The sequence below is a fragment of the Candidatus Eisenbacteria bacterium genome (assembly GCA_026388185.1).
GTDB lineage: Bacteria > Eisenbacteria > RBG-16-71-46 > JAFGJU01 > JAFGJU01 > JAPLKG01.
Map to the genome: position 1 here is coordinate 1 of JAPLKG010000020.1, position 57,671 is coordinate 57,671.

The 57,671-nt window shown below is 56.1% G+C and carries 42 protein-coding genes and 1 tRNA gene (1 of these 43 running past the window's edge); 11 read left to right on the forward strand and 32 right to left on the reverse strand.

Annotated elements, in window-relative coordinates:
• Positions 1-119: 119 nt before the first annotated feature.
• Positions 120-205 (reverse strand) — tRNA-Leu (locus NTX17_10655).
• A 344-nt stretch (positions 206-549) separates the two neighbouring features.
• On the opposite strand from NTX17_10655, the gene NTX17_10660 reads away from it, so the two are divergent.
• Positions 550-1,026, forward strand: coding sequence for a hydrogenase maturation protease (locus tag NTX17_10660; protein MCX5801827.1), 477 nt, complete (start codon positions 550-552; stop codon positions 1,024-1,026).
• A gap of 402 nt (positions 1,027-1,428) precedes the next feature.
• On the opposite strand, the gene NTX17_10665 is transcribed toward NTX17_10660, so the two are convergent.
• The 26 genes from NTX17_10665 to NTX17_10790 all read right to left on the reverse strand — a co-directional run bounded on the left by NTX17_10665 (position 1,429) and on the right by NTX17_10790 (position 37,544).
• Positions 1,429-4,461 carry an efflux RND transporter permease subunit gene (locus NTX17_10665; GenBank protein ID MCX5801828.1) on the reverse strand — a complete coding sequence of 1,011 codons (3,033 nt, stop codon included), beginning with the start codon at positions 4,459-4,461 and terminating at the stop codon, positions 1,429-1,431.
• A 6-nt stretch (positions 4,462-4,467) separates the two neighbouring features.
• Entirely contained in the window at positions 4,468-7,665 is a 3,198-nt protein-coding gene (locus NTX17_10670) for an efflux RND transporter permease subunit (protein MCX5801829.1), read from the reverse strand.
• Between the two features lie 62 nt (positions 7,666-7,727).
• Complete coding sequence (locus tag NTX17_10675) at positions 7,728-8,894, reverse strand: efflux RND transporter periplasmic adaptor subunit (GenBank protein ID MCX5801830.1); 1,167 nt, start codon at positions 8,892-8,894, stop codon at positions 7,728-7,730.
• A gap of 378 nt (positions 8,895-9,272) precedes the next feature.
• The gene (locus NTX17_10680) at positions 9,273-10,736 is read right to left on the reverse strand and encodes a Ni/Fe hydrogenase subunit alpha (GenBank protein ID MCX5801831.1); all 1,464 of its coding nucleotides are present in this window, start codon (positions 10,734-10,736) and stop codon (positions 9,273-9,275) included.
• Positions 10,733-11,695 (reverse strand): oxidoreductase, encoded by a 963-nt coding sequence (locus tag NTX17_10685; GenBank protein MCX5801832.1) that lies wholly within the window; start codon positions 11,693-11,695, stop codon positions 10,733-10,735. The genes NTX17_10680 and NTX17_10685 overlap by 4 nt, the downstream gene beginning before the upstream one ends.
• A 35-nt stretch (positions 11,696-11,730) precedes the next feature.
• The gene (locus tag NTX17_10690) at positions 11,731-12,192 is read right to left on the reverse strand and encodes a hydrogenase iron-sulfur subunit (GenBank protein MCX5801833.1); all 462 of its coding nucleotides are present in this window, start codon (positions 12,190-12,192) and stop codon (positions 11,731-11,733) included.
• 329 nt (positions 12,193-12,521) lie between these two features.
• Positions 12,522-15,593 carry a type I restriction endonuclease subunit R gene (locus tag NTX17_10695; GenBank protein ID MCX5801834.1) on the reverse strand — a complete coding sequence of 1,024 codons (3,072 nt, stop codon included), beginning with the start codon at positions 15,591-15,593 and terminating at the stop codon, positions 12,522-12,524.
• Between the two features lie 266 nt (positions 15,594-15,859).
• Positions 15,860-16,396: a Fic family protein gene (locus NTX17_10700; protein ID MCX5801835.1), complete on the reverse strand. Its 537-nt coding sequence runs from the start codon at positions 16,394-16,396 to the stop codon at positions 15,860-15,862.
• A 107-nt stretch (positions 16,397-16,503) separates the two neighbouring features.
• Positions 16,504-16,911 (reverse strand): DUF262 domain-containing protein, encoded by a 408-nt coding sequence (locus tag NTX17_10705; protein ID MCX5801836.1) that lies wholly within the window; start codon positions 16,909-16,911, stop codon positions 16,504-16,506.
• A 93-nt stretch (positions 16,912-17,004) separates the two neighbouring features.
• Positions 17,005-17,514, reverse strand: coding sequence for a dual specificity protein phosphatase family protein (locus NTX17_10710; protein ID MCX5801837.1), 510 nt, complete (start codon positions 17,512-17,514; stop codon positions 17,005-17,007).
• A 156-nt stretch (positions 17,515-17,670) separates the two neighbouring features.
• Entirely contained in the window at positions 17,671-19,257 is a 1,587-nt protein-coding gene (locus NTX17_10715) for a TIGR04141 family sporadically distributed protein (GenBank protein MCX5801838.1), read from the reverse strand.
• Entirely contained in the window at positions 19,254-20,519 is a 1,266-nt protein-coding gene (locus NTX17_10720; GenBank protein ID MCX5801839.1) for a restriction endonuclease subunit S, read from the reverse strand. The genes NTX17_10715 and NTX17_10720 overlap by 4 nt, the downstream gene beginning before the upstream one ends.
• Before the next feature lie 351 nt (positions 20,520-20,870).
• Positions 20,871-23,645 carry a hypothetical protein gene (locus tag NTX17_10725; GenBank protein ID MCX5801840.1) on the reverse strand — a complete coding sequence of 925 codons (2,775 nt, stop codon included), beginning with the start codon at positions 23,643-23,645 and terminating at the stop codon, positions 20,871-20,873.
• A 2,204-nt stretch (positions 23,646-25,849) separates the two neighbouring features.
• Complete coding sequence (locus tag NTX17_10730; protein MCX5801841.1) at positions 25,850-27,520, reverse strand: putative DNA binding domain-containing protein; 1,671 nt, start codon at positions 27,518-27,520, stop codon at positions 25,850-25,852.
• 12 nt (positions 27,521-27,532) lie between these two features.
• Entirely contained in the window at positions 27,533-29,254 is a 1,722-nt protein-coding gene (locus tag NTX17_10735; protein MCX5801842.1) for a class I SAM-dependent DNA methyltransferase, read from the reverse strand.
• 261 nt (positions 29,255-29,515) lie between these two features.
• Positions 29,516-30,190 (reverse strand): ABC transporter ATP-binding protein, encoded by a 675-nt coding sequence (locus tag NTX17_10740; protein MCX5801843.1) that lies wholly within the window; start codon positions 30,188-30,190, stop codon positions 29,516-29,518.
• A gap of 3 nt (positions 30,191-30,193) precedes the next feature.
• Positions 30,194-31,411, reverse strand: coding sequence for an ABC transporter permease (locus NTX17_10745; GenBank protein MCX5801844.1), 1,218 nt, complete (start codon positions 31,409-31,411; stop codon positions 30,194-30,196).
• 14 nt (positions 31,412-31,425) lie between these two features.
• Positions 31,426-32,244, reverse strand: a complete 819-nt coding sequence (locus NTX17_10750) for a hypothetical protein (GenBank protein ID MCX5801845.1) — start codon at positions 32,242-32,244, stop codon at positions 31,426-31,428.
• 12 nt (positions 32,245-32,256) lie between these two features.
• Positions 32,257-32,610: a metalloregulator ArsR/SmtB family transcription factor gene (locus NTX17_10755; GenBank protein MCX5801846.1), complete on the reverse strand. Its 354-nt coding sequence runs from the start codon at positions 32,608-32,610 to the stop codon at positions 32,257-32,259.
• 144 nt (positions 32,611-32,754) lie between these two features.
• Complete coding sequence (arsB, locus tag NTX17_10760; GenBank protein ID MCX5801847.1) at positions 32,755-33,801, reverse strand: ACR3 family arsenite efflux transporter; 1,047 nt, start codon at positions 33,799-33,801, stop codon at positions 32,755-32,757.
• Between the two features lie 114 nt (positions 33,802-33,915).
• Complete coding sequence (locus NTX17_10765; GenBank protein ID MCX5801848.1) at positions 33,916-34,608, reverse strand: aromatic aminobenezylarsenical efflux permease ArsG family transporter; 693 nt, start codon at positions 34,606-34,608, stop codon at positions 33,916-33,918.
• The gene (locus NTX17_10770) at positions 34,605-35,291 is read right to left on the reverse strand and encodes a nitrophenyl compound nitroreductase subunit ArsF family protein (protein ID MCX5801849.1); all 687 of its coding nucleotides are present in this window, start codon (positions 35,289-35,291) and stop codon (positions 34,605-34,607) included. Before NTX17_10770 ends, NTX17_10765 begins: the two co-directional genes overlap by 4 nt.
• 10 nt (positions 35,292-35,301) lie before the next feature.
• Positions 35,302-35,802 (reverse strand): thioredoxin family protein, encoded by a 501-nt coding sequence (locus NTX17_10775; protein ID MCX5801850.1) that lies wholly within the window; start codon positions 35,800-35,802, stop codon positions 35,302-35,304.
• Positions 35,795-36,076, reverse strand: coding sequence for a thioredoxin family protein (locus tag NTX17_10780; protein ID MCX5801851.1), 282 nt, complete (start codon positions 36,074-36,076; stop codon positions 35,795-35,797). Before NTX17_10780 ends, NTX17_10775 begins: the two co-directional genes overlap by 8 nt.
• A gap of 65 nt (positions 36,077-36,141) precedes the next feature.
• On the reverse strand, positions 36,142-36,477 hold the full coding sequence (locus tag NTX17_10785; protein ID MCX5801852.1) for a metalloregulator ArsR/SmtB family transcription factor: 336 nt from the start codon (positions 36,475-36,477) through the stop codon (positions 36,142-36,144).
• Between the two features lie 29 nt (positions 36,478-36,506).
• A complete protein-coding gene (locus NTX17_10790; GenBank protein MCX5801853.1) occupies positions 36,507-37,544 on the reverse strand; it encodes a permease in 1,038 nt (345 codons plus the stop codon).
• Positions 37,545-37,821: 277 nt separating this feature from the next.
• Here NTX17_10790 and NTX17_10795 point away from each other — a divergent pair, with 277 nt between their 5' ends.
• Complete coding sequence (locus NTX17_10795; GenBank protein ID MCX5801854.1) at positions 37,822-39,912, forward strand: protein kinase; 2,091 nt, start codon at positions 37,822-37,824, stop codon at positions 39,910-39,912.
• Positions 39,913-40,054: 142 nt separating this feature from the next.
• Here NTX17_10795 and NTX17_10800 read toward each other — a convergent pair whose 3' ends face one another.
• The 5 genes from NTX17_10800 to NTX17_10820 form a co-directional block, all read right to left on the reverse strand.
• Positions 40,055-41,398: a toll/interleukin-1 receptor domain-containing protein gene (locus NTX17_10800; protein ID MCX5801855.1), complete on the reverse strand. Its 1,344-nt coding sequence runs from the start codon at positions 41,396-41,398 to the stop codon at positions 40,055-40,057.
• Between the two features lie 938 nt (positions 41,399-42,336).
• Positions 42,337-42,666, reverse strand: coding sequence for a nucleotidyl transferase AbiEii/AbiGii toxin family protein (locus tag NTX17_10805; GenBank protein ID MCX5801856.1), 330 nt, complete (start codon positions 42,664-42,666; stop codon positions 42,337-42,339).
• A gap of 490 nt (positions 42,667-43,156) precedes the next feature.
• On the reverse strand, positions 43,157-44,302 hold the full coding sequence (locus NTX17_10810; protein MCX5801857.1) for a right-handed parallel beta-helix repeat-containing protein: 1,146 nt from the start codon (positions 44,300-44,302) through the stop codon (positions 43,157-43,159).
• 406 nt (positions 44,303-44,708) lie between these two features.
• Positions 44,709-46,310 carry a T9SS type A sorting domain-containing protein gene (locus tag NTX17_10815; protein MCX5801858.1) on the reverse strand — a complete coding sequence of 534 codons (1,602 nt, stop codon included), beginning with the start codon at positions 46,308-46,310 and terminating at the stop codon, positions 44,709-44,711.
• A 489-nt stretch (positions 46,311-46,799) separates the two neighbouring features.
• Positions 46,800-48,290 (reverse strand): SDR family oxidoreductase, encoded by a 1,491-nt coding sequence (locus NTX17_10820; GenBank protein MCX5801859.1) that lies wholly within the window; start codon positions 48,288-48,290, stop codon positions 46,800-46,802.
• Positions 48,291-48,672: 382 nt separating this feature from the next.
• On the opposite strand from NTX17_10820, the gene NTX17_10825 reads away from it, so the two are divergent.
• From NTX17_10825 to NTX17_10865, 9 genes are all read left to right on the forward strand, one after another.
• Positions 48,673-50,100 (forward strand): TolC family protein, encoded by a 1,428-nt coding sequence (locus NTX17_10825; GenBank protein ID MCX5801860.1) that lies wholly within the window; start codon positions 48,673-48,675, stop codon positions 50,098-50,100.
• Between the two features lie 104 nt (positions 50,101-50,204).
• A complete protein-coding gene (locus NTX17_10830; GenBank protein ID MCX5801861.1) occupies positions 50,205-51,095 on the forward strand; it encodes an efflux RND transporter periplasmic adaptor subunit in 891 nt (296 codons plus the stop codon).
• Positions 51,096-51,109: 14 nt separating this feature from the next.
• Positions 51,110-52,027, forward strand: a complete 918-nt coding sequence (locus tag NTX17_10835; GenBank protein MCX5801862.1) for an ABC transporter ATP-binding protein — start codon at positions 51,110-51,112, stop codon at positions 52,025-52,027.
• Between the two features lie 2 nt (positions 52,028-52,029).
• Positions 52,030-52,869, forward strand: coding sequence for an ABC transporter ATP-binding protein (locus tag NTX17_10840; protein MCX5801863.1), 840 nt, complete (start codon positions 52,030-52,032; stop codon positions 52,867-52,869).
• Positions 52,866-53,981 carry an ABC transporter permease gene (locus NTX17_10845; protein MCX5801864.1) on the forward strand — a complete coding sequence of 372 codons (1,116 nt, stop codon included), beginning with the start codon at positions 52,866-52,868 and terminating at the stop codon, positions 53,979-53,981. Before NTX17_10840 ends, NTX17_10845 begins: the two co-directional genes overlap by 4 nt.
• Before the next feature lies 1 nt (position 53,982).
• Positions 53,983-55,104: an ABC transporter permease gene (locus NTX17_10850; GenBank protein ID MCX5801865.1), complete on the forward strand. Its 1,122-nt coding sequence runs from the start codon at positions 53,983-53,985 to the stop codon at positions 55,102-55,104.
• Between the two features lie 16 nt (positions 55,105-55,120).
• Positions 55,121-55,966: a 4Fe-4S binding protein gene (locus NTX17_10855; protein MCX5801866.1), complete on the forward strand. Its 846-nt coding sequence runs from the start codon at positions 55,121-55,123 to the stop codon at positions 55,964-55,966.
• A 3-nt stretch (positions 55,967-55,969) separates the two neighbouring features.
• Positions 55,970-56,677: a hypothetical protein gene (locus NTX17_10860; GenBank protein ID MCX5801867.1), complete on the forward strand. Its 708-nt coding sequence runs from the start codon at positions 55,970-55,972 to the stop codon at positions 56,675-56,677.
• Positions 56,678-56,770: 93 nt separating this feature from the next.
• On the forward strand, positions 56,771-57,671 hold the 5' portion of the coding sequence (locus NTX17_10865; protein ID MCX5801868.1) for a PP2C family protein-serine/threonine phosphatase. It continues 404 nt past the right edge of the window; 901 of the gene's 1,305 nt are visible here — the first part of the coding sequence; it begins with the start codon at positions 56,771-56,773; the stop codon falls past the right edge of the window.

The window sequence follows — 57,671 nt, forward strand, 5'->3', positions numbered from 1 at the left end:
AGGGTAACAAACTAGACAATTTCATTAATAAATACAGAAAAATCCTCAACAAGCTAGCGAGAGTTTGACTTCATCTAACCCGACGCTGCGCACGGACTCTCGTGTACCCTACGTTGCCATGCCGGAGGTCGGAGTCGAACCGACACGGGGTTTGAGCCCCACCGGATTTTGAGTCCGGCGCGTCTGCCAATTTCACCACTCCGGCATCACTCGTCACCAAGACGATTCCGCCTAGATGCTACCAGTGAACCCCCGCTCTGTCAAGAAATGGCCCGCACGGGGCTGGCTGCGCGGCCCGCGACCGGCATATGACCTGCATTTAGTCGACATAAGGCCAGCCCGGGCTCGTATGACGGACATAGGACCGAGGCAAGCCCGGGCTGGCCTCTCACGATGAGCTAAAAAAAGGCTAGGTTTCGTGCTAAGATTAAACTAGAAAGGAACCCGGAGTATCTGCCATGCCTGGGACGCAGCCCGACAAACACACAACAAAGAACTTGGCAAGACACGCAGCAACACCCACAGCAGAGCACGGGGAGAGTCTCCACCATGCCTGACAAGCAAGCCGTGAAACCCATATTAGTCCTCGGTGTTGGGAACCTTCTTCTCAAGGACGAAGGTGTGGGCATTCATTTCGTGCAGGCCTTCCAGCAACGTGAGCTCCCCTCAAACGTGGAAGCGATGGAGGGTGGTGCGAGAGGGATAGACTTGCTGCCGTTGTTTGAAGGTCGTAAACTTGTAGTAATCGTGGACTGCGCTAGCATGGATGAGAAACCTGGCACGATACGAACCTTTGAGGCCGGCGAGATAATCCAGAAGGGTTCTGGTTTTTCCGTTCACGGCGCGAACCTCGCCACGACTCTTGATCTTGCCCAGCGTCTGGGTCTGCTTCCTGACGTAGTCGTGGTGGGTATAGAGCCGGAGTCCACAGCGATCGAGATCGGACTTAGTGACACCGTGAAGAGGGCGGCGGAAGAGGCCGAACGCGTCGTGGGTGAGATCATTCTGTCGAGAGGCCACTGGTAGCCGTTGATAGTCAGTATTGTCGCGGGCACGCCGCTGATAACCGGCGAAGTCGCTGATAATCAGTGGTGTAGCTGATAATTGGTGTAACTGAGGGGTTGGGCTCGTTGGAGGAGTTGTGCTGGGGCGCTACCTTCTCTGTGGACTGGTAAAGTTAAGAGGTTCGCCACCTCACTTGTCCGGAAACTTCATTCACGGCAAGGGAGCTATTCCAGTTCAAGAAGATAGCTGGAACGTCGACCTCCACCCCAGCACATTCCTCCTCGACGAGGCGTGCTAACTGCGTAGGCACATGCTGGGCTTGCCAGCATGTGCCTTGACGACAGTGAGAAAAACTGGAGGTATCGAACTTGCTTTCATATATGCCTACACCGGGTAAACTGGACGGGTTCCAAGAATTTTTCGCTACTCTGTGCCGCTCGTTCGCCTAACGAATATCCCCCTCACCCTCACCCACCAATCTTCCAGGACGCCGTACAGGCAGGGCACGATTATGACCGTGAGGAAACTGGAGGCGACCAGCCCGCCTATGACGCACCTTGCCATGGGGTAGTACATGGCGTCGCCCACGGCGCTTCTTCCGAGGGCGAGCGGCGTAAGGCCGAGCACGGTCGTGGTAGCGGTCATGAGAACGGGTCTTAGTCTCTGGCTGGCTCCGAGCACCACCGCCTCCGTGCGTTCCATCCCGGATTCTCTGAGCTGGTGGACCCGATAGATAAGTACGATCCCGTTGTTGACAACGATCCCGATCAGGATGAGAAGCCCTATCTGGGCCATGATGTTGAAGGGCGTGCCCGTCGCAAAAAGGAGCCAGGTCACACCCACGAAGGCGAACGGAAGAGAAAACATGATCGCGAAAGGATGAACAAACGATTCAAAAAGTGAAGCCATCACAATGTAAACGAGGATGAGTGCCAGCAACATGTTGACAAGCAGTTCCTTCTGGGTCGCACTCTCTTCTTCGAAGAAGGCGCCGTAGCCCCAACTGTAACCGGCGGGAAAGGCCATGCCCGAGAGGACTCGAGATATCTTCTTCTTTATGCTCGGCGTGTCGCTCGCCTCGTAGTGGGCCGTAACGACGGCGACGGTCTTTCTCTGCTGTCTGTCGATGCTGGCGGGACCCCTATCGAACACGAAAGTCGCCACCGACGAAATCGGAACAGGATCGCCCGTCTTGTTGGTCAGTGTCAGTCTCTTGAGGTTCTCCAGGTTCTGTCTGTCCTCTTCCTTCACTCTCGCCCAAATGTCCACCTCTCCCTCCGGCCCGCGGAATCTGCTCACGGGTACGCCCCTGAAGAACATGGCGACGGCCGTGGCCACGTCGGAAGACGATAGCCCGCTGCGGACTGTCAGCTCCCGGTCGACCACGACCTGGATCTCGTCTCTGCCTTTCTGTTTTTCGGTGTCGATGTCCTTGAGCTCCGGTATGAAAGAGAGGCGGCGGGCGGCTTCCTCGGCGAGAGAATAGAGCGTCGGCCCGGCGTCACCGAAGATGTTGACGCTGATTGTCCCGGCCCCTCCGGACTCCTGATACCCGGACAGCTTGAGTTCCAGGCCGGGCTGTTTCGGGAGTCCCGTCCTCAATTTCTCGCGGATTTTCTTGACGTCTTCCTCGCCTGTGTATTGCGGATAGGGGTAAAGGAGCGTTGTGGCGTTGTTGTCGGTGAAGTACGTGTAGAGGGATTTCATGTTGAGTTCTTTGGCGTGTGATGTGACGTATTCCTCCACGGCGTTCACGTATCGCTCTGCAACTTTGTGGTTCACATTCTCAGTGAAATGATACTCCATCACGATCGATTCGACTTCGGTGCCGGAGAAAGCGCTCTTCTCGAGCTTTGAAAAAGGAAAGACCATGCTCGCCAGCACCACCACCATGATGCCCGCCATTTTCCACCTGTGGGCCAGAGACCATTTCAAGTAGCGCTTGTAGTGCTCCGTGAGATTCGCGATGAACTCCGAAGGCCGCTTATGAACCAGGTGGCCGAATCTGTACATGAAGAGCGGTATGAGCGTCACCGACACCAAGAGCGAGCATATGAGCGCGGCGAAAATGGTTCTTCCGGTCTCTCCTATCCATACCGAGATTTGTGTCTTTGCGCCGAGAGTGAGCGGAAGAAATACAATGATCGTCGCGAGCGTAGAAGTCACGACCGCGGGGAGAACTTCCTGGGTCCCGATTATCGATGCATTCTCCGGGCTTTCGCCTGCTTGTCTGTGTCTGAAGATGCTCTCCAGCACGACGACCGCGTTGTCCACAAGCATGCCGACGGAGAGCATGAGTCCCATCATCGAGAGAATGTTCAGTGAGCGGCCCGCAAAGAACATGAAGACGCACGCGGAAACCGCCGAGAATGGAATCGCGAGGCCGATCGCCAGAGTGGCCGAGACGTTTCTGAGGAAGAAGTAGAGAACGACGCAAGCCAAAAGCGCTCCGATCATTCCGGAGTGGAGCAGCCCGTTCAATCCGTTCAGGATCTCTTCGGACTGGTCCGTGAAGGTCAGGATCGAGAGCCCTTCGAGAGCCGGATCCTTGCCGATCTGTTCAAGTTTCTTTCTGGCCTGCTGCGCCACCTTGACGGTGTTGTAGCCGGATTCTTTCATCACCTCTATTCCGATTGCCCTCTCTCTGTTCAGGTGTCGCCCGTAGTTGAGGCTGGGCTCCTCATACTTGATGTCTGCGACGTCGGATAGTTTGAGGTTTCCGGTGACCGGGAAATCCGCGATGTCCTTCAGCGTCTTGAAGTCTCCCAGCACACGAATGGGATAGTTGCGAGCTTCTTCCTCGACTCTCCCCGCCGTGACGTTCTTGTTTGAGCTGGAAAGCCTGCTCAGCAACGAGCCGACGTCGACGGAATGCTTTGTCACGCGGTCCATGTCGAGCTCGATGGCAATTTCCTTCTTCTCAACTCCGTAGCTGGTGACCTTGGCCACACCGGGGACCTGCTTCAGGGGATTCACGATTTTTCTCTCTATGAGATCGTAGCTTCGCGAAAGGTCCTTTCCGGAGGAGACACGAAGAACCAGGACGGGGATGTCGCTGGACTTGAAACCCTGAACAAAGATCTGGTCAACGTCGTCGGGAAGTTCGCCTCTGACCCTGTCTATTTTCTCGCGTGCTTCGACACGCAGGATGTCAATGTCGACCCCCCAATCGAATTCCAGAAAGATGTTGGAACCGTCCGAGGCGGAGGATGAATAGATCTTCTTGAGATGGCCCATGGTGCTGAGGGCCTCTTCGAGGGGCCTGGTGATTTCCTCTTGAACCTGCGAGGGAATGGCGTTCGGATAGGGAACGTACACGTTGAGTTGGGGAAAATCGACGTCCGGCAGGAAGGCCAGCGGCAGGCGCGTTATCGAGATTACGCCAATGCCAAAGATCGTGAAGAGAATCACGATCGTCGTGACCGGTGCACGAATGACGAGACGCGCGAGGTTCATAGTAGGTTATTTCGACCTGTCCAGGGTGGCGTAGACTGCCGGTATCACGAACAGCGTTAGTACGGTTGCAAAGGAAAGACCGCCCATTACCGTGATGGCGAGCGGTACCCGGAGCTCGGCTCCGTCTCCGCGTGAAATCGCCATGGGCAAGAGCCCCAACACGGTCGTGAGAGTGGTCATCAATATGGGCCGCATTCGGACCGTGCCGGCCTCAACCAGGGCGTCGATCTTGTTCGTCCCCTTCTTGCGCAATTGGTTCGTGTAATCGATCAGAAGAATTGCGTTGTTGACGACAATGCCGCAGAGGATCACGACTCCAATCAGAACCATCACGCTGACGGCCGTGCGAGTAACGAACAGAGAAAAGACCACGCCGATTGTTGCAAGAGGAATGGTGAACAGTATCACGACCGGGTGAAGAAAAGACTCGAACTGTGACGCCATCACGAGGTACACCAGGAAGATTGCCAGTATTAACGCAAACCTGAGGCTTCGGAACGAGACACTCAATTCGTCGCTCTGACCGCTCAGGGACGCGGAGAAATCGACCGGCAGCGGCACGGTCTTGATGGCCTCCCTAATTTGTGAGGTGGCCCGTCCGAGGTTGTGTCCGACGAGGTTCGCCGAGACTATTGCGGCCCGCTGCTGCGAAATTCTGGTTATTTCCGAGGGGCCCCTCTGAAGCTCGATTCTGCCCACCGAGGCCAGTTGGACCGGCTGTCCGTTGTTGTGTCCCACCACCAGATTCGGAAGTTCGTCGAGCGAGCTGCGCACTTCCTCGGTGTTTCTCACGAGAATGTCTATCTTGTCCTCTTCTCTCCTGAAGCGCGTGGCCACTTCTCCCTTGACCTCGTTTGAAAGAATGGTGAACGCCTCCGCCGGGTCTATGTTCATGCTCGAGAGTTTTTCCCTGTCAAGGACGATGTGCACTTCAGGGCTGCCGAGTTTCATCGTGCCTCTAATGTCCTTGATGTACGGAATGCCGGAGATTCGCTCCTCGATTTGAGAAGACGCGGCCCGCAGTTGGGCCACGTCGTAGCCGAATATCTCGACCTCTATGGGGGTCCGGAAGCTGAAGTACGTTGGCTTACTGACGTCGTAGACAACACCCGGAACGAAGTCCAGGATTCTCCGAATCTCCTCGATCGCGGTTTCCTCCGCCTTCGCGTCGTTCATGCGCTTCAAGCCCACCGTAATCTGCGCAATGTTCTCTTCCTTGATTCGCGCGGAGAACTGTCCCACCACGGTCGAGCCGGAATTGCTGAAGACAGTCTTTACGGAGGGAAGCGTCATGATCTGCTTTTCCAACCTCGAAACCGCCTCGTCCGTGGCCGGAAGAGACGTGCCCTCGGGGAAGCGAAGATTGAAGCTGAATTCACCCTGAGAGACCGGCGGTATGAGTTCGACGTTGAGGAGCAACGCGAGCAGAACGGTGACGCAGAATGCGCCAAACGCCAAGCCCAGCGTAAGGCTCCTTCGTCCCAGCGAAGCCCTGGCTGCGCCGGGATACCACGCGTACAGCCTTGCCATGGCCTTGTCAAAAAGCCGGAAGGGGATTGAAAGAGGAACGCGAAGAACCGCAACCACTCGCCGCCGAACCGATCCCAGCAGTCCCGCAAGTTTCGAAGCCCCGAAGGCTACAGCCGCGGCCGACTTGCGAAGGAGAAAATTTCGCGGTGGTTCAGATGCTCCCTCTTCGCCTGGCGCGTCGCCAAGACCCTGACTGCGAGTCTCGATTACGGTGGGGCTCTTCAGCTTCAAGGCCGAGAGCATGGGGACCAGCGTGATGGCGACAATCAGTGACGCGAGAAGCGAGGCGCTGATCGTGAGGGCCTGGTCACGGAATAGCTGGCCCGCTATGCCCTCCACGAAAACCAGGGGCAGAAACACCGCGACCGTCGTCAGCGTAGACGCGATGATCGCCATGTTGACCTCTTGAGTGCCCTTACTCACGGCGTCCCGGAGCGAGGGATTCTCGCGCTTGTGTCTGGCCACGCTCTCGAGAACAACTATCGAGTTGTCAACGAGCATCCCGACTCCCAGAGCCAGTCCGCCGAGAGACATTATGTTGAGCGAAATTCCAAGTCTGTGCATCACGAAGAAAGTCGCTATCGCAGACACTGGGATCGAGAGCGCGATCGTGACGGTCGGCCGCCAGTCCTTCAGAAAAAACAGAAGGACGATGGTAGCCAGAAGGCCGCCTATCAGGGCCGAGCTCATTACCTCGTTGACCGATCTCTGGATGAAGATTGAATGGTCGGACGCCACTGTGACGCTCACGTCCGGAGGCAGCGAAAGAGCGGCGAGTTTCTTCCTCACGGTCTTGGCCACGGAGATCGTGTTTGCATCGCCCTCCTTGTAGACGGCGACCTCGACGGACTCCTTGCCGTTGAGCTTCGTGATCGTGTCACGTTCCTTGTAGCCGCTCGCAACGTTGGCCACGTCCCCTATGAGTATGGGCCGGCCATCGACGTAACCGATGCAAACGCCGGCCAGTTCGTTGACGTCCTGAAATTCATTCGTGGTCCTGACGAGAAACTCTGATTCTTTGTCCGTGAGACTTCCGCCCGCCACGTTCACGTTCTCCGTCCCCAGACGAGCCGTAACCTGTGTTATGGGGATGCCGAGCTCCGAGAGTTTTCCCTTGTCGATGTCGACGTGAATCTCTTCCTCGAGTCCGCCGCTCACCTTGGCTGCCGCCACGCCCTTGAGCCCCTCGATCTCCTTTTTCACCAGCTTTTCCGCCACTCGCCGGAGCCTCAAGAGATTGGTGCCGCCTGAGATTCTGAGCCTCATGATCGGGTCGAGGGATGGATCGAAGCGAAGAATGGTAGGCTTATTGACCTCTTTGGGAAGCTCTATGAGATCAAGCTTCTCCCGCACGTCCAGGGCGGCGAGGTCCATCTTGGTTCGCCAGACGTACTCGAGCGTGACCTCTGATTGGCCGGGCCTCGAGACCGACCTGACCTTTTCCAGGCCCGGCAGTACGCCGACCGCTTCCTCGATGGGTCTCGTCACAAACTGCTCTACTTCAGCCGGGGCAGCGTCCGGATATTCCGTCTGAATCGTGAGAGACGGATAAGAAATGTTGGGGAGGAGCTCGACCCTGAGTCTCGAGAGTGCGACAAGGCCGAAGACTACCACGGCCAAGACGACCATGGTGACTGTTACTGGTCTTGCAATGGAGCCGTCAGTTATTTTCATGGTTCATAGGGCCTTCGATTGCGCACAGGTTTCTGCCGCCTCTTGGGTGCCCGCGCCTGCCATTATTGCTTTCCCACGATCTTCACTTTGTCGCCCGACGATAGACCGCCGTGCCCCACGGTTATGACAAGATCGCCGAGAGAAAGACCCGAGAGGATTTCTACAAGCTGATTGTCCGTTATGCCGGGCTTGACCTCCACCTTGGTCACGGTGTCTGAAGCCACGACGAACACGTGGTGTGTTTCGTCTTCGCTAAGGAGGGCCTTCTTGGGGATGGTGAGAACGGAGTCGTGGGCGGCAGCCACCACGTGCGCTCTCACAAAAGTGCCGGGCTTTATTCTGAATCCCGTGTTCTTGAGATACGCGGTGAGCTTAACGGTGCCGGTTCCCTGGTCTATTATCGGGCTTATCAAAGATATTCTTGCATAGAGTGTCTCGGTGGGTCCGGACGGGATCTCGATTGCCACCGGCTGTCCTATTCGCACGGGGCCGATTTCGGATTCGGGTACGTGGAACCTGACGACGAGCGGATCGAAGGCGGAGACCGTGGCTACGTGCTTGCCCGGCGTCACGGTTTCACCAAGCTGGACGTTTTTTTCCGTCACGATTCCGGAGAAGGGAGCCACGATTCTCGTTTTCTCGAGTTCATATTGAGCGCCTGCCTTCGCGTGCTTCGCCGCCTCTAGCCTGAGCCTCGTCTCGTCAAACTCCTTTGCACTCAGGATGCCGCGTTTCTCCAGCTCTTGCGCTCTCTGCCAGTCCCTCTCAGCCATCTCGAGGTCGATGCCGGCCTTTTCGAAATCCAGTTTCTGCTGCGTGTCTTGAAGCTTGATGAGTGCCTGGCCCTTGTTGACCCGGTCTCCTTCCTCTCTGTAGAGAGTCACCACTCGTCCCGTTGTTTCGGCGAGGAGCTGAGCGGTACTCAGGGCCTCGAGCGTAGAGGTCGCCGTCAGGTAAGAGCGGACCGTATGCCTGGATGCCCGTGCAACCTCGACAGGAACGGCCTCGCGGTTATTGCCGGCACCTTTCTGGCCGGCGGACAACGTGTCTCGGCCGGCGCCGACTTTCTTGCGTCCGGCCTTGCCCTGGCACGAACAAACGGTGAGGAGCAGAGCCAGACAGGATAGCAGAACCAACAGTGTCGTGAGCGGAGCTCGGAAGGACGACTCGCGGGGGACAATTCCCCGGCGACTTGACCCGGAACCTATCGAAGTGACTCTCGAACCCACGTGCTAATCTCCTTGCTTCAAGAACGCTGCCATGGCGCTGTGCGATACCATCCCGGCAACCGGGCAATCGCGTTTTTCACGATGTCGGCACGACATACTGAGGGCAGGACGATCAGGCCCGGCAACCGGGCGCAATCGCGCTTCCAACGTACTACTATGTTACTACGAGAAGACGTCGTCTTGGGTTGCAAATCCGGTTGGTGCGCCCGCGCGTTCCGTCGGGGGCGGCGAAAAGGCCCTCGGCCTGTCCGGTGTCGCCCCTCAGCGGCGCGAGCTTAGAAGCAGAAACTGCCCGCTCGATCAGCGCCCCAGCGCGTCTCCCGGGCAGCGTCCGTCATGTGGCCTGCAAAGCCAACAGCCGTGTCACCGGCTGGGCTGTCACTCGCTCTTCAACACGTCCACCAGCTCACGCTTGTGGTCGTAGATTCTCACCTCAAGAAGCGTCCTGCCGGTGGCGTCGTGGGTGGCACAGCCGAAGCATGGATCGTAGGCCCTGAAAGCCATCTCAACCTGGTTGAGGAGTCCCTCGGACACGGCCGTCCCCGCCTTGATCAACCCCTGTGCCGCCTTCTTGATCGACATGCAGATGGCGGCGTAGTTGTTCGTGGTGCCCACGATGAGGTTGGCCTTCTTGACCATTCCCTTCTCGTCGGTCTGGTAATGATGATAGAGAATCCCTCGCGGAGCCTCGACCACACCGACGCCTTCAGTGGGTGTCTCCTTGGGGATGATCCTTATGTTGGGGCTCGTTATCTCGGGATCCTGTGCGAGCTCGAGCGTTCTCTCGGCCGCGTACATGAGCTCGATGATCCTGGCCCAGTGAGTGGCGAGGGTCTGATGAACCGGTTTCCCACCGAGGGTCTTGTACATCTTATCGTACTCTGCCTGCGCAAGGGGGGTCGCCATTCCGTCAGAGACGTTGAGCCTCGCAAGCGGGGCGGCCCTGTAGACGCCGCTGTCCTGTCCGTCCACGAGACCCTTCCAGCCGACCTTCTTCAAATACGGAAACTTGAGGTAAGTCCACGGTTCAACGTGCTCGGCGATATTGTCGAGGTATTGAGAGGGACTGAACCTTGCGAACTCCTTGCCTTCCGTGTCTACGACCCTGATTTGACCGTCGTAGAAGTTGACTTTGTTGTTCTTGTCCACAAGGCCCATGTAGTAGGTCTTGTGGGTGAACGCGTCACTCAAGATGAGGTCGACGTAGGCCTTGTTCTTGAGAACGACGTCCTCGAAAACCTTGAACGTGAATTTTCCGAACTCGACGAAGCCCTTTGCAATTTCGATGCATCGCTTTTGCTCTTCGGCGTTGAGGCCCTTGCTGACACCTCCGGGAATTCCACACACGGGATGAATGGCCTTGCCGCCGAGCATCGAGACGATTTCGTGAGCCATTGCCCTGGTCTGAATCACGGTCTTTCCGGCCTCGATGCCGACCTTCGCGATCAAGCCCAGAATGTTTCTCTCGGCGGGAGACGCGGTAGGACCGACCACGAAGTCGGGGCCTGCGAGGATGTAGAAATGTGTCGCATGATCGCCCGTGTAGAAAGCGCTGTAGAGAAGCTCTCTCAGTTTCTTGGCGGGGCTGGGTGGGTCAACGTGAAAGACCGCGTCCACCGCCTTTGTGGCCGCCATGTGGTGCGCCTCGGGGCAAACGCCGCATATTCTGGGCGTGATGCGAGCGACCTCCTCGACGGGCCTTCCCTCGCAGAACTTCTCGAAGCCTCTGAGCTCCGGTATCTGGAGGTACGTGTTCGCAACGTTGCCCTTGTCGTCCAGAAAGATCTCTATTCTTCCGTGTCCTTCAAGCCTGGTTATTGGATCAATCGTTACGCGATTCATTTTGTCCTCGCTTGTCCCAACAATGAGTTTACCAACCCGAATCTATACAAGTAGCCGGCGGGATCCACGATCTCGCCGACGATCTTCTGAATCTCGTCCGGATCATTTGAATCTACTATCGAACCCAGCGCGCTCAAGAGCTTCGCGCCCTGGTCGATGACACCGGGAGGAGGACCGTAGCAGCCCCTGCAGGGCATCTTGCCCTTGTTGACGCACACGGTGCCGCAGCCGCTTCGCGTGGCAGGCCCTGCGCATATTATTCCCTGCTCCAGGAGGCATTTCTCTTCTTCGGGGATTATTTCCCAGAACCTGTAGAATTTCTTTATCTTTTTTTCTTCTCTTTTTCTGTCGCATTCATCGCAGCATGTCTTGTCGCCCGCACCGACTACGGAACCTTTAGGAGGAAGGTTCCCGGTGACTATCGCTTCCAGCGCAGCCCATGTCTTGTCGGCAACAGGGGGGCAGCCAGGCACGAAATAATCAACGTCTACTGTCTGGGCCAGCGTCTTGACTCTGTCGTAAAACTCAGGAAGGGTAAGCTCGCCTTCCGGCACCTTGACCTTCAATTGTGGTCTCGTGCCGTTTGGGTTGTCCGTGGACGGTGTCTCGCTGTAAACCCTGTCGAGAAGGCTTTGTCTCGAATAAAGATTGGCGAGGCCGGGTATGCAGCCCTCGTTGGCGCACGAGCCATACGCTATTAGTATTTTGGACTTCTGCCGCATGAGCTTTGCCATGTGTTCGTTTTCGCTCGTGCGGATGGCGCCGTTGAAAAAACATACATCTATGTGCTTGTCGGGCATTGCCTCGACGTCTTTGTATTTGAAATCAAGCGCTACGGGCCAGAAGAGAATGTCGCACGCAGCCGCCACATCGAGAATTTTCTCCTTGATGTCCAGCACCGCAATCTCACATCCACCGCAGCTCGCTGCCCAGTAGAGCGCTATCTTCAACTTACTCATTGCCCATCCTCCGGGTTTGAAAATCTACGCGTCAGCTAACCTTGGGCGACTCTTGCTTCTTCTTGCACGGTCTTCTCGGAAAGCGCCTTCCACCCTAGAGGGCCCAGTTTTCTCACCTTTTCGGACATGTCTTTCACTACCTGCGCCCACCTGTCTCCCTCGGAGGCCGAGACCCATTCGAGCCTCACTCGATCATTCTCGATTCCGAGTTGATCGAGCAGCTTCTTCAGGAGCGCGTACCGCCCCAGGGCTCTGTAGTTGCCGCTCGTGTAATGGCAATCGCCCGGGTGGCATCCGGCTATGAGGACCCCGTCTGCGCCCTCGCTGAGCGCCTTCAGCACAAAGGTGGGATCCACCCTCCCGGAGCACATTACCCTTATGGGCAGTACGTTGGGCGGATATTTTATGCGGCTCGTGCCGGCCAGATCCGCTCCCGTGTAGCTGCACCACCGACAGAGGAAACCGACGATTCTTGGTTCAAAGTTCGCGCTGCTCACAGAACACTCCTTCTGCGTTCGCCGGCCCGTGAAACTGAGGCCTCACGCCCGGCCGACATGTGGAACCGTGAACAAACAAACGTTAGCGCACCTTATCGCCATGAACTGCTGCCATGTGCCGAGTTTCATAGGCGAAAAGACGACCCTCCAGCATACACCGTCTTGTACGGTATCGTCAAGTACTTGAGTAGGAGGCTCGGGGGCGGGAGAGGGACGGGGCCCAGTCAGAGCAGACATGGACGCGGGCGGCTTGGGAGGACCGTGAGCTCAACGGATCCGGGCTAGGGGGGACGGGGACAGGAGCAGGGGGCAGGCAGGCGGCATCCGGCTTAGGGTGCCCAATCACCGCACAGAAGCTCTGCCTGTTCGAGAACGGTCTTTGTTGCCTTCTCTTGTTTGTCGGGTGGATATCCGTACTTGCGGAGAACGCGCTTGACCATGACACGCAGCCTTGCGCGGACACTTTCTTTGACTGTCCAGTCTATGGCGACGTTGTTACGAACGGTTTTCACAAGCTCTTTCGCTATCGTGCAAAGGGTCTCGTCGCCGAGTATCTTTACGGCACTGTCGTTCGTCTCCAGAGCATCATAAAACGCCGTTTCTTCTTCGCTGAGACCGAGCTCTTCTCCCCTGGCGTTCGCCTCGCGCATCTCCTTCGCGAGGTTGATGAGCTCCTCTATTACTTGCGCAGTTTCAAGGGCACGATTCTGATAGGCACGGATGGTGCGCTCCAGCATCTCGGCAAATGAACGACCCTGGATCAGGTTTCTGCTTAGCCGGGTTTTGATCTCGCCGTTAAGGAGTTTTCGCAGGAGCTCTACTGCGAGGTTCTTGTGGGGCAGGCCGCGGACCTCAGCAAGAAACTCGTCAGACAAGATCGAAATGTCCGGCTTCTTGAGCCCCGCCGCTGCGAAAATGTCTATCACTTCGTCGGACACAATCGCTCTGGAGACAATCTGGCGAATGGCGTGATCCAAGTCTTCCTCGGCCTTTGGGCTTGGGGCTCCGGCCTTCACGAGCGCCGAGCGCACTGCCTGGAAGAACCCTACGTCCTCGCGTATCTCGATGGCCTTTTCGTGAGGAACCGAGAGGGCGAACGCCTGTGAAAGCTCCGTCACGGCACTGAGTAACCTGGCCTTGCCGTCTTGCTCCGAGAGAATGTGTTCCTGAGCCACTGGGAGGAGCGCGAGCCTTTCCGTCGGCGCCCCTCCTATCCAGGGCGACCGGTCAAATCCGTGGAAGAGGCCACAACAGACCTCGTATTTCTCTAACATGACCGCAACGGCCTCTGCCTGGTCTAGGGCAGTAATGCCCCTCCCACCACTTTCGGTGTAAGTGGCCATGGCTCGCCTCAGATTGTCGGCCAGTCCCAGGTAGTCCACAACGAGTCCACCCGGCTTGTCTCGGAACACACGGTTCACTCGGGCTATCGCCTGCATCAGCCCGTGGTCGCGCATGGGCTTGTCCACGTACATGGTGTGCAAGCACGGCGCATCGAAGCCCGTAAGCCACATGTCGCGGACGATCACCACCTTCATCGGGTCGGTCTGGTCTCTAAAGCGATTGGCGAGCGCCTCTCGCCGAGGCTTGTTGCGTATATGCCGTTGCCATTCCAGAGGGTCGGAGGCCGAGCCCGTCATCACGATCTTGATAACACCCTTGGTGTCGTCCTCGTTGTGCCACTGGGGACGCAGCTTGACGATGGCGTTGTAAAGCTCCACACAGATGCGGCGGCTCATGCAAACCACCATGGCCTTACCGTCCATCGCCTCCAGCCGCCGGTCGAAGTGATTGACAAGGTCTTGCGAGACAAGGCCGATGCGTTTCTCCGTACCGACCACGGCCTCAAGCGCAGCCCACTTGGTCTTGAGCTTCTCCTTGCGCTCGACTTCCTCGCCTTCCGTCACTTCTTCGAATTCGGGGTCGAGACGAGGCTTCTCTTCCTCCTTGAGTTCGAGCTTTGCGAGACGGCTCTCGTAGTAAATAGGAACTGTCGCCCCGTCTTCCACGGCTCGCTGGATGTCGTAGATGCTTATGTAATCGCCGAATATCGCCCGCGTGTTTCGATCCGTGAGCTCGATCGGCGTGCCGGTGAACGCAATGAAGGACGCGTTGGGGAGAGCATCACGCATGTGACGTGCGAACCCGTCGATGAAGTCGTACTGGCTGCGGTGCGCTTCGTCGGCGATGACGACAACGTTCCGCCGGTTAGAGAGCGGCGGGGGGCGATCACCCCTCTCTTCGGGGAAGAATTTCTGGATTGTCGTGAAGACGACGCCGCCCGATGCGACACGCAGTAGCTCGCGCAAGTGCTCTCTGCTTTCGGCCTGCACGGGCTTCTGCCTCAGCAATTCGTGACAACGGGAAAATGTGCCAAAGAGTTGATCGTCGAGATCATTTCGGTCAGTCAGGACGACGATCGTCGGATTTTCCATCGCAGGATGAAGGACGATCCGGCCCGCATAGAAGGCCATGGTGAGGCTTTTCCCGGAGCCCTGAGTATGCCAGACCACGCCGCAGCGCCTGTCGCCACCTGGACGTGAAGCTTCCACCGTGGCGTTAACAGCACGAGCAACGGCATGAAATTGGTGATAACCTGCAATCTTCTTGCCTACGGTGCCGCCTTTCTCTTCTTCAAACACTATGAAGTGTCTGAGCAGTTTTAGGAACCGCTCTCTGTCAAACACTCCCTTGATGATTACTTGAAGCTGCGGCGTGGTGATTGGGGCTAGTTCCTCACCCTCTATCGTGCGCCACGGAAGGAACCACTCGCGATTCGCGGTGAGAGAGCCAACGCGCGCCTCCAAGCCGTCGGAGACAACCAAAACTTCGTTGAAGGTGAAAAGCGAGGGTATCTGCTCTCTGTATGTCTGCAATTGGTTGAACGCCGTCCAGATGGTGGCGTTTTCATCAGCAGGATTCTTCAGCTCAACGATCGCGAGAGGGAGCCCGTTGACGAAAAGAACGATGTCGGGGCGGCGATTATACTGACCCTCCACCACCGTGAACTGGTTCACGGCAACCCAGTCATTGTTGTCGGGATTGTCGAAGTCAATCAGCTTTGCCCTGGTGTGGGCAATTCGGTCATCCGAGGCGTATTCAACGTCTATTCCCTCAACCAGCATCCTGTGAAATGCTCGATTGTTCTGAACAAGCGAGGGGGATTCCGCGCGCAGAAGTCTGCGCACAGCCTCCTCGAGGGCCTCGGTGGGGATAGTGGGGTTCAGTTGAGCCATGGCATCCTGGAGTCGCCGTGGCAGGAGAGGCTGTTCGTAGCTCTCGCGCTGGGCGCCGGGCTCGCCCGGCGCGATCTCGGGGCCGCTGAGGATGGTGTAGCCCAATTCCTTGAGCCATGAGAGGGCAGCGGATTCGACGTCGGATTCGGTGAAGCGTGGGCGCATAGTGTTTAGCTCTGTGTCACGGGCCTCAGTTGTGTGTCAAATTGGCTCTTGGTTTAGTAGTGCGTTATCGTCCAGTTTGTGCTAAAATACAATCATGAGCAAGAAGCCCTTGATAGAAACCAACCCCCATCTTCGTGACCCAAAGAAATACAAGAAAGCACTTATTGTTAACGTTGCAACTTCCACTGCGATTGAAACCGGGAAGAGCTCAAAATCTATCGCACGTATGTTGCGGAAACATGCCAATTAACCTCGGCAAGCCAACGCTAAGGCTGGCAGCGAAGAGTCCGCTCAATAATCCTCCTGAAAAGTTCTTCCATCGGTTCGTAGTTATGGTCTAGGCCCGCGGCCACAGCAACAAGATACTCCGGCCGTTGCCGTCCTTCAAGCGGTTCGAAGTCCAACAATGACAGTCCGACCTGATAGGCCATCAGCGTCGCCAAGATACGAGCTACTCTGCCATTCCCTTCACGAAAAGGATGGATAAGGATTAGTTCAGTGTGCACCTCAGCCAACGCGGTCACGACGCGCTCTCTCGATTTGAAGTTACATGGCGTGTGCTTCGTAAGAACTCCTTGCTCAAACTCTTCCATTAACACAGGCACTTGTAGAGCTGCTGCAAAGGGGAATTCTCCCTTGCTCACATTGACATTCCTGTAATTCCCAGCCCATTCGTAGATTTCACCCAGCCACACTCTGTGCATTTCACGGACGTCCGAAGCACTAAAACAGTGATTCTTATCGTAGCAGTGCAGGAGAGTGTCCACGGCCCGTCTCAGAGCGTCAACTTCGGCATCGTCCATCTGCCGTTTTCTCCGGATTTCTAGGAGATTCCTGAGCACACGGCCGCGGGAACCGGGTTCATGTTGGGCCTCGACGAGCCCAGAAACGTTGTAACGACCGGTTTTCTTCAACATGTTAGCCTATTGCTCACGCAGTCGGTTAACGCCGTCCCGGATAACGCTGGCGATTGCCTTGCGGCGCGCATCAAGGAATGCCTTGTACTCCATTTTCTCCCAAGCCGCAGGCAGTGCATGCCAATAGCGCATCTGAACCAGTTTTTTATCACTAAGAGGTGCGGGACTTCTTGCTTCTGCTCGGTACCGATCTGACGATGGCTGCCGGGCAGCGCGTTGACCCAGAAGAGCAGGTATCCCACCGGGAAGCCCTTGTGCATGGAGTCAAGAAGATCACACACTTTGGCGTTCGGCCAGACGAACGGTCGCTCGATGTCCGGCAGCCCTATTTCACCCATTTCGATATCATTTGTCAGCTTGGCAAGTGAGTAACTAATCTCCTTGAACAGCGTTGCACTCATACGCCTATTTTCTCCAAATCGCCGATTTGCTCAGTTCCTCTTACTAAGTCTCTATTCCGCAGCGGTGGTCCGGCGACAAGTGGTCAAGAACCTTCAGGTTGCATTCTCGCGTCTAGTGCGATATGCGTCCCAATTCTGTTCCAGAAATCCACGAATGCCGAGGCTTGGACTGTATGCCGGGTAAATCCGGCGGAATGCAGATTCCGCCTCGCTGAACGAACTGGACGGGAATGCATTCGCAAACGCAGCCATGTAGAGCAATCCAATGGCAGGTGCGCGAGACTCGCCAAGATTGCAGTGAACCAACACACGCTGGCCGGAACATAGGCGTTCGTCGATGAACTCGAGCGCTGCGTCTATTATCTCCTTCGGAATGTAAGCTGGGTTCGGAGCATCGACAAGGTTAAGGATAAGCCGATTCTCTCTTCTGGCAATCAAGTATTCTGGGTGATTTCTGGGAGCACCCCTTCCTGTGTAGCCCAACTCCCTACGATGGTAGGGCTCCTTGCATGCGTGAACAACGTACCAGTCAGATTGATGCCTTATCGAGTATTCATAATCGCTCTCGTTTCCGACGAACAGGTTAGGGTAGATCTCAGTCATGGCTGCGTCTCACCAATGTTCTCTACTCCTTCACGCATATCTCTCCCAACAGCAGCTTGGGCAGCAGGGTCTCGCGGAGAGCCGCCATGGTGCGCGGCCCCGGACGCGACCGTAGAGCGGGAGCTCGAGATCGAACCGAGATAACGGCATGATGCCCTAGGTCTCCTTCACGCACAACAACGACACCTTGTACCCCAACATCGCGAGCCGCTGCGCGGCCTGCATCAAGTGGAGTCGGCTGAAAAATGGTAGGGACAAAGGCCAATTTGAGCTCGGTTTTGTGATGATAGCATAAGTAATTGTGTAGTCTGTCGGCCTTGGCCGATCGTCAGGAATCAAGTGGGCCAGATTCGGCCTCGTGCTAGCTACATGCTCTTTCGCGTCCTGTCGGAACGCAGCATCTCGGAGAAACGCCTCAGCCGAGACTGTTCCTTGTGCGAAGAGGTGGCTAAGTGTGGCAGAACGGGTTTTCCTCTTGACGTGGATGAATTCCCTGTCACAAGTGAGAAGATCGCATACCTCTATACGGCCTTGAACGCCACTGCATCGAACCAGCTTTTGGTCCATTAGTATGATTTCTTCGCGTTGTTCCGCGACGCGTCTGTTGTAGTCAGCTTCTCTCTCGCCAGCCTCTGCATTGGGCAGTTCCGAATCTGATGGCGCCAGCCGTGACACAACATCATTCACTTCCTCTGCAAAATGCCCTGCCACTTGGAACCACTGGTTTGCTGTTAGAACATATAGGGCTCCCTGATATTCAGTCTCGAAGACAATGCACTCGTACACAGACCACCGGCTAATGGTTTGTTCTTGTTCAACCCATCGCACGTGAACGCAGTCCCTCTTAACGTCCTGGAGCGAAAGCGCATCCGGATTTTCGAGCGTCCCGAGGTAATCACCGATGTCCAAATCCGAGTGAGATGCCTCCTCTCCCTGCTCCGTTGAGTAGCAGAAGCTCTCGACCCTTTCCCAGTCTAATGGTTCGGGAGGGGCCAAGTGGCACCTCTCTGTGTTTTGGTCGTTGAGAGCCGTTAGGAGTTCGCGATCTAGAATTTCGACAAGGCTCCGGTCACGAACCGTCCTCAGATGGTCGATCCAACCGAATCGCTCTTTGTACTTTTCTCCTCCGTAGGCATTCCACATCTCCTCGCACTTTCGGCCAAGGCTTGAGAATTCAATCTGCACATTCAGTGCGATAGCATCCTTTCCAGTAATGCGCTTGGCAAAAGTGTGTTCCCTAGGCTCACCCGTTACGGCACGCAACAGGTCTCGACTAATGTCTAGAGCGAACGTTTCAAGCGGAGAGTCTCTGCTTGTCTGACGCCGCGTATCGACAGTGAGCTCCTCAAACGTCCGAACATCCAAGCTCCTCAGACGGTCGGGATCTATGGTGTTAAGGGCCACCTTCAGTCCAAAATCCATTTCAAAACAGTCCGGCTTGAGGAGGTTTCGGCCATACCCAAATGTGAAGGCGAAGATCCTCGAACACGCTTGTACAAAAAGTACTGCTGCAGAACTCACATTCTCGAGCGGCGCAATCTCGTCTGTAATCCCTTCGCGGACAAACTGAACCCAGGGAGGGGTCTTTCGATGAGGACGGCTCACATAAAACGCGCCCTCGAACGGAAGGTCCAATCTCAGATTGTACTTAGCCAGAGTATCCGGAGCCTTCAGCGCATCATCACACGTCTGTAGATGTTCCTTAATCAAGAGAACGGTTAAATGTCTAACCCTTCTTCTCATGGCACATCCTTCAAGAATGTCGAGGGATTCCCTAACCGAAGCTCTCCAGACAATAGTTTAGGAAGCAATGCGTCCCGGATAGCCACGACAGTGCCGAATTGTTTACCATTGAGGTCAACCTTGTCACAGATGGATTTCGCCAAGCCGTGGAATTGTTCAACGATATTTGAGGAAGGAATTATGACCCACTGTGCCTGCAGGTCTTTTTGAGTCACAAGTGGCTGGGTAGACCCTCTGTTCAAGGAGCCGAAATCAAGACAGCGCGTCTTGTGGAATACGAACTCATACCATTCCGCTTGGCGTGGCAGAACGACTAGTGTGTTGTCTGAAGGCCAGCATGGAGAAGTTACACGAAACACCACCCCCAAAGTTCCTACCCTACCTGTCAAAATGATCGGACGTTCATAGAGAGGCGTCTTAACATAGGCCATTGGTCCACCACCACCAAACAACGGTATTTGATAAGTGTCGTCTCTTACTTCGCTACGGCCCTCTGGTCTCTTGCCGCTGGTGACCTTGACGATATCGCCGAGATTTCCCACTGACCATCCCTTCGGAATCCTCCCCAGTTCGGAGTCTTGAAATGAGTCTGGGAACAAGTCGGCGAGATGCTTGGGTAGGCCGGGGTTTCGTCCTTCCGCCTTGGCGTGAACGGGGTCGAAGTTCACGAACCAGGACTTGAAGATCGCTTGTGTCATTGCCTCCAGCGTCTCGTTCATCCGCCGGTTCAGCTCGATTTTGTCGTCCAGTGTACCAAGAATGTGCGCGATGGCGCGCTGCTCAGGAATCGAAGGTAACGGGACTTCGAAATCTTCGACCATACCCTTTGTCAAAGCGTTCCTTGTCGCGCCGGCCGCGGCCAGTGCGAGCATATGATTCTGCATCGCGGGACTGACCAGGAAATACCGCAAATATCTAGCATCCAACCTGTCAGGACGAGGCCGAATGATGGCTACATGCTGATTTACCCTAGCCAGAAGAATTCCTCGTGGGGCCAAGCAACATCTGGCGACTGAATCGCCGGTGATATTGAGTAAGACATCATCTCGCTGAACTGCCACATTCGCCAAGACCTCGGCATCCTCATCGCTAATGTAGGCTAGACCGTTCTGACGAAAACCCTCGTTGTAAACGTTCTGGCTACGAATCAACGCTATCCCGCTTGAGAGATAGACTTCGGCGCCACCACGTGGAGTCGCACCACTCCCGACCTTCTTACAAATGTCACCAAGCCTTGTCCTAGGCCAAACCTCACCCTTCACAACGTACTCCTGTAGATTTACCACAAACCTTCTCGAGCCCTACTGCATGGGCACTATTACTTACTCGCATAACTCAGTAGGCTCATCCGGCGACTCGGTCAACGGTAGCAGTCACGAATTTAGTCTTCATGGCTTCGTTGTTGAACCCAGAATCTATAATTTCAGGTCTCCGAATTCGTTCCGGGTTAACTGAAACCTAGAATCATCAAGAAACCGTGCTATGTTTCGCTTGACGGCCTGGGCAGGTGCCCTGGTCTCAACCCTTACAACTCTGCTTCAGCCCTTTGTTGGGTCTGGTCGCAATCCTACGTATTGGACGGCCATTCCAGTCATTTCTGGAGCAGATGATTCCTAGATTCTTGAGCCTCTGCTACCTCTCCGTTGTCCTTCAGGCAGGCGTGGGCCAATGTCCTGGTCATAATCTTCGAAGAAAACTCGCTCGCCGATCTGCACGGAGCCGTCCTCCATCAAACGGGCAATCTGGCTAAACGTACGTCTAGGCCTAACCTTGGCATCCGGGCCACCCAGGATCCATTTCTCGCCAACCAGGGTCCAGATAACGCGCAATCCCATCTTGTCCAGTCGCACGAGAAGATCATCGGCGTCGGCGATGAGTGCTACGGGGCCCTTCTCTGTAACAGATGGATCTCGGAAGATAGTCTTTCTGCCAACAAGGCGGTAGCCGTCTCGACCATCCCACCAAAGATTGCGCTGGGAGAAGAACGCACGCGCGGGCACCATCATGTGGAAACTGCCCGGGAGTGAAGCGTCGTACTCCCATTCGACGATGACCCCATTCCAGGATGACATGTAGGGAACAGGTAACTTGTACCCAGATCGACCGCCACGGCGGTGCCATTCTTCGGGCTCCATGTTAAACGAGGTTGCCCACGGATATTCGCCCGCGAAACCGTGCAGCCATGTAGCGCTTCCAGTCATCCATTTGCCAAAGAAGTTGCGACGGTGAAGGCAGTCGTATGCGGTCGCAACATTCTTCCTAGGTATCAGATAGCTTTCGACGTGAACCCACACCTCCCGGTAGGGATCATTCCAATGTGCGTCTTCATCTCGTTTCGTCCACGATGGGTATGACACGAGCAACCGCCAGCGCTGACCATTTCGTTCCTGTATTGCCAGCAATCCTTCCAATGTTGGAAGGTCGTCCTTCTTCTTTACCCATTCAATATGCGAAAGCTGCTCTCCGGATCGAAGATCGGCTGAGGATCCGATCCACCAAGCCTCAGCGGCGCGTTCGCTGGTGACCATGTCGGGCGGCAACGTGGGGTCGATCTTTCTTCCCTCCAGAAGAATCAGGGGAGTTTCTTGCGGCTTGGGAACCCAGCTGTCGGGTTTCCGTTCAACGTGATCCCAGAGGCGCGATGCCAGTTGGTACATGGCCACCCACTGATACTTCTTACCGATTCTCTCAGCCCAAGTCGGCTTAGCTCGCCCACCTCCGTATCTGCCGAGCATGTAGCGGTCATATCTTTCGCATCCTGAACCCTCGTAGCCGAATCCATGCGCAACGCGGCGGAGAATCCATTTACCCATATCTTGCCTTGGAACGGCGTGTTCCCAGTCCCCAAGGCAACCCATCGAGTATCTATGAAAATCGTCGTGCAGGCAGCTATGGGCCAACCCCGGCAACCCGTCTAAACGTTTGACCTCTTCATCGGGCGGCAGGTCGAGTGGCCATTCGGAACGGATGGGCTGCATAGTTAGCTCTGGATCGTAACCGTCAGGTAGGGCGTCGAGCACGCGGGCCAACTCCGCAATACACCTAATGTCATCGCGTATCAGTGCGTTATCAAATGCCGCTGGCTCATTCCGGAACGCCTCATGCAGCGCGCTAGTGATCAGACTGATCACGTCGACATTTCGGGATATGATCAGTGCGCCGTAGCAACAGAGCAGGGCGCGTTCCCTTACTTCGTCGTCGTCAGAATCGAGCAATCGTGTAAGCACGTCCGGGATGAGTTTGGGCCGTGCAACGAGCAAGGCCGTGGCTGCGCGCGTTGCTGTGTCCTTCACCCGACGGTCAGCCGCGGCGGTGAACCATAGTAAAACCGTGGCCCAACGTTCAGCAACCTCCTTATCAACCTGGTCAAGTGGGAGCTCAAACGCAGCATCAATTAAGCGTCTTACTGTTCCCCCCGACTCGTATTGCTGGTGGAGAAAACCACACCACCATGCATCGCGCCCAGCTAAGGGCCTCCTCTTCAAGAGAACGTCAAGCCAGAGCGCGTCAATGGCCGAAGGTTGCCACGATACCGACAATGCAGCGTTAATGGTCTCAGAAGAGAAGTCGCGCATCCCAAGACCGTCGAGCACCAAGGACGCTGAGCATGAGGAAAAGCTGGCGGGATCCCGCCAAGGGAAGGATTTGACTGTGATCCTAAGCACTTCGGCTCGAACGGACTCATCTGCCACAAGATTAGGAAGCTCCAATCCAGGTCTCTTCTCTGGAAGAAGGATCGAAAGTGCGCTAACCACACCGTTATTCTCTCCTATGGTGTTCAAGTCACTAAGCAGCGAATGGAGAGGTTGGCCAGGTCGGCAGGCCTTATCGATTTCCTCCGACTCAATCCGAGATAGAATCTCATCTGCGACAAGAAAATCTCCTAAGCGCTCGAACGCTGGCCGCACAGTGCCTTCATCCCCGAGCGGGTCACTTGTGCCAGGGGCATCTTCAATCAGCAAATCGGCTCGTACAAGCCATTCAACTACTGGCAAGTCTCTTGCTTGCGGCCTTGCTTCGCTTATCACCTGTTGTGCACGCGACCAAGAAACCGAAGAACTACCGGAATCAGCGACCACACGCGCGATGGCTCTGAGACTACCGGTGACCGTGTTGGCACTCACATTCGTCTCGTTATCGATCGTAAACTGCCGTTCTTTTTCATCGAGGAACGCTCTAATGGCTGGGGCGAGCCCACGCCAGCCAGCTGGAATATGGTCGAGACCGCGGGAGCGAAGAGTTTCGCAGACTAGTTTTAGATATAGTGGGTTGGAAAATTCGGGCTGTAGGATAGGCGTGATCGGAGGCTTAAGGTTGTAGTGTTGAAAGAATACCTGGCAGGCCAAGCGTTCGACACCAGCAAATCCCTGGTGCTCAATGACTAGCATGCCGACACCTACTGGAAGGCAGTGTGGCACGAATGAAGTTCTGCAGGTAACGCAAAGTCGCAAGCAGGGTCTGCGCTGAACTGCTTCCACGATGGCAGAAAGGCGACTGCGCCAATATCGCAATGGCCGAGTCTCGTTGAGCGCGTCAATACAGAGGAAGAGTAACGAACCGGAAGCTTCAGCTGCAGCGTTTAGGGCGTCGAGAAGGCCGTCCCTTCCAAGTGCGACGGGAAGCCCGAGAGACTCCAACAGTCGTGTCCACGGATCAGGCTCGCTGCAGAATGCGTGCCCAAAGGTCACGCATGTAAGAAGTCCCTCCGCAAAACGCTGACGAGCAGCGTCGCAAACCCCGTGTGTCTTTCCCGATCCTGCTGCGCCCGTGAGCACGAAAGCCCGTGCGAACGCGAGTAAACCTGCGGGGGAATTGAGCCAGTCACGGAGATCTCTACATGCAGTGACTGCCTTGCGTACGTAATCCAGATTAGCCGCGGGGAAAGAAACCTCGTACTCGGCCATGAATTGGCGAAACCCAGGCGAGTCCGCAGATCCCGGTCCGTGCTGGGCGTCGAGATCCTCCGCCAAGCCCGACTCAACGGACCCAAAACCTTCCAGTAGATCACCAAGTTGGGCGATGCAGTGCGCATGTGCCCGCGACTCATCTGTCTTGGACAGACTATTGCACTCGTCGAGGATTTTCGCCATGTTGGCCACCAAGGACTGCGCGTGTTCCCGAGAGTCGTTGGGCCATGCTGGGGCGATTGCATCCGAACCAGTTTTGCGTACCGCGGAGGCAAGATCATCGTATGCTTTTCGGCAGGGACGTAGCCTTTTATCAAAGTCGATAGACCACGCCGCGGTACGACCGAAAGCGGCGAACCACTTCCAAAGGTCCGTCTCAACATTCAACTCTGGTGTGTATCGTGGTCCGGCGATTACCTTCACTGAATCCAGGTGGGATGAAAACCAATCCTTCGTGAGAATGATTTCATTGAAGAAAAACGCGCGCATACCTCCTGCTGTGTCCAAGTCTAGCAGCAGAGATCGGAGCTTCGACGCAGGCCACGCCTCAATGATCAGTTGACGACCTTCAGCAGCAGCCTTGCTTTCATACTTCTTGCGCCAGTCGTCAAACCTCTCCTGACCGCTTCGACCGCGTCGTCCCGTTGGACCTGTCAGATCAAACGGGAAGCATACAACGTATCGTGTCAGCGTGCTGTGGATCCGCAAGGCCGTGGTTAATGATGTGGTGGCTTGACGGATGAGAGAGCCGACGTCAAAGAGGTACTTCGCTTGCCAGCCAACCCGACTGGCATCAGGGAGATCCGCGAAACACTCCACCCCTCCATCTCCCCCCGCCCCCCGGAGCCGGATGTACTTTGCCTCCCCCGGAAGAGACCGGTGCGCTAACTGACAACAAAGCTCTTCGAAGGCCTCTGGTTGACCGCCACAATGTGGTGCCATATGTCGGAAGTCAAAGTCATCCATAGTCATCGATTATTCAAACGTAGTACATTCCCATGCAGGCCCTACGGGAAAATCGTTCTCTGTCATTTTCCGTGTCCGCCCTACTCTAATGCGTAAGCGGTCATGCATCAATCCACTGCAGACCTTCCAGAATGTGATCGAGATACACGTGATCGTCCTTCATAGCGAAACGGCCTCCTGCAAAATGCTCTGACGGAATGGTTGTCACATAGCATGGGGCTCAACAACGTCCACCCGGCCACCCGAAAACCACGACGTGGTCGGCCCATCCACTTCGATCAGAAAGTCAATGTCACTGTCTTCCGTAGCCCCGCACGATCAAGCGAGACAGGCGGAGGTTCCGCTGCACGGTCAGGTCAGACGGCGGCAAAGGCGCGCATATACTTGAGATCTCGCGAGGGAAAGCCCTTCATGTTGGGGAACGCCTGCCGCAAGTCGGCAGCCAGGCGGTCGTCTTCCTCTCCGCGAGCCCAGCGATGGCCCCGAACCGTGCCTCTTCATGGCGATCATTGCGCCCGAATCCCTTTTCCTTCTTCGTAGCGCCTTTTGCTCTCTTGCGGAACCATCGTGCTCAGTCGCTACCCATCTCCTAATGGAAAGATGTGCTCATATACGTAATGCTATGATTATAGCATGATATAGGCCAAAGGCCGCAACCTGTTTGTTGATACAAAGATACACTCGCACTAGGCGCGGCTCTATGCTTTTCATTTGCTTTTCTATGCTTTTCTCTCCACTTTGGGTTCGCCCCCGGGATACCAACGCGCCCACCTCCGACTTCCTTCCAACTTGGTCCGACCCTCTGCACGGAGTTCACGAAGCAGCCCTTGTATGTAGCTTCCGGAGACGCCGGGCAAGACCTGTGTTAGCTCATTAAGAGAGCACCCATCGCGGATGTTCTCCTCAATGTGCTTCAGCAACAAAGCTCTGTTCGTGTTCCGGTCCAAACCGCGTTTGCGCGTGTAAACGCCCTTCCTACCCGCCATGACATAGAAACGTCTACAGAGTACGTACCGAGTGCCTCTGCCCCTGCCGATGCTCTCGACGACTCCACGCTCCTTGAGATTCCGTAACGAGTGTTGCAGACCGGGCGGCACTGTCTCTTCGCGGTGCACAAGGTCCAAGACGAGAAAATCGTGGGTGCCAAACGACGCAGTCGTCTCACGCCCCACCTTCTGGAGAAATCGCACGAAGTTGGGATCTTGCACTTGGCCGTGGAGAGTAAGCACGACGCCATAAGCATCAGTTCCGGCGAAAGCCGGCCTAGGTTTTCCTTGCTGAATGCTCTGTTCGAACATCAGGTTCATACCCTGTCCAGAGCGCTCGACCAGACCACACTTGGCGAAGACGTCGGCAATTCGGCGGTTTCGGGGCGATTGACGATCCAGAATGTTGTCAACCGTGATGCCAACAGGGAATCCGCCCGGGCTTTCCACCACGAGTCGTCTAGGGTATTGGCGAACAAATACGCTTCCTCCAAGCTGGTAATCGCGATGGCTGACCGCGTTCAGAATGGCTTCGCGAACTGGCCGTTCAGCGAACGTGGGAACGTCGAACACAAAAAGCCCATCCTGGTATTGCTGGAGATCGTTGCGGAGGTTGATGATGCTCCACAAATCATCGTAGAAGCCGAAGAACCCATGCCGGTACTCTTTTCTCTGCTGGGCTGGACCTGACGCATCGGAGGACCGATACTCGAACACTACCTCCCCTTGCTCCAGGTATTTTCCCAGCGTGCGTCTTGTTCCAAAGAGGATTAACGCGGCATAGGTGACGCGGTCATCCACGAGGACCTCTGCGTCACGGAGCAACTGATCTTGGGAAAGCGACGCGAGGCTATCGTTCTTGGACTTCTCGATCCATCGGCGCCGGAAATCTTCAACGGCTTGTGTGTCGAGGTCTTCTATAGCGGCGCCTTTGCATATGTCTGCTGAGAAATCGTGTCCCGCCTCGGCGAAGATGTTTCGGAGCTTGTCCTCGGACATCGGAACGAGACTGTCACCTTCGCGCGACCAGTAAACGCCCTTGTACTTCACGCCGGTGCCCGCTGGCCGAGAGGGGACTTCGAAGACTAAAACACGGCCATCCCGATGAGCGATCTCCCGGAAGTGAATCCGCAGATGAAGGTGTTCCATGAGGGTCCTACACGTGTCTTCCGGATGCTGGAACACCTTCGTACCGACGATTCTTCTGGGGCGTCTATTAGTTACGCCTAGGATCATTCTACCCCCACCCTCGTTGGCAAGGGCACAGCAGTACTCTGTCAACTTCTCGAAGGAATAGGAACTCTTTGCCTCTTTGAACTCGCAATGCTCTCCCTCCACCGCTCTGAGCCATTCTTCAAGCTGGTCCACGAGGGGAGCGCTTGCGCCTTCGCTCTCCAAATTCATGATGGTCTTTGCCTACCTTCCATTCCCCAGCTCCTTCAGGTTTCGTCTAATCTGTTTCTCGAGCTTCGCACCCTCAGCGAACTGTTTCTCAAGCTGCTCCGTCAGTCTCTTCATCTTCTCGTCAAATGGCTCACCGTCGTCTTGGACTGCCTCGGCACCAACGTAGCGTCCGGGCGTGAGTACGTGGCCGTGCTGACGTATTTCGTCCAGCGTCACGGATTTGCAGAAGCCTGGCGCGTCTTTGTACTTCTTCTTACAGTCTTTGTCACCGCGCCAGGCATGGTAGGTGGCAGCGATCCTCGCGATGTCCTCATCAGTCAACTCCCGATGCACGCGGTCGATCATCGCGCCGAGCTTTCGGGCATCCACGAAGAGAACTTGGCCGCGCCGGTCACGGAAGCGGCTGTTCTTCTTTTGGCGAGCGATGAACCAAAGGCAAGCAGGAATCTGCGTGTTGTAGAAAAGCTGCCCCGGCAAAGCAACCATGCAATCCACAAGGTCTCCCTCAACGATATTCTTGCGGATGTCGCCCTCGCCGGATTGGTTGCTGGACATGCTGCCATTGGCGAGAACATACCCCGCCATACCGGTCGGGCTCACGTGGTGGATAAAGTGTTGTACCCAGGCAAAGTTGGCGTTACCGGCAGGCGGTGCGCCGAACTTCCAGCGTTTGTCCTCACGGAGTCGTTCGCCGCCCCAGTCGCCATCATTGAAGGGGGGATTGGCCAGGAGATAGTCGGCCTTGAGGTCGGGATGCAGGTCACGGTGGAAACTGTCCGCAGGCTCTGGGCCGAGGTCGGCGTCAATGCCCCGAATTGCCAGGTTCATCTTCGCGAGCTTCCATGTGGTGTGATTGGACTCCTGGCCATAAATGGCGATGTTGCCCACTTTGCCACCGTGTTCTTCGATGAACCTTTCACTTTGTACGAACATGCCCCCGGAGCCACAGCATGGGTCATAAACTCGCCCTTTGTAAGGTGCAAGCATCTCAACTAGTAAACCCACGACGCAACGCGGCGTGTAGAACTGGCCGCCCTTCTTACCCTCGGCACTGGCGAACTGCCCGAGGAAGTATTCATAGACACGGCCGAGGATGTCTTTGGAACGGTTCTCTGCGTCACCAAGACCGATCGTGCCAATTAGGTCAATGAGTTCTCCCAGCCTCTGCTTGTTAACAGCGGGTCGGGCGTAGTCCTTCGGCAAGACACCTTTGAGGACCTTGTTGTCGCGCTCGCTAGCGACCATTGCATCGTCAATGAGCTTGCCGATGTTCGATTGCTTTGCGTTCGCCTGAAGGCGAGGCCAGCGAGCCTCTTTGGGCACCCAAAAGATGTTGGTCGCGACATATTCGTCGCGGTCTTCCATTACCTCGTATCGGGCTTTGGGATCTTTAACATACCAGTCACTCTTTGGATCAGCGGCTCCTCGCTCAATCTTTGTGCGGTGTTCTTCGAAGGCGTCAGAGATGTACTTGAGGAAAATGAGGCCGAGCACTACATGTTTGTACTCTGCCGCGTCCATGTTGCTGCGGAGCTTGTCCGCCGCTTGCCAAAGCTTGGCCTCAAAGCCGAGCGTCGCGCCGTTGTTGCGGTTTCTTGCGCTGCCCGGTCTTGTTCTTGGAATGGTCCTACTGGTTTGGGTCGCCTTGGTGGTTCGGGTCGTATTGGTCGTTAGGGTCGTTTTCGTAGTTGGGGCTATTCTTCCAGTTTGAGTTGTCTTTGCAGTTTGGGTCATTTTTATCCTCGGGGGCTAATCAGAGAGTTCAGCCTTGAAAGCTCAGTCTCGGTCGTGCGGTGACGCGCGACCCGCATCCAGACACAGGATCGCGATAGATACCGTAAGCATATGTGATGCTATACCATGTGCAGTCAGTGAAGCAATTGGTTTTTGGAGGAGACGATGAAGGCTGTGGGGTCCGAGCGTCGGAGGAGTTCTAGCAGTTTAAGGAGCTTGGAGAGTCTGACAATGAGAGCGGCCCTGTTGATAAAGTGCAATCTACTTGTGTTCTTCGGAAACGACGCTGCCCGTGCGCAACCTCAGAGTTCTCTTAGCCCTGACTGCGAATCGCGGGTCGTGTGTCACCATCACCACGGTTCTACCTTCGCGATTGATCTCCTCCAACAACTCAACGATCTGCTCGCCCGTCTCCGGATCCAGATTGCCGGTGGGCTCATCGGCCAGGACGATCTCAGGATTGTTCGCAAGCATACGAGCCAGCGCCACACGCTGCTGTTGACCTACACTCAGTTCGGAAGGCTTGTGGTCGAGCCTGTCGCCGAGCCCCACTTGCTGGAGCAAGGCCAGAGCCCTTTCTTTCTGAGAACCATCGCTCAATCCCGCCAGCACGAGTGGAATCTGAACGTTCTCCAACGCGGAAAGGTAGGGCACTAGATTGAACGTCTGAAAGAGAAATCCTATCCTTTTCCCTCTAAGGCTTGCACGTTTATCCGAGGAGAGAGCGTAAAGAGATTGTCCGTCTAGCAGAACCTGTCCCTCGGTTGGCGACAGCATCCCGCCGAGGATGAGAAGAAGGGTACTTTTCCCGCACCCGCTGGGACCGACCACGCACAAGAAATCGCCCTTCGGGACATCGAGCGTCACACTGCGCAGGCCCATTACGGTCCGACTGCGACCATCATAGGTTTTGGTAACGGCTTCCATTCTAAGCATTGATCATATCTCCTGAAGAACGGCACTCGGGTCCAGATGAGCTGCTCGTCGGGCTGGGAAGTAACTTGCGACCAGGGCGATGGCCAGGGAGAGGCCCGTACCCCAGATCGCGAGCGACCACATCGGAAGAACCGGAATTCCGGCGAGCCTGGGGCCAAGAGTCACTGCCAGCACCGTACCCAGCGCGTAACCACCGAGTCCACCTGCGAGTCCGAGAAGAAGCGCCTTCAGGAGGAACATCCTCAAGATGAAAGAGGTGCCTGCTCCCAAAGCCATAAGCGTGCCAATCTCCCGCCTGCGCTCAAACACATTTGCGTACATGTAATTGGCGATACTGGCTCCACCCACCAGGACGATGATCGCCACGAAAATGAGAGAAAGCCTCGACATCATGCGATTCGTCTTGATCTGTGTGTCCACTACCTGCGTGACGGTGACGACCTTCGCGTCGGGCAGCAGTCTGTTAATCTTCTGGACCAAACCCTTGGAGATCTGATTGCAACACCCGACTATCTCGATCGCGTTGAGTACGGATCCCTTGCCGGTGAGCTCTTGAAGCGTATGCAGGTGGACGAAGATGCGAGAGTCATCTATTGTTCCAGTCTGCGGCAGGAGGGCAATGATGTTGAAGGGCTTGCCCAGCAGCTTGATTGTCTGACCTTCCTTGAGGCTTAGTACGGCAGCAACATCCGCTCCTACGAGAGCGTCCGTGCTACCAAGCGTGTCGATGACCCTTCTTCGCACCAGTGTTTCTTGTGCCGGAGGGACATTGCCTGTCGGAGTTGCGACTACGCCGCAACCCTGAGGACGAGAGAATATGCCCGCACCCTGCCAGGCAGCCTTGGCCTGGAATTCACTCTTGGGCAGTATTCCCGTCAGCGTGAATCGTCTTCCTTCTATTTCTGCCGGGACGGAGAGCTTGGGTGAGAGATTGTCCAAGCCCTGTATATCTGACGACGACAGCCGGGTAACGTATTCCTCCGGAAACTCTTCGTCCTGTAGATCCGCACTATAGTAGTCCTGAAGAGAGGCCGATTTGGGAAGAATGAGAATGTTGGCGCCGAGGGCGTCCAGCTCCTTAGCCACGGCCTTCTCAGAGTAGAAAGTGACGTTCTTGATAGACACGATTGCGGCGATGCCCACGAGGATAGCCAGAAAACTTGTGGCCAATTGATTCTTGCGTTCGAATAGTTCGCGCCAGACGATTGTCCTCAGGTGCACGTGACGACCTCCCGTTATTTCGGACAACAACTCGACTTACTGCCTGAACCACAACCGCCGGAGCTGGCCGTGCTGAGCGCAGTCACTAGCCGCGCCTTGTTGGTCGCGCCGTTAAACTTGCCAAGGACTGTTCCCGGAGGCGTCATGAACACAGTGATTGCTTCGCTACTCTTAGGATCTACCTGGAGCTGCCCCAGAAATTTGGTCTCAGCTACGTCTGTCGGGTTTAGCATGACTATCTGGGTGAATTGGGCGAAGCGTGGGTCTGCCTTGAAGTCCGTAACACCTTTCAGAGCCGCGTCTTTGGAGTTCGACGAAGCGTTTTGGACGCACAAGAGGACAAGCTTGCCATCCTGAAGCGCCCTCAAGCAGTTCTCGGCGCAGGGACTGACGAATGCTTCCATAAGCTGTTTCTCTTCAAAGCTGACAGGGAACCCCCCGGTAACCGCCCCATTCGGGGCCAGAACCAGAACTAGCGGGGTGGGCGCCCCCTCGAGCTTGAACTTCGCAACGATCCCTTTTTCTGTGGGGTCTGCGATGTTGACTTTGGTTGAGTTGGCCTTCTTGCGGACTTTGGTTGTGGCCACGTCAAAGAGTTTTCTCATCTTCTGGGTCTGCTCGTCGTCACTCTTGTAACAGAAGATAAACAGATACTTCTTTGCTTTGGCCGCGCTATCCATGGCGGCGAGGCCTCGGCCCTTCGCCCCCTGGCCTGTAAGCTTCGTCTCCTTCGCGGCAGGTTTCTCGGCGGGACTCTTTTGGGCTCCCATTGCCGTGAAACCGAATGCGGTAATCAGAACCACGACTGCTGCTGTAACTAGTTTCTTAACCACGGGTGTCCTCCTTCACTTTTCGCTTTGTGCTCTGCATAGTTTTTCAGGATCAAGCTTGAGGATCTTTTTTAGGCGCCTGGCATCCTCCCGTATCTTGGGCGAGGCTGAGGCCGATCTGCAGATCCAGGCAACAGCGTCTCGTACCTCTCGGGGTGCGTCTCTGCCGGCCAGCCGATAATGCATCCAGCGCCCATCCTTTCTTGCCTCGACCAGACGGGCTTGTTTCAGAATGGACATATGCTTGGACACCGTGGAGGGCGCCAATCCCAACAACTCGATAATCTGACATACGCAGAGTTCGCGACCTTCGAGCGCGAGTAGCACTCGCACTCGGTTTTCGTCGGCCAACGCTCTCGTAGTGATCATAAGGGTAAACATGGATACCTCCGATAATTCGCCAAACAACGAATTATATCATTTCGCGAACGAATTGTCAAGCAACGAACTCCAGTTCACAGGGTTCCTGGCTTGACGCAAGGGAGGCAATGTGAACAGAAGAGTTGTCGCGCCCTATTCGCGGAAGTACCTTCCCTTGAAGTAGAGCGACACGTTCACCAGACTGATGAGCACCGGCACCTCTACCAAGGGACCTATTACGGCTGCAAACGCCTCGCCGGAGTTTATTCCAAACACTGCGACCGCGACGGCGATGGCGAGTTCGAAGTTGTTGCTCGCCGCGGTGAATGAAAGTGTGGCGGTTTTTGCATAGCCGGCGCCGAACCTTTTGCCCATGTAGAAGGAAACCAGGAACATCAGTACGAAGTAGATGAGTAGCGGCACTGCTATTCGTGCGACGTCGAGGGGAATTCTTACGATGTATTCACCCTTGAGAGAAAACATCACCACGATGGTAAATAATAACGCTATTAGAGTTATTGGACTGATCCTGGGGATGAACTTCTCTTCGTACCACTCTTTGCTCTTGGCTCTTATGAGGGAAAAGCGGGTGATTATTCCCGCGAGAAAGGGGATGCCCAGGTAAATGAACACGCTTTTCGCTATCTGGACTATTGTGACGTTCACCACGACTCCGCGAAGCCCGAACCAGGTTGGGAGTATGGTGATGAAAACCCAGGCGTAGATCGAATAGAATATCACCTGGAATATTGAGTTGAAGGCCACCAACCCCGCGCAGTACTCGGTATCGCCCTTGGCAAGATCGTTCCAGACAATGACCATGGCGATACAACGCGCCAGGCCGATCATGATCAGGCCGACCATGTAGTGGGGGTAATCTCTGAGGAATATCACGGCCAGAGCGAACATCAAGATGGGCCCGACCACCCAGTTCTGAACCAGGGAAAGCCCCAGCACCTTGAAATTGTGAAACACGTCTCCGAGTTCCTCGTATTTCACTTTCGCCAGGGGCGGGTACATCATCAGAATGAGGCCGATGGCAATGGGAATGTTGGTAGTGCCGACTTGAAATCTGTTCCAGAAATTCACGACGCCCGGATAGTAGTATCCTCCGGCCACGCCGGCTGCCATGGCGAGAAAAATCCACAAGGTCAAGAACCTGTCCAGGAACGACAATCGCTTCGTTAGGCTCTCAGACATCGCAATCTCCTCCGGCACGTTTCCGCCGCATCGCTGGCCTTGCACCACAACGAAACGGCGAGTGTGCGATTGGAAAGAAACACACCTTTGTCATACACTCTACTGGATCACGCGCTAGGGGACCACGTGAAAAACATACGCCAGACAGAAATAGACTCCGACCACGATGAAGACCACGCCGGTTAGCCGACTTACCCACCACTCTATTTGCGTGAGCTTATTGAACGCCTTGGCGAGCGTTTGAACGCCCAAGGCTATCAGGATGGCGAAGAGAAAGACCGGTAGCCCCGTCCCTAACCCGTACACGGCGGGGAGGGCGATGCTGGAGTTGTATTTCACGGAAAGGGGAATGAGGCTTCCGAAAAAGAGCGCCGCCGAGACGGGACAGAACGCGAGGGCGAAGACTATGCCCAGGACTCCCGCGCCCCAGATTCCCCACGATTCTGCTCGCTTTTGCACTCTCTCGCTCACGCCCGAGCCTGGAAGGTTGATCCGAAGAAGTCCCAGTAGAACCATTCCTACAAGAATGAGCACAATACCGAGAATCTTGTTCATGTATTCCTGAAGCACGTTGGACACGCGTTGTATTGACATGACGCTTGCCACGATCAGAATGCCTAGCAACACGTACGTCAGCATCCTGCCCAGCGTGTAGAACAACCCGGTCAGAAAAACCATCCGGGCTCGTTCGATGCGCCTGCCGATAAAGGAGACCGCGGCCACGTTGGTGGCTAACGGGCACGGGCTGATGGAGGTGAGGATTCCCAGCCAGAAGGCGGAAAAGACTCCGAGGAGGAAACCACTCATCTTTTCTCTCCGAGGTAGGCCGAGACTTCCTCTTGGACGTACTTGATGAAATCATCTTTTTCGCCCACGAGCTCCCATATCTTCTCCAGATTCTTCCACTCAACCTGCTTCCCATTTTGCATCTTCACGATGACCAACGACTTTGTGTAGAGCTTATAGTCGCTCACAAAATGCTCATTACCTGGTTCATCCGTATTGACGACGCGCCATTCAAGCCAGCCGTTTCTCAGGGCTTCGCCGAATCCACTTTGGATGGCTTCGGCACTGTAGGCCTCGAGCTTCATGCAAGTGGGGCACCGTTGCGTTCCGTGGAAATAGTAGGCCAAAACCTTCTGAGTCGATGCGGGGGCGGGCTGTTGCGGCTCAGACGACTTCGAGCGTTCGGAGTTCAAAGCGACTGATTGCGGGCCTGCGGGCGCCGCGGACTGTTTCAAGGGGGTGGAGTCTGTCGGTCGCCCCCCCTTCTCCTCGGACACACGCGAGGTCGAATCGGACTTCTGTGTGGTTGCAGGCAGTTTGTTGGTGGTGAGGTCTGCCGCTCCGTCCGGTCCGGTTTGTGCTGGTTCACTCTGCGCGGCCTCGCGGGCAACGGACCTGGACCGCACTTCGTCCGAAACCAGGTATGCGGCAGTGGCACAAACAAAAATCACGAGCGCGAGGGTAACGATCGTTTTGGGTTTCATGTTGTCCCCATCAGGAATCTTGTTTCAGTTTCTCTAATAGCCCAATGACCTGCTCCGTGGAGAGTGCCTTTCCGACCGAGACGACCTTTCCGTTTATTATGAGTGCGGGCACGCCGAGCACGCCGCATTCGGCGATGCGCCTCGGTTCGCGCACGTGTTCTACCTCGGCGGCCACGTTGAGTTTCGTGAGCGCCGACCTTACATTGGACGCCAGCGCTTCGCAACTGGAGCAACCCATACCTAAGATCTTTATCGAGAGTCCTTGCGGCTTCTCTTCAGGTACGTCCTGGCCGAGGTAGCGGCGATACTCTCTCAACAGCGCCCTTGCGTATTCGGCACGCGCAGCATCGGGGATGTAATTGTGTTTTCTCGCCATTTCTACCAGCGCGGTTCCCAGCTCGTCGGAGGGCTCCTTGCCTGATGCTTTGAGCTCGCCGAACACTGAGTTGAGCCCCATCATGCCGACGCTTGTCCCCGCGATCGTGATCGCCTTGATGTCATCGTTAGGCATTGCCGGTTCCCGGGCGGGCCTCGCGTATCAATTTCTTGATCTCCTCGACATTGAGGATTCTACCAGAAGACTTGAGCTTTCCATCAATTACAAGGCCCGGCGTCATCATCACGCCGAACTTCACGATCTCGTCGATGTCAGTTATTTTTGTAACTTGAGCCTCCGCGCCCGGCTCGTTGCCCGGTTCCTTGCCGAGCTCCTTCACTGCGGCTTCAACGTTCTCCGCCAGCTTCTTACATTTCGGGCAGCCTGGGCCAAGAACCTGTAGTTTCATTCCATGTCCCTCCTCGTTTAACGCTCAACGTCTGACTCGCGGAGCACGACTCTTACGGAAATCTTCTAGACCCTACGGGTACGGCCAGGCTTCAACAACGCCGCTTGCCTGGTGATTCGGCGCCGGAGCGCCTCGGTCACGCAGGGCATCGCCTTCAAGAGGCACGGCAGCGCAAGCTCATAGATCATCCTGGCGCCCTCCTTGCGACGCTTCACTACGCCCGCCCTGAGGAGAACGTCCAGATGCCTCGATGTCGTGGCTTGAGTGCCGGGCACCATTTCAACAAGCTCGCACACGCAGTGTGGCCGCTTTCCAAGCGCCTCTACCATCGTCAGGCGCGCGGGATGTCCGAGGGCCTTGAAGATCTCGGCCCTTGCGCTTATGAGCTCCTGGTTGTGCATATTGACTCACTCCTTCGACCGGAGTCCGATCACAGGACAATGTTGAACACGTACCCGACCACCAGGATCCCGAGACCCACGACGCCGGCGAACGTCACGATGAGCGGGATCTTCAGCACCTTGCGCAGGATGATGAATTCCGGGAGTGACAGCCCGATGACCGACATCATGAACGCCAACACCGTGCCGAGCGCCGCGCCCTTGTCCAACAGCGCCTGCACCACTGGAATGATCCCGGCGGCGTTGGAGTACATCGGAATACCGATAAGCACGGCGAGCGGAACGGACCACCACACTCCCTTGCCCATGATGGACGCCATGAAGTCCTGCGGGACGTAGCCGTGTATGCCTGCCCCCACCGCGAGCCCCGCCAGCACGTACGGCCAGACCTTACCAACGATATCTTTCACTGCTTCGCGGCCGAACCGGATCCGATCGCTCCACGTGAGCGGAGTTTCTTCTGTGACCCCTGCCACGCCCGTAGTCTCGTAGACCCACCCCTCGACCCAGCGTTCGAGATGGAGCCTGCCGATCACTCCTCCCGCAACGATAGCGATGACCAAACCTGTGCCCATGTAGAGTGCCGCAACCTTCCATCCGAAGAGACCGAACAGCAGCACCAGCGCAACCTCGTTTACCATGGGCGCAGAGATCAGAAACGAGAATGTGACGCCCAAGGGGACGCCCGTGGTTACGAAGCCAATGAAAAGCGGCACCGCCGAGCAGGAGCAGAAGGGCGTCACTACGCCCAGCAGGGCGGCCAGCACGTTGCCCGCGGATTCGCGCTTCCCGGCGAGAATGCGACGGGTGCGCTCCGGGGTGAAGAACGAGCGCACGATGCCCACGCCGAAGACGACCACGGTCAAGAGCATCAAGACCTTGGGTGCATCAAAGACGAAGAACTCGATTCCAGACGCCAGGCGGCTGCCCGCGGCCAACTTGAGGAGGTCGTAGGTGAACCACTCGGCGAACGCCCTCAGATGTCGGTAGACAAGCCACCATGCCGCGGCCCCGAGCAGTATAAGCAAAGCGCGAGGGATCAAAATCCGCTTCTCTTGCGTCGCCATTGTTGCTCCTTCGCAAAAAGCCATAGCAATTATGCAATATTGCGTTGGAGTTGTCAAGAGTGCGGATTGAATCACAATGAGAATGCTCGGAACGCGCTCGTTGCTGAAAGAACGGAGAGGGCCCGAGGTAGCGCCGACAATCTACGGGAGACTTGAGAATGTGTTTTGCTCTCTCCTTGAACAAGTGAGGCCGGTAATATACAATCGCCTGAAACGCACGCCTGGTCCGAGTGGATGGACGGTACTCGCTCAATGTCATGACATGAAGGCACTGCGCATGATTGGAAAGACCATCTCCCACTACAGAATTCTCGAGAAGCTCGGCGAGGGTGGAATGGGTATTGTCTACAAGGCCCAGGACACCAAGCTTGACCGCGTGGTCGCGCTCAAGCTCCTGCCTCCGGAGTTCACCCTAGACACCGAGGCCAAGAAGCGCCTCATTCAAGAGGCAAGAGCCGCATCCACGCTGAATCACCCGAATATCTCCACCATCTATGAAATCGGTGAGGCTGGGGACGCCACCTTCATCACGATGGAATGCGTTGAGGGCGGCAGCCTGACGGACAAGATCCACTCAGGAATGTTGAGCCTTGACGAGGCCATCGGCATTTCCCTACAGGTCGCCGAGGGATTGCAGGAGGCGCACGACAAGGGAATCGTCCACAGGGACATCAAGAGCGAAAACATCATTGTGACGACCAAGGGCAAAGTCAAGATAATTGACTTTGGTGTGGCCAAGCTCCTGCGAGGATCGGAACACGCAGAGACGGGACAGAGAATAGGTACGGGCGCCTACATGTCGCCTGAACAGCTACGCGGGGAAGAAGTCGACCATCGGGCGGACATATGGTCTTTCGGTGTTGTTCTCTATGAAGTGTTCACCGGACATTTGCCCTTCGAAGCGGAGTACGAGCAGGCATTGACGTACTCCATCCTGCATACAGATCCCAAACCCATCTCCACCTTCCGTCCAGACTTTCCCGAGATGATGGAACACATTGTTCGCAAGGCCCTCCAAAAGAACAAGAACGACAGATATCAAAGCGTCGGCGCACTGATTGCCGATCTCACTGCCGTTTCCCGGAGAAAAGCCTTACTCGCGGTCCTGCCGTTTGAGGACATAAGTCCCGGGAGGGACAACGAGTATTTCAGCGACGGGTTGGCGGAAGAGTTGATCCTAAACTTGTCGCGCCTGAAGAACGTACAAGTGACTTCCCGCACGACCACAATGCAATACAAGGGGACAAAGAAGGACAGCAAGACGATAGGCAAAGAGCTTGGTGTCCGGTACATCCTGGAAGGAAGCGTGAGGAAATTTCGGAACGATCTTCGGATAACGGCGCAGCTTGTGGACGTTGAGGCTGATGCGCAGCTCTGGACGGGGAAGTATGGAGGAACGCTGGAGGAAGTGTTCGACATTCAGGAGCAGGTATCGGAACAGATCGTTGACGCGTTGATGGTAAAATTGTCACCCACGGAGAAGCTGGTTCTCGCCAAACGCCCCACTCAAAATGCCGAAGCCTTCGACTACAATCTGCGAGCGAGAAACGCTCTCTATCGCATGACGAAGAACGACGTCAAGTCTGCCATCGAGCTCTTTGCAAGGGCCATAGAGCTCGACAGTCACTATGCAGCTGCGCATGCAGGCCTGGGTGAAGCTTATGCGCATCTCTATGCGAACTTTGAACGGAAAGAGTCGCACCTCGACAAGGCCGTTGAAGCTTGCCTCAAAGCTCTGATGTATGACGAGACGTTATCCGAGGCATACGCCGCTCTCGGAATGGCTTATTTCGATAAACGGATGTTCGATGAAGCACTGATGGCAGTGAAGAAGGCGATTGAGTTCGATCCGGGCAGTTTTATCGCCTATTGGATACGAGGGAGAATCTACCACATCACCGATCGAGATAGAGAGGCGATTGAACCTTACAAGAAGGCCGTCGAGCTCAACCCTGATTATTATGTGGTCCACATGGATTTGAGAACGGTGTACGAAAGGCTGGGGGAGATGGACAACTATGCCGCGGCCGTCAAGGCGGAGCTGGAAGTCTATCCGCGATATTTGTCCCGGTTCCCCCAAGATCCGCGTGCGCATGTTTTCTATGCCGTTGCCCTGGCTCGGGCGGGAAGAAATGAGGAGGGTAAGGCAGAAGCCGCCAAGGCGATTGAGCTAAATCCCACAGATCCTCTCATGTTGTACAACACGGCGTGTTTCTACGCTCGAATCGGAGAAAAGCGTCTTGCGCTCGATACACTGAAGCATGCTCTTCGTGCAGGCTTTGGGGAGTACGAGTGGCTCGCACGCGATCCCGACCTCGACAGCGTCCGGGGTGAACCGGAATACACCGAATTGATGAAGAGAAAGTGACTCAACTGAGAGACTGAGCTGGTGCGGCGGTCGGGCTTGGAAATGCGTCGGCAGGTTGAGGCGCTTTGACCCAGCGGAGCTGCAGGTTCGAGTCCTACCTGGGGACGTGCCGATCGTGCAGCTGAGGTGAAGCGGGTGCCGTCTACTTCTTGGACTCCGGGGCCTTCCGGCGGCTCGGGAGGACGATGCCGTTGCGGTTCCAGCGTGCGACCGCGGCGAAACTCGGCCAATCGCGCCCACCCGCCAGGTCGAGGCCGAAGTGGCTGGCGACCTTCTCCACTCCCTGCCGGAAACGATGTCTGCCTTGCGCCGAATTCATGTTGGCCGTGACTGCCAGACTGCACTCAGGGGCAAGACCGCGCGGCAGGGCACCGCGACCGAGACAGAGCAGCGCGATTTCGGCGAGCTTCGCATTGAGCTCGCCAGTGCCACGCCGGTAGGCCGGTGACAGCGGCGCGCGGATGCTGTCTACGCCGTACGAGTCCATCATGTCCAGCTCCATGGCTCCCACCAGTAGCCCGCCCAGCGAGCGCCCCAGTTCGTATTCGTAAACCGCTCTGTCTCCGAAACGCGGCCGGATGAAACCCAGGGCGAAGCGCTGCTCTCCCATCAGCGGCGGATGGTACGGATGCGCTTCGGAGATGGTCATTATCCACCGTGCATATGATGACGTGAACGAATCGACCTCGGCATAATTGAGGCGGTGCATGAGAGTGGATGCGGTGTGGACGCCCCGGCCGAGATCGAGCCCCCCTCCGAGGTTCATCTCCCTGTATTCCGAGTGACAGATGGAGTTCAGGACGCCCATGGTGAGACCGAGCTGGAACGCGGTGCTGTCATCACTATCGCGGTCGGGGGCGATCGCCTCCGTTCGCTGGGCAACCGGCCCGACGTGGGAACGCCGGGCCACGAACAACCCAAGGGCGATCGCACCCAGGCACGCCGCGATCACGGCGTAGACCGCCGGCCGTTTCCAGAATGACGCTCGTCGCCGACGCTGCGCCGGCTCCTGTCCCAGGCAGCTCTGCACGAGATCCGCCAGTCGGCACAGATGCTCTTCCATCGGCGGCTTCAGCGCATCCAACCAGTGGATCCCCGCCAGATGGAACTTCAAGTCTCCTGTCGGCACGTCCCTTTGGAGCCGGAACGGCACGACAACGACCCCGTTGTCCAGGGCGGATACGACCTCATGCAGCACGTTGTGCGAACGATCCGAATGCACCGAGAGGACCAGGACCATCACGCGGCTGCTCTCGATTGCTTCGAGGATGGTCTCTCCATAAGCCCCGGGCCGGCTCACGTCCCTCGGGGCGATCCAGCATCGGATTCGCCGGGCCTCGAGCGCATGGCAAACGGCTTCCGCAGTGTTCTTGTCTTCCGTGGCGTAGCTGATGAACGCGTCGTGCGCCATGGCGTGCTCCGATCGCCTAGCCCCGAAACTGTCCCACTCATGCTGACACGGAACAAATCCTCGTGTCGGCGGCACCCCACCTGTAGAAAGTGCTACGATTAATGTCTAGCTCCTCCAGCGCCCGCCTCACACCAAGCCGAGCCGCTGCACCAACTTCTTTGACTGACGTACCTATATAGCGACGCGGTATAGCGTCTCGTCCCCCCTTTCATTGAGGTGCAATTCCACACTGCACTGGGGACAGAGAAGATCCTATCGTTTACCGATGAAGCCTTGAACAATCTAGCAGCGCGTGGGAACGAACCAGAGAGCGAGCATTATCTGCCCTTGTGTTAGTCTTGGTTGACAGTGAAGACCAGCAAGATGTTGTCAACGGCTGTGATGCAATCAGCTACTATATCACATGAGTACGCCCGTGTCAACGCTATCCCGGTGACTTCGCTGCCAACGAATGCAGCCTCACGCTCGGTGAAACGAAGACGGCATTCGCGTGTCACCACTTGGGGATCGGCGAGTACCTGTAAGCCCTCACTGTCGCGTACGTATACTATGCTGCCCTCTACCATGGTCTGTAACTCATCAAAAAGGTGATCGTGCTCGCCTTGAGTGGAGCCCAAAGCACCGAAGCCGGCTAGTTGTTTTTGAGATTTTGCGGACAAGTCACGAATAGCAGGAAGTAAAGGCGGTAATCGCGGGTCTTGGGGATTCGCGGCCGGCTCGACTAAACGTGAGTCTGCTGTAACCTAGGCAACTCCCGGATACAGGAAGTTCGAACATCGTCCAACGAGGGGAGGCAGGCTGTATAGTCGAGGGTCCGTAAACGTCCCGAGGTGACGCTTGGAGCGGTGCGGAGATGGCAGCGCCAGAAAGTAGCGGGTGTCATGGCGGCAACGACGTCACTCTTCACCAAGGGCTTCCAAATCGGCAAGATCCCTTTTCCTGCCTGCCGCGCGCTTGTTGGCGATGAATTGCCTGCGCCCGATGAAATACACGGGAGTGTCGCCGTATCTGCCCTATACCTTGCCTGAAAACGCTTCTTCCGACGTTACTCCAGTCAAAGAGGTCATGATATCTACTCTGACCGGAGCGACCCCAAGCTGTATTACCCTGTCAGGATGCAAGAAATCCTCCGCCGTCAGCCCAGCGGACTTGAATCCGAACCTTTCGAGTGCCTCTGCAATCCTTCTTGCGTTCTCAGGTTCCGGTCTCACAAGAACGTCGAGATCGCCTGTGAAACGAGGTGCTCCGTGGAAAGCGAGGGCGTAACCGCCCACTATGACGAAGTCAACCCTGAGTTCGTTGAACAACGACAGCAGTTCTTTGAAGTCGGAGACAACTTCCATAGAATCGCCTGCGTAATCGGTCTACGGTTTCTACTCTTTGTTGAGGGGATCTGCTCAACCAATAGCTCAAGTCATCAGTCGCCTCGGAGGACTCTTTGAGGCTAAGCTTCTTAACAATCTTCTCTATCATACCAGTATCGTATCATACTCTGAACCGAAGTGTGAGATGAATCTGCCTCGAAAAACGGTGTCACGGTTCCCGCAGATGACTCGGAAGCTAGCGACGACTTCTCGACTCTTCTCTGCGGTTCGAATACTGGCACATATGGGGAGCAGGGCAGAGAGCGGCGGGAAAAGGTGCGGTTTTCTACGTGAATTCAGGGGTCCCTAGTCGGATGTACCCCCGGCGGGAGATCGTCGTCAGAATGCCGCAAAAAGCGGGGGTTGGGAACGACAGAATCAATTCTAGCAAATCGTCCTCACCCACCAAAGCAAGAGGAGCCAGCGCGTGGCCAGCCCCTCGCTTGTACTCATTATCTCAGGCAAGCAATTACCTGAACATGCTCTTGACCCTGCCCCAGGTAGTCTCTTCTACTGCAGTCGAGCCGCAGGCAACACCAAAAGCCCCGACCTGTCCGCAACCAGAGTAGTTTGCACAAGGCGAAGTGCAATTCAGATGGAAGTCGCCACCGGCCGCATCGCAAAACTGAGGATCAAGATGGGAATCCGCAGACGGCTCAACACACCCGTAATTCTTCGTATTGTTCCACACATCATTGCAGTACATAGAGGGGGTCCCATAAGAACACGAAATGCCCGTCAAGTTTCCCGTGATGATGTTATTGGAGATAACTGGCACATAAGCCGCGGCGACGGAAACGCCGGTACCCCTGTTGTTGACCACGGTGTTTCGAGTGAACTCCGTGTTTCCCCACAGACTGACAGCGCGATGACAGTTGGTGAACAAGTTCTCCGCGATATAGGCAGTACCGGCACCGATGATTCCCCCACTATAAGGAGTACCCAAGAACCTATTTCGAATCACCTGTGGGGAACATGCCTGAATAACAACATCTTCGTCCATGTTGTTGATGAAGGTGTTCTCTTGAATGAAGGTGTTTGATGAAAGAGTGATCACCCCTCCGCCACAGACTGGATATGGGGGTTCTACGTACGTGGAGTAGTTCTCTTGCATGAGGTTGTTCTCTATGGTCATGTTGGACGTCTCGTCGCAGCCAATACTCATGCCCGCGATGTACTCAAGTACGCACTCTGCAACAATCCCCACAGACCCCCTGGAGAAGATTCCGGCTCCGTTTGCCGTCTCGAACGTTCCGGGGTAATCCATAAGCTCGCCGTTCCGGATGGTGAAACCTTTGACCACGACCCCCGGCGAAGCGATTTCATCCAGAAGAATACAGCGCCCCGTATTCGTCCCGTCGATGATCGTTGCGGAGCTTCCTGATTCACCGACCAGCAATATCGGAGCACCGACAATGATGTGTTCCTGGTACGTACCGGGAAAGACCAGCACGCTGTCCCTCGCCTGGGCCAGGGTAACGCACGCCTGAATGGTCGTGCAATCCCCGCTTCCATCCTGCCTCACAAGCCAGGTGCGGGCGTCAGATGTGGACGGAGCCAGGAGCAAGAGAGAAAGCAAAGAGAGAAGCAACATGGGAAGAGCTGACTTCATCATGCCTATCACCTCTCGGATTCCGCCTTAGGCAGGCAAGAAAGCAGGAAGTGAGCCTGCGCGCTGAGTCCTTCGAGTAGAAAGATAGCGTGGGATTTCTGTCCTAATTATATAACACTTGAGGTAGGTAAGACTATTCCTCTGTGCTTGGACGGCTTGTGTCAGGTAGATCCGGATTTCCTCTGTGCCTGGCTGGACAGGCCTTAGAGTTGAATCACCCTAACTCGCCTGGGCTGCCCGCACGCAAAAAGTTCTAACGTCGTCCAGCAAGGGGCCAGCAGCGGCGACGTGCGCTGGTGCATCCACGCTCGCCCCTGTGACTATCGCCTGCACCCAGCAAAGCAAGAGGGGCTGGGACTTGGGCGGCCCCCATTGTGACCTACCCACTATTCAGTATCTCAACCGAGTTTTACTTGAGCAAGACCATCTTGCGCGCTGTCGTCTTGCCCAAGGATGTCTCAAGCTTGCAGACGTAGATACCTGAAGCTACGGCCCTCCCAGATTCATCCTCACCATTCCAGGTAGCGTAGTGGGTACCTGCGGAGGCGGTCTCGTTGACGAGAGTCCTTATCAGTTTTCCAGAAATATCGTAGATCATCATCGAGACTCGAGCTCGTTCATTCAAGCTGAAGTCTATCCGAGTCACAGGGTTGAACGGATTGGGGTAGTTCTGCACTAGATCGAACCGGGCAAGTTCGGGCACTGCTTCGGCGCCTACATGGCTGGCTATGCTGAAGGGGGAGTCACTGACGGCTTCCCCGCTGTTCAGCGAGGTGTCGTAAGCCACTATCTTGACGACACAACTGTCCGAAGGCGTATCCGGAATCGTCCAGACGTAGGAGGAATCGTTCTGCTGCCTCGTCACGATTGTGTAAGGAAAGCTATCCCCGTCGTCCACGGAGTAGTAGATACTGACCGAGTCAACGCCAATGCCGTCTGTAGCAACCCACCGAATAGTGTCGATGGAGCCTGCGTAGAAAATCTCGCCACCATTCGGTTTCACTACTGTTACCTGCGGTGGCGTTGTGTCGGCCTGGCCATTGTTGTGGTACGTATCGACGAAGCCGTTCCCTGTAACGGTGTAAGCTGCCCCAGGCTGAGGACTAGCCTGGATTATGATGGTCCCTCCAACTTTGTCCCAGCCACTCACGGGTGAAACTCCCGCGCCGGTCTCCGTCCAGTACGTCTTCACACTGTGATTATGCAGTCTGGTCAACACTGCCGACGTAGGGTGTCCGTAGGAGTTGCCATCGCCCACAGAAATCACCGCCACCTCGGGAGTGGTGGCATTCAGCCAGGCGTCGTACGAAGAAGTGGCGGAAGCGTGATGATGGACCTTGTACACCTCCACATCGCCGACTTCCGGCCCCACGGTTGCCTCCACTGCCGGGCTTCCTGTGAGGTCGCCCCCCATTACCTCGTCGAAGTTGCCGTATGTGATCTTGAGGACCATGGTCTTGGGATTCTCGTCGGAACCGGTGACAGAGTAGACTCCGGCCCCGTTAAGGTCCACGCACTTGATGTAAACTGGGTTGGCGGAACCGGCATCAAGAGTGACGACTTGATTCTTCGCCATGGTCTGTCTCTTACTGCCCAGGGCATTCACGTACGCCGTGTACATCGTGGTGGTATAGGAATAGCCCCTGTCGTATCCGGCAATGTTTAGCACGACGCTGGACGCGAGAAGATCGTCCAGGCAACCGATATGGTCTGAGTGATAGTGTGATGCAAAGTGATAGTCGATGCTCGTTATGCCGAGACCCTTTACGTAGTTCACAAATGCCGAACAGTTCGTGTATGTACCGTCGTCAACCAGCACCGTCTGACCCAGTGGGCTGATGATAAGAGCCCCATCTCCCTGCCCAACGTCAACGTGGTGTATCTGAAGCTTTCCGTTTCCCAACGCCGCAAGCGCGCATGGCGCCCACAGAACCAACAAAACGACAACGAAGATTCGTGGGAACGGCGCAAAAAGTCGCTTGCCCAGAGATAGGCTTCCGTCTTTGTTCATGTCCTCCGTCCTTCTGCAGGGTTGCGTTCCAAACAAGCCACGGCTTACGCAACCAAATCCTTCCGTCAAGTAGCCCTGGCATGGGCTGCAAATTGTGACCTCTGCCCCCACATTCGTTTGCAGATTCCAAGGCCGCGCTCACTCTGCCTATGTAACGTATGATTATATCACAAGATATGGCGGGAAGCCAGAGACTTGCTGCCCCGACGGTCAATAGAGTGAGGCTTCGTCGGGCTGGAAGGGTGCCGGTCAACTGTGCCGAAACCTTGCAACCGGCGAGAATTGCCTGGGTTAGGTGGTTTCGTTCAGCCCCGAATGCAGCCTGCGGCTAGCAAAGCAAGAGGGGCCAGCGCGTGGCCAGCCCCTCGGTTGTATCCATTATCCCAGGCAAAGCCGCAGTCTCGACAGGGAAAATCTGAAAAAGGAAAGTAGAAAAACAGAGAGTTTATTTGGTCACGGCTCCCGGCAAGGTTGAAGAGCGAGACAGCGTCAGCTTCTCTTTTCTATTTGGACCAGGAGCCGTTCGAAAATGTACCAGTGGAAGGGATGGAAGGTGTACCAGTAGATATGTCCGAAGAGAGTCCTCGTGTCATAGTAAGCTTGGACCGACAGGCGATTCTTCTCCCCCTCCGGATCGATCCTGAACTCAAGCCACGCCCGTCCTGGAAGCTTCATTTCGGCGCGTAGCAGAAGCCTGCGGTGCGGGGTCAGCGCTTCTACGCGCCAGAAGTCGATGACGTCGTTCACGCGCAGAGTGGACGAACTCCTCCTTCCCCGCGCCGTTCCCACCCCCATGAGCAGGCTGTCCAGTACCCCACGAAGGCGCCACATCCAGTTGACGTAAAACCATCCCTCTTTGCCTCCAATCCGGCAGATTGAGCGAAACAGCGCGAAGTCCTTTTTCCCGGTCAGGAGGGAATAGTTTGTCGAGTAGCGTGGGGTTTGTTTGAGCTCGTGCAGCTTGACGGCAAATGCGTGAGCCGGCGGGTAGGAGTTTGACCACCTCGTGTGCACGGCATCCTGCTCCTCCCTGGCCATCGCCTTCTCGATTGCTTCGCGATACGACAGGGGTGTGAACGGCAGGATGGTTCTAATTCGGTTGTCTTCGCACACGACGTCGTTCCGGAGCCCTTCCATCAGACTCCTGACGATCGGAGCCGGTACGGGCGTCAGGAGTCCGGTGAAGTACGCATAGAACCGGACGCTGCTGAATAAAGGCCGGAGGAAAAGACGTCTCTTGCCCAGGATGTCGGCCAGCGTCCTCATCATGGCCTCGTAGGTCAGTACGTCCGTGCCCCCGATGTCGAAAGAACCGCCGGCAGTTTCGGATACTTCCAGCGTGCCCACCAGATATCGAACGACATCACGGATACCGATCGGCTGGCAACGCGTGCGCGTCCATTGGGGGAGCAGGATGACCGGAAGCCGCTTCACGAGGTGGTGGATGATCTCATAGGACGCGCTGCCGGATCCGATGATAATCGCCGCACGTAGGACGGTCGTGGCGACCTTCACGCTGCTTTGGAGTTCCGTCGCCACCATCATCCTGCTTCGCAAGTGGGACGACAGGGAAGTGCGAACGTCGCCGAGTCCACCCAGGTAGATGATGCGCTGCACCCCGTTCTCCTCGGCTGCCTGCCGGAAGTTACGGGCATTGACGGCTTCCCTGGCCTCCAAGTCTCTGGAACCGAGCAGCATGGAGTGCATCAGATAGTAGGCCGTGTGGACGCCACGCATGGCGTCGTTCAGGGTCGCCCGGTCTGCGGCATCACCCACGGCCACCTCCGCGCCACGCCACCGCTCCTCTTCCCCAGTAACGGCCGCGCGAACAAACACCCGCACTCGATAGCCTCTTGCCTGCAGTTCCGGCGCCAGCCGTCCACCGACATAACCCGTCGCTCCGGTCACAAGAATGGTGCCGATGGAAGGCACCGGTTGCGAGCAAAGCACATCGCAGAAGCGTTCAGTATCCTTGGCCATGATGGTTCATCTTTCGGTCGGACCTGCCCTCACTAGTTCTACCACATTGGTTCTACCACATTTCAAGTCAGTATTGGCATGATTTTGAGCCCCACTGAGCCCTACTGAGCCATCGCTTGAGGCAGTCTCATTGAGGGGTTGACAGTTCGAAGGGGCTGACAATCTGGGTCGTAGACTTCCAAATTGAGGCGCAAAATGGAAGCGACATTGTGATTTTTCGCTGACTTTCTCGACAATTCGAGTATTATTCGGTCAAGACGATGGAGAGATTGCCCGCGGGAAAAAGGCGGGGAGACGGAAGAAGAAAAGAAAAAAGGGCAAAAGGGGCACAAGGAGAAGAGGAGAAGAAAACGGGAAACGGAACGCCAGGAAAGGAGAGGTAATGAGTCATCCGAAAATGACGGCGGTTCTTCTGCTCGTCTTGGCCGTGTATGCACCCTTGACTTCGCAGGGTTCAAGCCGGCGTGATATGTCTCAAGCCGCGCAAGTGCCCTCACACACTTACACGCCGGAGACATCTGACACATCTGAGACGGCCCCGTTGCAATCCCTCACCCTGGAAGACGCCTGGCGCATCGCCCTCTCGAACAATCTCAGTCTTCAGCAACAGGAGACGTTGCTTCGCCAGGCCGGGGAGGAGCTCTCGATTCAGAAGGCCGGCCTCCTGCCCAGCCTGAGCACAATTGCAACCTACAGCTACACGTCTGAGGTCGCCACGTTCCGGGTGCCGATTTCCTTGCCAGGCATTCCTCCGATCGAGATCGAGGCGGGAACGAAGAATCGTTACGACGTGGCCGCACAGATTGATCAACCCCTGTTCACGGGGTTTCGCACACTCAATCTCGTCAAGTCCGCCTCCGAGCAATTCCGCGCGCAGTCCGCACAAAAAGACATCGTTTCGAACCAGATTCTCCTGCAGGTGGGTCTTCTCTATTACCAGATGCAATTGGACTATTTGCAGCAGAGGGTACTCGAGCAAGCCATACAGCGCGCCGACCACCACCTCGAGAAAGCGCGCAGTTTCTATGCGGCCGAGCAGGCGACGGCGTTCGACACTCTGGAGGTGGCCAATCGGGAGCTGCAGTTACAAAGTCAATTGGAAGAACTTCAGGATCTCCACCCCATCCTGGTCTCGAAACTCGTGCATCTGCTCAACCTCGAATACACGCCGGACGTACCCGAAATGTCGTTGGAGAACGCCGACCTTACGCTTCGTGATTTGAGTGAATATCAGATCGTGGCGGCGGCGAATCGACCCGAGCTCAAGCAGATTGAATTCGCGCAGCGCGGGCAATCGTTCAGGGTCAAGGCTCTCAAGTCCGCGTACTTTCCGCAACTCTACGCCAGCGCCTCCTATCATCGCGCGAGACCCGGTGTCAACTACTTCCGAGACGAGTGGATGGACTACTACACCGTGGGCTTGAATCTCCGCTGGCAGTTGTGGAATTGGAAGCAGGACCAGCGGCAGGTGGAGAAGGCCCGGCTCGACTGCGAGCGTTTGGATTTGCAGTCTCAACAACTCCTGCTCGACGTTCGCCAGCAAGTGACGGAGGCGTTCCAACAGCTGCAGGCGGTGAAGCAGCAGATCGAGCTTCAGCGACGGCTCGTGACGCAGGAAAGAGAACGCTATCGAATCACGAAAGAGAACTACGAACAGGGTTACGCCACGTCGCTGGATTTGAGCACGGCGGAAAACACTCTCACCTCCGCCGAGCTTACGCTGAAGCAGGATTACGTTGAGTGGCTGCAGTATCGATTGCAGTTGCAGTTTGCCACGGGGAAGATCGGGAAGGAATCGCCGGGGATTTAGCGGGGCGCCATGGCCGTGTAGGAAAATGCGTAAGAACTGCCCGAGACGCCACCTGAAACGGAATGTAGCGGAGAGAACATCGAGATGACCACTCGGGAGGTAACATGAAACACCTGCTGTGGACGGCGCTGTGCGTTACTGCAATTCTGTCCCAATTTCTTATCGGCGGATGCGGGGACGATTCCAGATCCTCGACCTACACGGGCGTGCTGGAGGGGAAATCGATTCAGGTGCCGGCGCTCACGGGAGGAAAAATCGTGAGCCTGCTGGTGGATACCGGCGAGGAAGTGGCGGCGGGAGCCAGGCTGGTCGTAGTGGACACGACAGAGCTCGTCTTGCAGCGCAGACAGTTCAGCGCGTCCCTGGAGGACCTGAGAGTCCAGAGGGAAATCGCCGAGACCAACCTCAAGCGCTCGAAAGCAGACATGGAATACGTGCGGCAAAGAGAAGAGCGCACGAAAATGCTCTTCGAGAACCAGGCCATGCCGAGACAGAATCTGGACGACTTGCGGAACGAAATGCAGCGCGCTCAATCCGCGTTTGAAGGCGCGCAGCAACAGGTCCGGAGCATCGAAGCGCGTGAGAAGCAGTTCGAGGCGCAGGTCGAAACGGTGGACAAGAGGATCTCCGACGCCGTGATAACCGCTCCGATCGAGGGACTGGTGAGTACGCTTTACTACGAGGTCGGCGAGGCCGTTCCATCGATGCAGCCCGTGCTCGAGTTGATCCACGTGAGCGAGCTGGACGTGAAGATATACATTCCCGAAGAAGCATTGCCAGACGTGAAACACGGACAGACAGTGAAGATTCGCGTGGACGGGGTGAAGGAGGACCTGGCGGGACGTGTGAGTTGGGTGAGCCCCAAAGCCGAGTTCACTCCCAAGACGATTCTGACTCCCGAGACGCGTGCTTCGCTCGTCTACGCGGTGAAGGTCACCGTGCCAAATCCCAGGCGCGTGTTGAAACACGGGATGCCCGTTGAAGTGACTCTGTAGCTGAAGTATTTCTCATGAATGCCATTGAGATAACGGATTTCCGGAAGCGATACGGCCCGATAGAGGCGGTCAAGGGCGTTTCCCTGTCGGTGCGCGGTGGGGAGCTGTTCGGCCTGATCGGACCCGACGGAGCAGGCAAGACCACGCTGATGCGCGCCATTTGCACGCTCCTTGTTCCTGACCGGGGGACGATTCTAGTCCAAGGCCGTGACGTGACGAGAGAAACCATGGCCGTTCGAGCGCTGCTGGGCTACATGCCGCAGCGCTTTTCGCTTTACCAGGATCTTTCCGTCGAACAGAACCTGCGTTTCTTCGCAGATCTCTTCGGCGTACGGCATGCGGAGCGCGAGCAGCGCACCGAACAGTTGTATCGATTCTCGCGCTTGGCTCCCTTCAAGAAGCGAAAAGCCGGGGCCCTATCCGGTGGAATGAAGCAGAAGCTCGCCCTGTCGTGCGCGTTGATTCATACGCCGGAAGTACTGATCCTGGATGAACCCACGACGGGTGTAGACCCTGTCTCGCGCCAGGAGTTCTGGGAAATCCTACGGTCGATTCAGGGAGGGGGAACGACGATCTTTGTTTCTACGGCGTATCTTGAAGAGGCCGATGAGTGCGACCGCGTGGCATTGATGCACGAGGGAGAGATTGGAACCGTCGGTCCTCCCAAGGAGGTGAGGGCGGCGTTCCGCTGGCCGCTGTATCAAGTAACCGGAAAAGACGTGCGCGCCCTGAGACACTTTCTTGGCGCATTGCCCCAGGCGCGAGGCACGCAACTTTTCGGCGACACGGTTCACGTTGTCTTCGAGCGGGAACCGACGGGTTCCGAGTGGCAACAATGGCAACATGATTCTCGCGGCAATTTGGAGCGATGGGACAATCAAGCGCCGAGCATGGAAGACGTTTTCTTTGAGCTCATCGGCAAGAAGAAATAGAAATGGAGAACGTACTCTCCGGAGTGTCCGACTACGACATGTCTACTAACACTGAAATCGCCGTGAGTACCACGGATCTCACTCGGAAGTTCGGCAACTTTGTGGCCGTCGACAGAGTCGGCTTCGAAGTGCACGGGGGCGAGATTTTTGGATTTCTGGGAGCCAACGGGGCGGGCAAGACGACGTTGATACGCGTTTTGTGCGGCCTGCTTCAACCTACAAGCGGGTCTGCGACCGTGGCCGGATTGGACGTTTACGGACAGAGTGAACAAATCAAGCACAAGATCGGCTACATGAGTCAGAGATTTTCACTCTACGAGGATTTGACAGTCGAGGAGAACATCAAGTTCTACGGCGGCATATACGGACTGAGGGAAAGGCAAATCAAGGACAAGGAAGAGAAAATTCTCGCGGACGTTGGGCTTGATCCGTACGTACACAGTCTGACGGCCTCGCTGCCTCTCGGATTCAAGCAGCGGCTGGCCCTGGGTTGCGCGATGCTGCACGATCCTGCAATTTTGTTTCTGGATGAGCCGACCTCGGGCGTCGACCCAAAGGCGCGTCGCGAGTTTTGGGACATTATCCACGAGACTTCGCAGGCGGGCACCACGGTCCTGGTCACGACCCACTTCATGGAAGAAGCCGAATATTGTCACCGCATTCTCATCATGGATGCGGGTCGCATCGTCGCCCTGGACACGCCCCGCAATCTAAAGAGCCTGTATCGGAAAGAAAGTGTGCACGACGTGTTCGTGACGCTGGTTCGAAGAGAAATGGAAGGAAGAAAAGAGGGAATGGTAGAGGTGGAAGGACGGGGAGAAGGAAAGAGAGGGAGAGAGTGAGCGGGGGAGCGGGTCGCATCCTCGCCATCGCGAGGAAGGAATTCTTTCACATCATCTATGACTTCCGCACGCTGGCCATTGTTTTCATAATGCCGGTGCTGCAATTGGTCATCTTCGGCTATGCGCTGAACATGGAGATCCAGCGCGTGGACATGGCGGTCATAGATTTTTCTCGCTCGACCGAGTCGCGCCATCTGGTGCAGGAGTTCAGCGGTAGCAGGTTTTTCCGTCCGTTCTATTACCAGGGGCCGGCGTCGGGGCTTGAAGATCTTTTCAAGTCGCGCAAGGCTCGCGCGGCCATCGTCATTCCAGTCGATTTCGAGACCCGGCTGCGTACCGGCACCAGCGCGCCGGTCCAGCTCCTGATCGACGCCTCGGACGCCAACGCGGCGACGCTCGTAGACATGTATTGCACCCAGGTGCTTCTCGGTTACAACGAAGGAAGGGGAGTGAAGACTCTCGCGCCGTTCGACGTCCGCAGCGCCATCCTCTTCAATCCAAACCTGAAGAGCTCGTACTTCTTTGTTCCCGGCATCATCGCCATGATTCTAGTCATGATTTCCTGCCTGCTGACGAGCATCACAATCACGAGAGAGAAAGAGACCGGAACCATGGAACAGATCCTGGTCTCTCCTGTTCTGCCTCACGAGATAATTCTCGGCAAAGTTCTGCCTTACGTGGCGCTGGCCTTTGCCGACGCTTCAGTGGTGGTGTTCATGGGTCTCGTGGTCTTTCGCGTGCCGTTCGAGGGGAGCTTCCCTCTGCTGATCGTGCTCACGACGCTCTACATTATCACGGCATTGAGTCTGGGGCTTACAATCTCGACGCGGGTCCGCACCCAGCAGGTGGCAATGATGATCGCCCAGGTGGCGACGATCCTGCCAACCATCCTGCTGTCCGGCCTGGTTTTTCCCATCGCGTCGATGCCGGCGTTGTTTAGGTATATCACGTATGTCATACCGGCTCGGTACTACCTCTTGATAGTGCGCGGCATTTTTCTCAAGGGGAGTCTACTGGTCCATCTCATTCAGCCGACGCTCTTCCTGTTTTGCATGACGCTTTTTCTATTGATCATTTCCGTGCGTAGATTCAGCATGAATCTGGAGAGGTAGGATGCGGCGCATCGCTCAGGTGATCGACAAAGAGTTCCGGCAAGTGCTTCGCGACAAGCCGATGCTGGCGATCATCTTCATCGTGCCTATCGTGCAGCTCTTCATATTGGGCTTTGCCATAACGACGGAAGTGAAACACGTCAAGTTGCTGGTCGTTGATCTGGACCGCAGTAGCGTCAGTCGCGAAATCGTGCGAGAGTTTGCTCACACCGACAGATTCGATCTGGTCAGTTACGCAAGTGACCTCCGCGAGATACGGCAGAAGATGCGCGCCTGGCAGGTCCAGATGGCCTTGGTGATTCCGCCGCGTTTCGCCGGGCAACTGCAGCGAAATCTCAAGCCGGAGCTTCAGGTGGTAGTTGACGGAGTAGACGGTAACACCGCCGGCGTCTCGCTGGGCTACGCGCGGGGCATCCTGGCGGAGTTCGGCGCGACCTACGCGAAAGAGCACATTGGCGCAGGGCAGTCCATGCGGGTGCGCCCTGTCACGGCGGAAGAACGCATGTGGTACAATCCGGACCTGAGCACTCAACAGTTCATGATTCCCGGAATAGTCGTGGTTCTCCTGACGATCCTCCCCATGATGCTCTCGGCCATGAGTCTGGTCAAAGAGAAGGAGATAGGCACGCTCGAACAGCTCATGGTGACACCCTTGAAGAGACACGAGCTTCTCGCAGGGAAGTTGATACCCTTCCTGCTTCTCTCCTACGTTGAGCTCGGCATCGTCATGACCGTTGCAATTCTGTTCTTCAAGATTCCGATGAACGGGAGCTACGTGCTGCTGGCTCTTCTTGCGTTCCTGTACTTATTCACGACGCTAGGGCTTGGTATCTTTATCTCCACGGTCGGCCGCTCGCAACAGCAGGCGATGTTCATCGCGTGGTTCTTCATGGTCTTCATGATAATGCTCGGCGGCTTCTTCATTCCGATCGAGAACATGCCGTCCGCCGTTCAAAAGCTGACTTACATCAATCCCATGCGCTATTTCATTTACATAATCCGTGACATTTTCCAAAAAGGGTCGTCGCTTCGATTTCTCGTAAGAGACGTCATCCCGATGGGAGTATTCGGGCTTCTGATTTTCACGTTCAGTGTGGTAAAATTTCAGAAGCGCGTAAAGTGACGATAGGAGGAGGACAATGAACTTCTTTGATGTCTGGCTGTTGCCTCGGGTCTGGGTTGGAGCCGCTTTCTGCGTGGTCGGTCTTCTATTCTTGATGAAGTCGTGGGTGAGCAGCACCGTTCGGCTGGTGTCTCTCGTCGTGACATTCTTCGCCTTTGGCGTGGTCCTGATACTGCCCCTCGGCCATTTCGCGCGGGGAATGAGCATACATCCGAGCCCCGTCTGCATTGTGACCAGACCGTTTGAGTTCCTCAACGCCGGCCGTCACGTTCCAGTAATCTTTCTATCGATACTGGCCTTTGTCGCGGTATTCACCATTCTCGGAAACAAGCTCTTCTGCGGATGGGTGTGTCCCGTCGGCGCCGCTCAAGAGATTGTCCACCGAATACCGCTGCCCAAGAGACTCAAGATCAAACTCCCTTTCGGGGTGACCAACGCGGTTCGCTTCCTTCTCTACGTCGTTTTCCTGGTTGTCGTCTTCACTGCCGGCCTGAGCATTTACGGCTACTTCAATCCGTTTGAGTTTCTTTTCTGGGAATTTCAGCCTCTGGCACTTCCGGTTTTTCTAGCGATACTGTCTTTTCTCGCAACGCTGATCGCGGCCTTGTTCATATTCAGGCCGTTCTGTTACCTGATTTGCCCTCTCGGTCTGGTGACGTGGATTCTTGAGCACCTGTCCGTAGTGAGGGTCAGGGTGGATAAGGAGAAGTGCACAAATTGCAATCTGTGCGTTGCACTGAGTCCGTGCCCCGCCGTTCCTTCGATATTGGAGGATCGAAAGTCGAGGCCGGACTGTCATGCTTGCGGCCGTTGCATCGAAGTCTGTCCGGAAAAGGCCCTGGCGTTCAGGGCGGGGAGGTAACCCATGATGAGTGAGAAAGACGAGACTAGAGCTACTAAGCGAAAACGCGCAGTCGATGTCCTCATAGCCATTGCCCTGCTCGGCTCTGTCTGGGGTTTCCTGGAGGTCGTCCTGGGTGGGGCCATCAAAGCAGCGGGGCTTCCTCAACGTGCGGCCATCATGACAGGTTTAGGGATGGGCGTAATGGGCATTGCGCTTGGCGCCTTCAGGAGACCGCTGATGCTCGTGGCGATTCCGATAGTCGCGGTTCTCTGTAAGCAACTGGTGGTCCCGATTCTTCACGTGTCGATTCTGTGCAAAGCAAACTCCTGCCTGGCCGTAGGGTTGGACGGCTTTGCTCTTGCTGCGGTAGCCGGGATTGCAGGCCGGAGAATGGATAAGGGCTACACTATCAAGGTCGTGTCAGCCGCGTCTGCTGCATTGTTGGTGCGAGGCACTTTCTACTTTATGGGCATGAATCTGGCGCCGTGCGCGCACCTTCTGTCATTCAACCGGGCCGGGGGGTTCGTCTCGTTCATGGCGTACAACGGTCTTGCGTGGGCGGCCTTCTCGGCGCTGCTCTTCCCGGTCGGTTACTGGATCGGGGCGCAGCTCAAGGAGCCGGTCCTGGTTCTGGGCACCAGAAGGCCCTCCCTTTACTACGTTGCTTCGGCAGTTGCGGTGATCCTCTGCTGGGGAGCAAGCGCCCTAGCCATTTCCTCCGGGCTGTAATCCTGTAAGCGAGCTGTAACCTTGCAAGCGGTGCCAGGCAGGTCATACCGACCGTTGCCTGTCCGGCAATCTGAGGCTTGACGGAGACGTAGCATGGCCGAGAAAGATGTTCGCTCTCCCGATCCGAGGTCTCTCGAAGAAGAAAACCGGCGACTGAAGCGGGCCTTGGAGGAGCTTACCATACTCAACGATCTTGCCCGCGCCATCAGCGCTTCGCTCAGCTCACAAGACATCATGAACACCATTATTCGGCGCTCTCTGCGCGCCGTCCATGCCGAGCAAGGTGTGATTACACTCGTCGGGCAACAGCCGAGAGATCCTACCAGGACACTCGTGCGTACGATGGTGAGCTCGAGCGAGCACCAGCCTTTTCACATCAACGAGTGCCTGTTGGGATGGATGCATCTCAACAAGAAGCCCTTGCTCGTGAACGAACCGCGACAAGACGAGAGATTCAGGGGCATCGTCTGGGATGAGTCAATCAGTTCGGTCTTGTGTGTACCGCTCCTGGTCAAGTCTGAGTTGAAAGGACTTCTCACAATTTACAACAAGCGTGGAGGGGAGCGGTTTAGCGAAGAAGACCAGCGTCTGCTTGCGATCATCGCCGCTCAGTCGGCGCAGGTGGTGGAGAACGCGCGTCTGTCAGAAGAGGAGCAGGCGCTTCGTCGCATGCAGGAAGAGGTGAGACTGGCCCTGGAGATTCAGATCGGCTTGCTCCCGAAGGCCTCGCCGCAGGTTCCAGGCTATGATATTGCCGGCGTGAGTATTCCTGCACAGGTTGTCGGCGGTGACTATTTCGATTTCGTGCCGATACACGAGACCAAACTGGCCGTTTCTCTCGGCGACATTTCCGGCAAAGGGCTGCCGGCGGCGCTTTTGATGGCGAACCTTCAGGCCACGATTCGAGCACAGACTCTGTTGCGGCTCTCTCCGAAGGATTGCATGCAGCGCTCGAACTCGCTCATGTTCCAGAGCACGGATTCCCGGAAATTCG

Bases quoted from the DNA above. Each gene is read 5' to 3' on its own strand.
- NTX17_10685 (MCX5801832.1), bottom strand. From the start codon at position 11,695: ATGAGTAAGTTGAAGATAGCGCTCTACTGGGCAGCGAGCTGCGGTGGA.
- NTX17_10665 (MCX5801828.1), bottom strand. From the start codon at position 4,461: ATGAACCTCGCGCGTCTCGTCATTCGTGCACCGGTCACGACGATCGTG.
- NTX17_10775 (MCX5801850.1), bottom strand. From the start codon at position 35,802: ATGCCTAACGATGACATCAAGGCGATCACGATCGCGGGGACAAGCGTC.
- NTX17_10725 (MCX5801840.1), bottom strand. From the start codon at position 23,645: ATGCTAGTCATTGAGCACCAGGGATTTGCTGGTGTCGAACGCTTGGCC.
- NTX17_10785 (MCX5801852.1), bottom strand. From the start codon at position 36,477: ATGCACAACCAGGAGCTCATAAGCGCAAGGGCCGAGATCTTCAAGGCC.
- NTX17_10755 (MCX5801846.1), bottom strand. From the start codon at position 32,610: ATGATCACTACGAGAGCGTTGGCCGACGAAAACCGAGTGCGAGTGCTA.
- NTX17_10705 (MCX5801836.1), bottom strand. From the start codon at position 16,911: ATGAGTGCAACGCTGTTCAAGGAGATTAGTTACTCACTTGCCAAGCTG.
- NTX17_10835 (MCX5801862.1), top strand. From the start codon at position 51,110: ATGAATGCCATTGAGATAACGGATTTCCGGAAGCGATACGGCCCGATA.
- NTX17_10850 (MCX5801865.1), top strand. From the start codon at position 53,983: ATGCGGCGCATCGCTCAGGTGATCGACAAAGAGTTCCGGCAAGTGCTT.
- NTX17_10795 (MCX5801854.1), top strand. From the start codon at position 37,822: ATGATTGGAAAGACCATCTCCCACTACAGAATTCTCGAGAAGCTCGGC.
- NTX17_10770 (MCX5801849.1), bottom strand. From the start codon at position 35,291: ATGAAACCCAAAACGATCGTTACCCTCGCGCTCGTGATTTTTGTTTGT.
- NTX17_10830 (MCX5801861.1), top strand. From the start codon at position 50,205: ATGAAACACCTGCTGTGGACGGCGCTGTGCGTTACTGCAATTCTGTCC.
- NTX17_10860 (MCX5801867.1), top strand. From the start codon at position 55,970: ATGATGAGTGAGAAAGACGAGACTAGAGCTACTAAGCGAAAACGCGCA.
- NTX17_10715 (MCX5801838.1), bottom strand. From the start codon at position 19,257: ATGAGAAGAAGGGTTAGACATTTAACCGTTCTCTTGATTAAGGAACAT.
- NTX17_10680 (MCX5801831.1), bottom strand. From the start codon at position 10,736: ATGAATCGCGTAACGATTGATCCAATAACCAGGCTTGAAGGACACGGA.
- NTX17_10700 (MCX5801835.1), bottom strand. From the start codon at position 16,396: ATGGACGATGCCGAAGTTGACGCTCTGAGACGGGCCGTGGACACTCTC.
- NTX17_10710 (MCX5801837.1), bottom strand. From the start codon at position 17,514: ATGACTGAGATCTACCCTAACCTGTTCGTCGGAAACGAGAGCGATTAT.
- NTX17_10765 (MCX5801848.1), bottom strand. From the start codon at position 34,608: ATGAGTGGTTTCCTCCTCGGAGTCTTTTCCGCCTTCTGGCTGGGAATC.
- NTX17_10780 (MCX5801851.1), bottom strand. From the start codon at position 36,076: ATGAAACTACAGGTTCTTGGCCCAGGCTGCCCGAAATGTAAGAAGCTG.
- NTX17_10810 (MCX5801857.1), bottom strand. From the start codon at position 44,302: ATGATGAAGTCAGCTCTTCCCATGTTGCTTCTCTCTTTGCTTTCTCTC.
- NTX17_10730 (MCX5801841.1), bottom strand. From the start codon at position 27,520: ATGAATTTGGAGAGCGAAGGCGCAAGCGCTCCCCTCGTGGACCAGCTT.
- NTX17_10735 (MCX5801842.1), bottom strand. From the start codon at position 29,254: ATGACCCAAACTGCAAAGACAACTCAAACTGGAAGAATAGCCCCAACT.
- NTX17_10740 (MCX5801843.1), bottom strand. From the start codon at position 30,190: ATGCTTAGAATGGAAGCCGTTACCAAAACCTATGATGGTCGCAGTCGG.
- NTX17_10855 (MCX5801866.1), top strand. From the start codon at position 55,121: ATGAACTTCTTTGATGTCTGGCTGTTGCCTCGGGTCTGGGTTGGAGCC.
- NTX17_10660 (MCX5801827.1), top strand. From the start codon at position 550: ATGCCTGACAAGCAAGCCGTGAAACCCATATTAGTCCTCGGTGTTGGG.
- NTX17_10820 (MCX5801859.1), bottom strand. From the start codon at position 48,290: ATGGCCAAGGATACTGAACGCTTCTGCGATGTGCTTTGCTCGCAACCG.
- NTX17_10805 (MCX5801856.1), bottom strand. From the start codon at position 42,666: ATGGAAGTTGTCTCCGACTTCAAAGAACTGCTGTCGTTGTTCAACGAA.
- NTX17_10840 (MCX5801863.1), top strand. From the start codon at position 52,030: ATGGAGAACGTACTCTCCGGAGTGTCCGACTACGACATGTCTACTAAC.
- NTX17_10790 (MCX5801853.1), bottom strand. From the start codon at position 37,544: ATGGCGACGCAAGAGAAGCGGATTTTGATCCCTCGCGCTTTGCTTATA.
- NTX17_10670 (MCX5801829.1), bottom strand. From the start codon at position 7,665: ATGAAAATAACTGACGGCTCCATTGCAAGACCAGTAACAGTCACCATG.
- arsB (MCX5801847.1), bottom strand. From the start codon at position 33,801: ATGTCTGAGAGCCTAACGAAGCGATTGTCGTTCCTGGACAGGTTCTTG.
- NTX17_10695 (MCX5801834.1), bottom strand. From the start codon at position 15,593: ATGCGCCCACGCTTCACCGAATCCGACGTCGAATCCGCTGCCCTCTCA.
- NTX17_10825 (MCX5801860.1), top strand. From the start codon at position 48,673: ATGAGTCATCCGAAAATGACGGCGGTTCTTCTGCTCGTCTTGGCCGTG.
- NTX17_10815 (MCX5801858.1), bottom strand. From the start codon at position 46,310: ATGAACAAAGACGGAAGCCTATCTCTGGGCAAGCGACTTTTTGCGCCG.